The organism is Nonomuraea sp. NPDC003754 (assembly GCF_053605785.1).
This window is the reverse complement of record NZ_JBSGJX010000015.1, coordinates 131,644-188,926: the sequence shown is the minus strand read 5'-3', so window position 1 is coordinate 188,926 and position 57,283 is coordinate 131,644. Positions and strand designations below refer to the sequence as shown.

48 protein-coding genes and 1 pseudogene (1 of these 49 cut by a window edge) are annotated in these 57,283 nt (G+C 70.3%); 23 read left to right on the top strand and 26 right to left on the bottom strand.

Annotated elements, in window-relative coordinates; genetic code table 11:
* Positions 1-464 carry the 5' end (the start) of an ABC transporter substrate-binding protein gene (locus ACWEVS_RS20730; RefSeq protein ID WP_452552824.1) on the bottom strand. 847 nt of this gene lie to the left of the window's left edge, so 464 of the gene's 1,311 nt are visible here — the first part of the coding sequence; the start codon lies at positions 462-464; its stop codon lies off the left edge, out of view.
* Positions 465-691: 227 nt separating this feature from the next.
* Positions 692-1,591 carry a serine/threonine-protein kinase gene (locus ACWEVS_RS20725; RefSeq protein WP_449926849.1) on the bottom strand — a complete coding sequence of 300 codons (900 nt, stop codon included), beginning with the start codon at positions 1,589-1,591 and terminating at the stop codon, positions 692-694.
* 269 nt (positions 1,592-1,860) lie between these two features.
* On the opposite strand from ACWEVS_RS20725, the gene ACWEVS_RS20720 reads away from it, so the two are divergent.
* Entirely contained in the window at positions 1,861-2,652 is a 792-nt protein-coding gene (locus ACWEVS_RS20720) for a GNAT family N-acetyltransferase (RefSeq protein WP_449926847.1), read from the top strand.
* Positions 2,653-2,905: 253 nt separating this feature from the next.
* Here ACWEVS_RS20720 and ACWEVS_RS20715 read toward each other — a convergent pair whose 3' ends face one another.
* The 6 genes from ACWEVS_RS20715 to ACWEVS_RS20690 form a co-directional block, all read right to left on the bottom strand.
* A complete protein-coding gene (locus ACWEVS_RS20715) occupies positions 2,906-3,871 on the bottom strand; it encodes a haloalkane dehalogenase (protein ID WP_452552823.1) in 966 nt (321 codons plus the stop codon).
* Positions 3,868-4,482, bottom strand: coding sequence for a TetR family transcriptional regulator C-terminal domain-containing protein (locus ACWEVS_RS20710; protein WP_452416861.1), 615 nt, complete (start codon positions 4,480-4,482; stop codon positions 3,868-3,870). Before ACWEVS_RS20710 ends, ACWEVS_RS20715 begins: the two co-directional genes overlap by 4 nt.
* Positions 4,483-4,593: 111 nt before the next feature.
* Positions 4,594-7,956, bottom strand: a complete 3,363-nt coding sequence (gene icmF, locus ACWEVS_RS20705) for a fused isobutyryl-CoA mutase/GTPase IcmF (RefSeq protein ID WP_452552821.1) — start codon at positions 7,954-7,956, stop codon at positions 4,594-4,596.
* Positions 7,957-8,009: 53 nt separating this feature from the next.
* Positions 8,010-9,008, bottom strand: coding sequence for a CHAP domain-containing protein (locus tag ACWEVS_RS20700; RefSeq protein WP_452552842.1), 999 nt, complete (start codon positions 9,006-9,008; stop codon positions 8,010-8,012).
* 152 nt (positions 9,009-9,160) lie between these two features.
* Positions 9,161-9,682, bottom strand: a complete 522-nt coding sequence (locus tag ACWEVS_RS20695; RefSeq protein ID WP_449926837.1) for a hypothetical protein — start codon at positions 9,680-9,682, stop codon at positions 9,161-9,163.
* Between the two features lie 74 nt (positions 9,683-9,756).
* Positions 9,757-10,527: a PP2C family protein-serine/threonine phosphatase gene (locus ACWEVS_RS20690; protein ID WP_449926834.1), complete on the bottom strand. Its 771-nt coding sequence runs from the start codon at positions 10,525-10,527 to the stop codon at positions 9,757-9,759.
* A 76-nt stretch (positions 10,528-10,603) separates the two neighbouring features.
* On the opposite strand from ACWEVS_RS20690, the gene ACWEVS_RS20685 reads away from it, so the two are divergent.
* Positions 10,604-12,391 carry an N-6 DNA methylase gene (locus tag ACWEVS_RS20685; protein WP_449926831.1) on the top strand — a complete coding sequence of 596 codons (1,788 nt, stop codon included), beginning with the start codon at positions 10,604-10,606 and terminating at the stop codon, positions 12,389-12,391.
* A 14-nt stretch (positions 12,392-12,405) separates the two neighbouring features.
* On the opposite strand, the gene ACWEVS_RS20680 is transcribed toward ACWEVS_RS20685, so the two are convergent.
* Positions 12,406-13,815 (bottom strand): LCP family protein, encoded by a 1,410-nt coding sequence (locus ACWEVS_RS20680; protein ID WP_452552819.1) that lies wholly within the window; start codon positions 13,813-13,815, stop codon positions 12,406-12,408.
* Between the two features lie 138 nt (positions 13,816-13,953).
* Here ACWEVS_RS20680 and tpx point away from each other — a divergent pair, with 138 nt between their 5' ends.
* The 3 genes from tpx to ACWEVS_RS20665 are packed head-to-tail and all read left to right on the top strand — an operon-like array spanning position 13,954 to position 15,958.
* Positions 13,954-14,454, top strand: coding sequence for a thiol peroxidase (gene tpx, locus ACWEVS_RS20675; RefSeq protein ID WP_449926825.1), 501 nt, complete (start codon positions 13,954-13,956; stop codon positions 14,452-14,454).
* Positions 14,455-14,508: 54 nt separating this feature from the next.
* Positions 14,509-15,252, top strand: a complete 744-nt coding sequence (locus ACWEVS_RS20670; RefSeq protein WP_452416868.1) for a helical backbone metal receptor — start codon at positions 14,509-14,511, stop codon at positions 15,250-15,252.
* A gap of 16 nt (positions 15,253-15,268) precedes the next feature.
* Complete coding sequence (locus ACWEVS_RS20665; protein WP_452552818.1) at positions 15,269-15,958, top strand: phosphatase PAP2 family protein; 690 nt, start codon at positions 15,269-15,271, stop codon at positions 15,956-15,958.
* Here the strand turns inward: ACWEVS_RS20665 and ACWEVS_RS20660 are convergent.
* From ACWEVS_RS20660 to ACWEVS_RS20645, 4 genes are read right to left on the bottom strand one after another with little or no spacing between them, the layout of a single operon-like run.
* Entirely contained in the window at positions 15,888-17,024 is a 1,137-nt protein-coding gene (locus tag ACWEVS_RS20660; protein ID WP_452416872.1) for an ROK family protein, read from the bottom strand. The two genes, ACWEVS_RS20665 and ACWEVS_RS20660, sit on opposite strands and share 71 nt — an antisense overlap.
* A gap of 2 nt (positions 17,025-17,026) precedes the next feature.
* A complete protein-coding gene (locus ACWEVS_RS20655) occupies positions 17,027-17,872 on the bottom strand; it encodes a carbohydrate ABC transporter permease (RefSeq protein WP_452552816.1) in 846 nt (281 codons plus the stop codon).
* Positions 17,865-18,854, bottom strand: coding sequence for a carbohydrate ABC transporter permease (locus ACWEVS_RS20650; protein ID WP_449926812.1), 990 nt, complete (start codon positions 18,852-18,854; stop codon positions 17,865-17,867). The genes ACWEVS_RS20655 and ACWEVS_RS20650 overlap by 8 nt, the downstream gene beginning before the upstream one ends.
* Positions 18,851-20,215, bottom strand: a complete 1,365-nt coding sequence (locus ACWEVS_RS20645; RefSeq protein ID WP_452416873.1) for an ABC transporter substrate-binding protein — start codon at positions 20,213-20,215, stop codon at positions 18,851-18,853. Before ACWEVS_RS20645 ends, ACWEVS_RS20650 begins: the two co-directional genes overlap by 4 nt.
* Before the next feature lie 284 nt (positions 20,216-20,499).
* Here ACWEVS_RS20645 and ACWEVS_RS20640 point away from each other — a divergent pair, with 284 nt between their 5' ends.
* From ACWEVS_RS20640 to ACWEVS_RS20630, 3 genes and pseudogenes are all read left to right on the top strand, one after another.
* Entirely contained in the window at positions 20,500-21,537 is a 1,038-nt protein-coding gene (locus ACWEVS_RS20640; RefSeq protein WP_354911053.1) for a zinc-binding dehydrogenase, read from the top strand.
* Positions 21,534-22,319, top strand: coding sequence for a sugar phosphate isomerase/epimerase family protein (locus ACWEVS_RS20635; RefSeq protein WP_452552814.1), 786 nt, complete (start codon positions 21,534-21,536; stop codon positions 22,317-22,319). The genes ACWEVS_RS20640 and ACWEVS_RS20635 overlap by 4 nt, the downstream gene beginning before the upstream one ends.
* A pseudogene (locus ACWEVS_RS20630) lies at positions 22,316-23,494 on the top strand (MGH1-like glycoside hydrolase domain-containing protein); the annotation flags it as partial. The gene ACWEVS_RS20635 and the pseudogene ACWEVS_RS20630, both read left to right, overlap by 4 nt.
* An 18-nt stretch (positions 23,495-23,512) precedes the next feature.
* Here ACWEVS_RS20630 and ACWEVS_RS20625 read toward each other — a convergent pair.
* Positions 23,513-24,604, bottom strand: coding sequence for a zinc-binding dehydrogenase (locus tag ACWEVS_RS20625; RefSeq protein ID WP_452552812.1), 1,092 nt, complete (start codon positions 24,602-24,604; stop codon positions 23,513-23,515).
* Positions 24,597-25,547 (bottom strand): Gfo/Idh/MocA family protein, encoded by a 951-nt coding sequence (locus ACWEVS_RS20620; RefSeq protein WP_452552811.1) that lies wholly within the window; start codon positions 25,545-25,547, stop codon positions 24,597-24,599. The genes ACWEVS_RS20625 and ACWEVS_RS20620 overlap by 8 nt, the downstream gene beginning before the upstream one ends.
* Before the next feature lie 105 nt (positions 25,548-25,652).
* Here ACWEVS_RS20620 and ACWEVS_RS20615 point away from each other — a divergent pair, with 105 nt between their 5' ends.
* Together ACWEVS_RS20615 and ACWEVS_RS20610 are read left to right on the top strand one after the other, a co-directional pair.
* Positions 25,653-26,558 (top strand): glucosyl-3-phosphoglycerate synthase, encoded by a 906-nt coding sequence (locus ACWEVS_RS20615; protein ID WP_354911062.1) that lies wholly within the window; start codon positions 25,653-25,655, stop codon positions 26,556-26,558.
* Positions 26,555-27,697 (top strand): glycosyltransferase, encoded by a 1,143-nt coding sequence (locus tag ACWEVS_RS20610; RefSeq protein WP_452552809.1) that lies wholly within the window; start codon positions 26,555-26,557, stop codon positions 27,695-27,697. The genes ACWEVS_RS20615 and ACWEVS_RS20610 overlap by 4 nt, the downstream gene beginning before the upstream one ends.
* Before the next feature lie 51 nt (positions 27,698-27,748).
* Here ACWEVS_RS20610 and ACWEVS_RS20605 read toward each other — a convergent pair whose 3' ends face one another.
* Positions 27,749-28,546 (bottom strand): universal stress protein, encoded by a 798-nt coding sequence (locus tag ACWEVS_RS20605; protein WP_449926793.1) that lies wholly within the window; start codon positions 28,544-28,546, stop codon positions 27,749-27,751.
* 74 nt (positions 28,547-28,620) lie between these two features.
* Here ACWEVS_RS20605 and ACWEVS_RS20600 point away from each other — a divergent pair, with 74 nt between their 5' ends.
* Both ACWEVS_RS20600 and ACWEVS_RS20595 read left to right on the top strand, forming a co-directional pair.
* Positions 28,621-28,938: a hypothetical protein gene (locus ACWEVS_RS20600; RefSeq protein ID WP_354911071.1), complete on the top strand. Its 318-nt coding sequence runs from the start codon at positions 28,621-28,623 to the stop codon at positions 28,936-28,938.
* 88 nt (positions 28,939-29,026) lie between these two features.
* Complete coding sequence (locus tag ACWEVS_RS20595) at positions 29,027-29,605, top strand: phosphatase PAP2 family protein (RefSeq protein ID WP_449926790.1); 579 nt, start codon at positions 29,027-29,029, stop codon at positions 29,603-29,605.
* On the opposite strand, the gene pip is transcribed toward ACWEVS_RS20595, so the two are convergent.
* Positions 29,529-30,500: a prolyl aminopeptidase gene (gene pip, locus ACWEVS_RS20590; protein WP_452552807.1), complete on the bottom strand. Its 972-nt coding sequence runs from the start codon at positions 30,498-30,500 to the stop codon at positions 29,529-29,531. The two genes, ACWEVS_RS20595 and pip, sit on opposite strands and share 77 nt — an antisense overlap.
* Positions 30,497-30,802 carry an alpha/beta hydrolase gene (locus tag ACWEVS_RS20585; protein ID WP_452552805.1) on the bottom strand — a complete coding sequence of 102 codons (306 nt, stop codon included), beginning with the start codon at positions 30,800-30,802 and terminating at the stop codon, positions 30,497-30,499. Before ACWEVS_RS20585 ends, pip begins: the two co-directional genes overlap by 4 nt.
* Here ACWEVS_RS20585 and ACWEVS_RS20580 point away from each other — a divergent pair.
* Positions 30,801-31,697 (top strand): threonine ammonia-lyase, encoded by an 897-nt coding sequence (locus ACWEVS_RS20580; RefSeq protein WP_354911082.1) that lies wholly within the window; start codon positions 30,801-30,803, stop codon positions 31,695-31,697. The two genes, ACWEVS_RS20585 and ACWEVS_RS20580, sit on opposite strands and share 2 nt — an antisense overlap.
* Here the strand turns inward: ACWEVS_RS20580 and ACWEVS_RS20575 are convergent.
* Complete coding sequence (locus ACWEVS_RS20575) at positions 31,694-32,344, bottom strand: hypothetical protein (protein WP_452552803.1); 651 nt, start codon at positions 32,342-32,344, stop codon at positions 31,694-31,696. The two genes, ACWEVS_RS20580 and ACWEVS_RS20575, sit on opposite strands and share 4 nt — an antisense overlap.
* Positions 32,345-32,374: 30 nt before the next feature.
* Positions 32,375-32,797 carry a large conductance mechanosensitive channel protein MscL gene (gene mscL / locus ACWEVS_RS20570; RefSeq protein ID WP_452416882.1) on the bottom strand — a complete coding sequence of 141 codons (423 nt, stop codon included), beginning with the start codon at positions 32,795-32,797 and terminating at the stop codon, positions 32,375-32,377.
* A gap of 143 nt (positions 32,798-32,940) precedes the next feature.
* Between mscL and ACWEVS_RS20565 the strand changes: the two genes are divergently transcribed.
* From ACWEVS_RS20565 to ACWEVS_RS20530, 8 genes are all read left to right on the top strand, one after another.
* On the top strand, positions 32,941-33,207 hold the full coding sequence (locus ACWEVS_RS20565; RefSeq protein ID WP_449926772.1) for a hypothetical protein: 267 nt from the start codon (positions 32,941-32,943) through the stop codon (positions 33,205-33,207).
* 106 nt (positions 33,208-33,313) lie between these two features.
* A complete protein-coding gene (gene glgX, locus ACWEVS_RS20560; protein ID WP_452552802.1) occupies positions 33,314-35,344 on the top strand; it encodes a glycogen debranching protein GlgX in 2,031 nt (676 codons plus the stop codon).
* A complete protein-coding gene (gene treY, locus ACWEVS_RS20555; RefSeq protein WP_452552800.1) occupies positions 35,337-37,397 on the top strand; it encodes a malto-oligosyltrehalose synthase in 2,061 nt (686 codons plus the stop codon). Before glgX ends, treY begins: the two co-directional genes overlap by 8 nt.
* Positions 37,387-39,105: a malto-oligosyltrehalose trehalohydrolase gene (gene treZ / locus ACWEVS_RS20550; protein WP_452552798.1), complete on the top strand. Its 1,719-nt coding sequence runs from the start codon at positions 37,387-37,389 to the stop codon at positions 39,103-39,105. Before treY ends, treZ begins: the two co-directional genes overlap by 11 nt.
* A 126-nt stretch (positions 39,106-39,231) precedes the next feature.
* Positions 39,232-40,209: an ABC transporter permease gene (locus ACWEVS_RS20545; protein ID WP_449926760.1), complete on the top strand. Its 978-nt coding sequence runs from the start codon at positions 39,232-39,234 to the stop codon at positions 40,207-40,209.
* A gap of 2 nt (positions 40,210-40,211) precedes the next feature.
* Entirely contained in the window at positions 40,212-41,054 is an 843-nt protein-coding gene (locus tag ACWEVS_RS20540; RefSeq protein WP_354911100.1) for an ABC transporter permease, read from the top strand.
* Positions 41,051-43,087 carry a dipeptide ABC transporter ATP-binding protein gene (locus ACWEVS_RS20535; protein ID WP_449926756.1) on the top strand — a complete coding sequence of 679 codons (2,037 nt, stop codon included), beginning with the start codon at positions 41,051-41,053 and terminating at the stop codon, positions 43,085-43,087. The genes ACWEVS_RS20540 and ACWEVS_RS20535 overlap by 4 nt, the downstream gene beginning before the upstream one ends.
* Positions 43,084-44,796, top strand: coding sequence for an ABC transporter family substrate-binding protein (locus ACWEVS_RS20530; protein WP_452552796.1), 1,713 nt, complete (start codon positions 43,084-43,086; stop codon positions 44,794-44,796). Before ACWEVS_RS20535 ends, ACWEVS_RS20530 begins: the two co-directional genes overlap by 4 nt.
* Positions 44,797-44,875: 79 nt before the next feature.
* On the opposite strand, the gene ACWEVS_RS20525 is transcribed toward ACWEVS_RS20530, so the two are convergent.
* From ACWEVS_RS20525 to ACWEVS_RS20500, 6 genes are all read right to left on the bottom strand, one after another.
* Positions 44,876-46,417 (bottom strand): glycosyl hydrolase family 18 protein, encoded by a 1,542-nt coding sequence (locus tag ACWEVS_RS20525; RefSeq protein WP_452552794.1) that lies wholly within the window; start codon positions 46,415-46,417, stop codon positions 44,876-44,878.
* Positions 46,418-46,565: 148 nt separating this feature from the next.
* The gene (locus ACWEVS_RS20520) at positions 46,566-47,558 is read right to left on the bottom strand and encodes an ABC transporter ATP-binding protein (protein WP_452552793.1); all 993 of its coding nucleotides are present in this window, start codon (positions 47,556-47,558) and stop codon (positions 46,566-46,568) included.
* Positions 47,555-48,628 carry an ABC transporter ATP-binding protein gene (locus ACWEVS_RS20515; protein WP_354911111.1) on the bottom strand — a complete coding sequence of 358 codons (1,074 nt, stop codon included), beginning with the start codon at positions 48,626-48,628 and terminating at the stop codon, positions 47,555-47,557. Before ACWEVS_RS20515 ends, ACWEVS_RS20520 begins: the two co-directional genes overlap by 4 nt.
* Positions 48,628-49,626 carry an ABC transporter permease gene (locus tag ACWEVS_RS20510; RefSeq protein WP_449926742.1) on the bottom strand — a complete coding sequence of 333 codons (999 nt, stop codon included), beginning with the start codon at positions 49,624-49,626 and terminating at the stop codon, positions 48,628-48,630. The genes ACWEVS_RS20515 and ACWEVS_RS20510 overlap by 1 nt, the downstream gene beginning before the upstream one ends.
* Positions 49,623-51,065: an ABC transporter permease gene (locus ACWEVS_RS20505; protein ID WP_449926739.1), complete on the bottom strand. Its 1,443-nt coding sequence runs from the start codon at positions 51,063-51,065 to the stop codon at positions 49,623-49,625. The genes ACWEVS_RS20510 and ACWEVS_RS20505 overlap by 4 nt, the downstream gene beginning before the upstream one ends.
* 263 nt (positions 51,066-51,328) lie before the next feature.
* Positions 51,329-53,077 carry an ABC transporter family substrate-binding protein gene (locus ACWEVS_RS20500; protein ID WP_452552791.1) on the bottom strand — a complete coding sequence of 583 codons (1,749 nt, stop codon included), beginning with the start codon at positions 53,075-53,077 and terminating at the stop codon, positions 51,329-51,331.
* Between the two features lie 1,592 nt (positions 53,078-54,669).
* On the opposite strand from ACWEVS_RS20500, the gene ACWEVS_RS20495 reads away from it, so the two are divergent.
* Complete coding sequence (locus ACWEVS_RS20495; protein ID WP_452552789.1) at positions 54,670-55,440, top strand: SAM-dependent methyltransferase; 771 nt, start codon at positions 54,670-54,672, stop codon at positions 55,438-55,440.
* 741 nt (positions 55,441-56,181) lie between these two features.
* Complete coding sequence (locus tag ACWEVS_RS20490; protein ID WP_452552787.1) at positions 56,182-57,120, top strand: hypothetical protein; 939 nt, start codon at positions 56,182-56,184, stop codon at positions 57,118-57,120.
* Positions 57,121-57,283 lie beyond the last annotated feature (163 nt).

Below are 57,283 nucleotides of genomic sequence, written 5' to 3'. Positions count from 1 at the left end.
CCGAGCAGCCGGGAGCCATCCTTCGACAGGCCCTGCTGCCACTTCCAGTCCAGGTAGTCGCCCTGCCGCTTGTCCAGGCCGTACTGCTTGAGGTCGTGGAACTTGTCGGGCTGGGAGGTGAAGGAGCTGATGTAGCCCACCTCCACCGCCTCGACGTCGGCCGCGCCCGCGTTGGTGGCCAGCCGCTTGACCAGGTTGTTGTGGTGGTCGTTGAACTGCGTGACCCGCTCGACGATCTCCACGTCGGGATGCGTCTTCCTGTACTCCTCGTACAGCGGCTTGAAGCCGAAGTCGCCGAAGAGCGCGACGCTGAGCGTCACCTTCTCGGCGGTGCCGCCGCCCGTGTCGGCGGTCTGCTGTGATCCGCCGCCGCAGGCGGCGAGCGCGAGCGCGAGCGCGGAGGCGGTGAGCACCGGTACGGCGAGCCGCCCGAAGCGGCGGGCCTGGGAGTACGGCGTGGCCATGGAACCCTCCTCGAGGGCGGTGGGGAGTGACGGTGAGAGAGCGCTCTCTCAGAGGTTGCGGGTCGGGGGCCTGCCATGTCAACGGAGGGTTTCAGGGATGCACAAGAGAGCGCTCTCTCACCTGTGGCGGCGTTTCCGCAGGTGACGGCCACGCCTCGGAGCGGTGGGAGCGCTCCCAGAGGGTCGGCCCGTTTCCAGAGTGTTACCTGTAGCGGGAGAGCGTTCTCTCAGCCGAGGACGCGGCCGAGCACCTTGGCGTACATCCGGCCGGGGCTCGGCGTCGCCGGCGAGGTCAGGAACCCCGGCAGCATCGGCAGATCGACCGCGAACGCCTGCAACCGTTCGTACAGCACGTTGGCGTCGCGCGGCCTGTCCTCGACCGGCTTCTCCAGCAGGTCGGACAGCACCTTCCCGAGCGCGGCCGGAAGCCCGGGCACCGGGGGCGGCCGCTCCTTCACCTGCCTCTCGAACACGACGTACTCCGTCGGGCCGGTGAACAGCTGCCGCCCCGTCAGCATCTCGTGCAGCACGCAGCCGAGCGAGTAGAGATCGCTGCGCGGCTCGGCGACACCCCGCTGGATCTGCTCGGGCGCCATGTACGCCGGAGTGCCGAGGATCTGCCCGATCCTGGTGAACTGCGTGCCGTTCGCCTCCCGCAACATCGCCAGGCCGAAGTCGAGCACCTTGACGCTGCCGTCGCGACAGAGCATGAGATTGGTCGGCTTGAGATCGCGATGGCAGATCTCCAGCGCGTGCGCCGCCGACAGCACCGCGCACGCCTGCGCCGCGATCGCCACCGCCCACGGCACCGGCAGCGGGCCGTGCTCGCTCAGCAGGTCGGCGACCGTGACCCCGTCGATGAACTGCATCACCTGGAACAGCCGCTGCTCGTGCGTCCCGAAGTCGTACAGGACGGGCGCCCCCGGATGCTCCAGGCGCGCCAGGATGCGCGCCTCCCTGGTGAAGCGCCGCTCCAGCTCCTCGTCGGCGTCCTTGCCGGGCAGCGGGTACAGCAGCTTGACCGCCACCCGCCGGTCGAGATGCCGGTCGTGGCCACGGTAGACGGCGCTCATGCTGCCCCGGCCCAGAGGAAGGTCGTCGAGCACGTAGCGGTCACCGATGACCATCCGCCTCTCCTGCCCCCTCCACGACCAGCCCGCTTGAGACTCTCCGGGGAATCTACAGCAACCAGGTGGATCTTGATCGCCGTGCGGCGCGGGCCCGGTCCCGCGGGCGCCGGACGTGGCCGCCGACGATCGGCCCATGGGGCGTCAGGAGATCACGGCGGTTCACGCGGACGCGGGCGGCCGTTGCCGCCCGCGGCTCGTCGTCGGCCTCCCACGGTTCTAGACTCGAGCGTGGACCTCGTCGCCCGGACGAGAGGCAGGTGCGCCGCGTGTCCGACGAGCATCTCACCCATGGCTGGGAGCAGGACCTCGACGCCGGAGACTCCCTGGTGCGCAGGTTCGTGCTGGCCAACGCCGACCGCAACGCCTTCGTCGCCGCCTGCGCGGGCGGGCGCGCCGAACGCTGGCAGGACCTCGCGGTCGCCGACCCCGCCTCGCCGGTCCTGTTCGACAACGCCGCCGTGCTGCTGGCGCCACCGCCGTACATCGACCTGGCGGACACGCTGCGGCGGCTGCTCGCCTTCTACCCGCCCGAACGCCACTTCGTGTTCCTGTCGGTCTGGCCGACGCCGGACCTGTCCACGGCGGGCCTGCGGCTGATGGGCCATCCTCCGCTCATGCTGCGCCCGCAGGGCGGGAGCCCGCCGCCCCTTCCCGACGGGCTCAGGATCGTCCCCGTCACCGACCGCCGCGGCCTGGCGGACTTCGTCCGCACGCTCGTCGAGGCCTACCCGATGCCGGAGGCGGAGGGCACGGTGTTCGGCGACGCGCGGGTCCTGGACGGCCCGATCAAGCTGTTCGTGGGATACGCCGGCGACCGGCCCGTCGCCACGTCCGGATCCCGGCTCGGGCACGGCATCGTCGACGTCGAATGGGTGTCCACGCTGCCCTCCCATCGCGGCAGGGGCATCGGCGCCGCCGTCACCTGGGCCGCCACGCTCGCCGAGCCGTACCAGCCGGCCATGCTCATCGCCAGCGACGAGGGCCGGCCGGTCTACGAGGCGATGGGATACCTGCGGCTGATGCGGCTGACGATGTGGCACCGTCCGCCGGCGACCTGACGCTCACCCTCCCGGACGGACGAGCGGGCTGCCGGGCGGGCTGACGGGCGGCCGGATGGACACGCGCGTCAGGCCGACGGAGAGGCGCGCCGGATGGGCGCGCGTGCCGGGCGGGCGCGCCGGATGGGCGCGCAGGGCGGGCGTGCCGGGCGGGCGGGCAGGGCGGGCGTGCCGGGCGGGTGCGCCGGATGGGCGTGCCGGGTGGGTGCGCCGGGTGGGAGTCGGGTGGGAGTCGGGTGGCGGGGCCGGTCGGTCACGGCCGCAGGACGAAGTCCCTGATCGCCGCGCCGATCTCGTGCGGGGAGTCCTCCTGGACGTAGTGGATGCCGCGCACGCCGACCTCGCGCTGGTTCGGCCAGGTGCGCGCGAACTCCAGCGCCCTGCCGACCAGGATCGCGCCGGGCTCGGCGGAGATCAGCAGCTTGGGGACGGCGCTGCGGGCCATCCAGCTCCCGTACGCCTCCACCACCTCGGCCACGTCCCGAGGCGTGCCGTCGATGGGCAGTTCGCGGGGGAAGACCAGCGTGGGCAGGCGCGAGTCCCGGTCGCCGAACGGCGCGCGGTAGGCCGCCATCTCCTCCTCCCGCAACGGACGCAGCACGCTTCGGGGAAGCACCGTCTCGACGAAGAAGTTCTGGCCCAGCAGCAGTTCCTCGCCTTCGGGCCCGCGCATCGCGCGGAACAGCGTGTCGCGGCCCTCGGGGAAGTCGGCCCACAGCCGCGGCTGGACGATCGCCTCCATGTAGGCGATGGCGCGCACGCGCTCGGGGTGGCGGCGCGCCCAGTGGAAGCCGAGCGCCGAACCCCAGTCGTGCAGCACCAGCGTGACCTGCCCCTCGGGCAGCACCGCGTCGAACCAGGCGTCGAGGTGGCGGGCGTGGTCGGCGAACCGGTAGGCCCCGTCGGCCGCGGGCCCGGAACGGCCCATGCCGACCAGGTCGGGCGCCAGGCACCGGCGGACGTCGGCCAGGTAGGGGATCACGTTGCGCCACAGGTACGAGGAGGTGGGGTTGCCGTGCAGGAACACCACCGGCTCGCCGTCGCCGGTGTCCACGTGGCTCAGATGGGTGCCCAGCACGCGCACCTGCCGCCGCGGGTGCGGGTCGGCGGCGGAGATGGTGCCGGTGTCGGTGACGGCGACGGCGGGGCTGGTGCTGGTGTCGGCAGCGGAGACGGTGTCGGTGCCGGAGATGGTGTCGGTGCCGGTGCTCGCGGTCATGGGTGTCGTCCTTCGGTCGGTGAGGTGGCAGGGGCCAGGAGGGTGCCGAACACCACGGTGGTGAAGCGCTCCAGCGGATCGGACGAGCGCTCCACCTTCATCCGCAGCATCGCCCCCTGCCAGGAGGCCATCAGGAAGTCGGCGAAGTCGGGTGCGGGCAGCGGCAGCGCGATCTGGCCTGCCCGCTGCGCCTCGTCCAGGCAGCGTGCGAACGGCTCGTGCCACTCGGTGAAGATCTGCGCCAGGTGCGTGCGGATGGCCTCGCTGGTCTCGGTCGAGTCCAGGCTGGTGTTGCCGATCAGGCATCCGTCGTGCCATTCGCGTGCCCGCAGCCGTTCGGTGATGGCGTCGAAGTAGGCGCGCAGCCGTTCCAGCGGAGGCCTGCCGGTGTCGTCCAGGGTCGCGGCGACGATCGCGCGGACGTCGGTGAAGTAGCGGTCGATCACCGCCAGCCCGAAGTCCTCCTTGGAGGCGAAGTGGTTGCTGAACGAGCCGAGCGGGACGCCGGCCGCCGCCGTGATGGTGCGGACGCTCGCGCCCACCAGCCCCGTCCTGCGGACGGCCTCCATCCCTTGGTCGAGGAGTTGGTCTTTCTTCGATGGTCTCGCCATGAGTCCAATATGGACGTTCATATTGATTTCGTCAAGCCATGGGCCCCACAACCGGACAGGCCTCCCGGGAGCGCGTGACGCGCCCCCGGGAGGCCTGTCGTTCCGGCGGGGTCAGACGTTGCGCCGGTACTGGCCGCCCGCCTCGAAGAGGGCCTCGGTGATCTGGCCGAGCGAGCACACCCTCGCCGCGTCCATCAGCACCTCGAACGCGTTGTCGTCCGACATGGCCACCTCCCTCAGCCGGCGCAGCGCCGCCGGCGCGGTGGAGCGGTTTCTCGCCTGGAAGCCGCGCAGCCGGTCGAGCTGGGAGTGCTTCTCCTCCTCGGTCCCCCTGGCCAGCTCCAGCGGCCCGTGCTCCACCTCGCCGCGCGGGTTGCGGAAGGTGTTCACCCCGATGATCGGCAGCGAGCCGTCGTGCTTGCGGGTCTCGTAGAGCATCGACTCGTCCTGGATCTTGCCGCGCTGGTAGCCGGTCTCCATCGCGCCGAGCACGCCGCCGCGGTCCGACAGGCGCTCGAACTCGCTCAGCACCGCCTCCTCGACCAGGTCGGTCAGCTCGTCGATGATGAACGAGCCCTGCAGCGGGTTCTCGTTCCTCGCCAGGCCCCATTCGCGGTTGATGATGAGCTGGATCGCCATCGCGCGCCGTACGGACTCGGCCGAGGGGGTGGTGACGGCCTCGTCGAAGGCGTTGGTGTGCAGGCTGTTGCAGTTGTCGTAGATCGCGATGAGGGCCTGCAGGGTGGTGCGGATGTCGTTGAAGTCCATCTCCTGGGCGTGCAGCGACCGGCCGGAGGTCTGGATGTGGTACTTCAGCTTCTGCGAGCGTTCGGCCGCGCCGTACCGCTCCCTCATCGCGACGGCCCAGATCCGGCGGGCGACCCGCCCGAGCACGGAGTACTCGGGGTCCATGCCGTTGGAGAAGAAGAACGACAGGTTGGGCGCGAAGTCGTCGATCCGCATGTCGCGCGCCAGGTAGGCCTCGACGTAGGTGAAGCCGTTGGCGAGGGTGAAGGCGAGCTGGCTGATGGGGTTCGCGCCCGCCTCGGCGATGTGGTAGCCGGAGATGGACACCGAGTAGAAGTTGCGCACCTGGTTGCGGATGAACCACTCCTGGATGTCGGCCATCATGCGCAGCGAGAACTCCGTGGAGAAGATGCAGGTGTTCTGCCCCTGGTCCTCCTTGAGGATGTCGGCCTGGACGGTGCCCCGCACGGTGGCGAGGGTCCTGGCGCGCAGCTCGGCCGCCTCCTGCGGGGACGCCGGGCGGCCCTGGGCGGACTCGAAGCGCTCGAGCGCCTGGTCGATCGCGGCGTTGAGGAAGAAGGCCAGGATCGTGGGGGCGGGGCCGTTGATGGTCATGGAGACGGAGGTGTTCGGCGCGGACAGGTCGAAGCCGTCGTAGAGCACCTTCATGTCGTCGAGCGTCGCGATCGACACCCCCGAGGTCCCGACTTTTCCGTAAATGTCGGGTCGGACGTCGGGATCGTGGCCGTACAGGGTCACCGAGTCGAACGCGGTGGACAGCCGGGTGGCCGGCTGGCCCTCCGACAGCAGCTTGAAGCGCCGGTTCGTCCTGAACGGGTCGCCCTCGCCGGCGAACATCCTGGTCGGGTCCTCGTCGTCCCGCTTGAAGGGGAACACGCCCGCGGTGAACGGGAAGCGGCCCGGCAGGTTCTCCGAGCGCAGGAAGCGCAGCAGCTCGCCGTGGTCCTCGAAGCGGGGCAGCGCGACGCGCGGGATCCTGTTGCCGGAGAGGGTCTCGCGCCACAGCGGGGTGTGGATCTCCCTGTCGCGGACCCGTACGACGAGCTCGTCGGCGGTGTACTGCTCCCGCAACGCGGGCCACTCCGCCAGCAGCGCCCTGCTCTCGTCGGACAGCTCCCGCTCGGCCTGGGCAGCCAGCTCGTCCAGACGCGCATCCGTCACGTCCCGCCTGTCGGCGGGGGCGACCGCCTGCGCCCCGCCCGCCTGCCCCCCGCCCGCCGAACCGGCGGGTTCGCCCAGGAGCGCCCGGACGGCCGCCAGCTGCTGCCGGCGCCGGGCCACCTCCACCTGGGCCGTCGTCTCGGCGTGGTAGCCGCGCACCGTCTCGGCGATCTCCGCGAGGTAGCGGACCCGTGCCGGCGGCACCACCGCCGCCGCCGTCCTGGAGGTGCGCCCCTCGACCCTGGGCAGCAGGCCGGCGCCGGCCGGCATGCCCCGCTCCACGAGCTGGTCGCGCAGGTGGTGGTAGAGCGCCGTCACCCCCGCGTCGTTGTAGCGGGCGGCGATGGTGCCGAACACCGGCATCGCGTCGGGCGACACCCCGAACGCGGACCGGTTGCGCACCATCTGGCGGCGCACGTCGCGCAGCGCGTCCTCGGCCCCGCGCCGCTCGTACTTGTTGATCACGACGGCCTCGGCGAAGTCGAGCATGTCGATCTTCTCGAGCTGGGAGGCGGCGCCGAACTCCGGCGTCATCACGTAGATCGGCACGTCCACGTGCGGGACGATCCCCGCGTCGCCCTGCCCGATGCCGGGTGTCTCGATGACGACCAGGTCGTACCCGGCCGCGCGGCAGGCGGCGATCACGTCGTCGAGGCAGTCGGGCACCTCGCTCGCGCCTCGCGTGGCGAGGGAACGGAAGTAGGTCTGCCCGCCGAGGCTGTTCATCCTGATGCGGTCGCCGAGCAGGGCGCCGCCGCCGCGCCGCCTGGTGGGGTCGATGGCGATGACCGCCATGCGCAGCTTGTCGTCGTTGTCGACGTGGAACCTGCGCAGCAGCTCGTCGGTCAGCGACGACTTGCCGGACCCGCCGGTGCCGGTGATGCCCAGGACGGGCGCCCGCCGGACGGTCGATCCGGCACCGTCACCCGGAACGTTCTCCGCCCCCGCCACGGCATCGCCGGTCACACCGGTGGCGCTCTGGGCCGGGGTCGCGCCGCCCAGGGCGCGGATCCCCGCGAGCAGTTCCTCGGGCGCCCGCCCCGACTCGATCAGTGTGATCGCCCTGGCCAGCGCCGCCTGGTCGCCCGACGCGACGGCCTCCACGGACGGCGGGTCGCCGAGCTCGACGTCGCATTCCTCGATCAGCTTGTTGATCATTCCGGGGAGGCCGAGCCGCTGGCCGTCCTCGGGGGAGAAGATCCTCGCCACGCCCCTGGAGTGCAGCAGCTCGATCTCCTCGGGGACGATCACGCCGCCGCCCCCGCCGTACACCCTGATGTGGCCGGCGCCGCGCTCACGCAGGAGCTCGACGAGGTAGGTGAAGAACTCGACGTGCCCGCCCTGGTAGGAGCTGATCGCGACGCCCTGGACGTCTTCCTGGATGGCGGCGGTGACGATCTCGTCGACGGATCTGTTGTGTCCGAGATGCACGACCTCCGCCCCTTGTGACTGCAGGATCCGCCGCATGATGTTGATCGCGGCATCATGGCCGTCGAACAGCGCTGCCGCGGTCACGAAGCGGACGGGATGGGCCGGTACGTGCACGCCTGATCACTCCTTGGTGAGGGGCCTCCTCTCGAAGATACTAGGACGTCCTACTATTTCCCAGTGGCCGCCTCATACGGCCTGCGCCGCCTGGCCGTACCGCCCGGCGGGGTGAGCGGGTGCGCAGCGACCGGCACGGCCGGCGCGCGCTCGCCGGAACGCTCCAACGGCAGGTGAGCGCGTTCCGCCTGCGCGCGCGAGCGGGCCTCGTCCGCCGGGACGCGGGTGCGGGGGACGCCGGGCGGTGCGGGGGTCGTGGTGCGCGCCTGGGGTGGCAGGGCGGGGACGGGACCGTGGAGTGATGGCGTGAGGCGGGCGGCGGTCACGTGCGGCGGTGGTGCGGGGGTGGTGCGGGCGGCGGTGACATGTGGCGGTGGCGCGGGGTCGGGGCTGACCCATGGGACGAGTTCCCGGCGATGGCGCCCGGAGCCGCGGGAGCGTCCCGCCATCCGGAACGAGACGACCACGGTGGTGAGTACCATCGCGGCGAGTAAGGCCTGCGGCGTCCCCAGCACGTCGAACGGTGACTCCCGTGTCGCTGCCGGCGGCACGTGCGCCTGGACGGAGAAGGGCTCGAGCGGCTGGTCGGAGGGGCGTACCTCGATCAGCGTGGGATGTTCCTTGACCAGGCGGGGCAGCCCGTACCCGACGACCTTGTCGGTGTCGCGGACCTTGCGCTTGAGCCAGACCTTGTCGACGTTCGCCTCGATCGTGTGGATCTTCGATCCGGCGACCTTCTCGACGATCCCGACGTGGTCGATGCCCTTGTAGCTCTTGCCGCCCCTCCAGTCGTAGAAGACCAGGGCGCCTGGCTCGGGTTTTGGCGACCAGGCGCCCTGCTGGATGAACCAGGCCGCGTGCGAGGGCGTCCAGGCGAACTGCCCGACGTACTCCTGCAGGCCCGCCTTGTGCGCGGCCCAGGTGATGAACATGTCGCACCACGGCGCGTTGCGATACTGGGGGTCCTGGACGAGGTCGGCGTACCACGTGCCGAACTTGGTGTACTGGCCGCCCTTCTCGCGGTAGCCGAGCTCGGGGCGAGCCGCCTTCAGCAGTCCTTCAGCGATCGGGTCCAGGACGACTCCTTCCCAGAAGACCGGCGACTAACGAGGGACTGTAGTAGTGCCGTCGTGGCCGCGGGCCGGACATCCGGAAAGTGTCTAGATATGAGGCGAAATATGCGCAGTGTTGCTGCTGGGACGTACTAGTCGAGATAGCTGTAGAGCTTCTTCCAGCTGCCGCCGTACAGGCAGGTGGCCGACGGCTTCGAGGCCTTGATCTCGCCGCAGACCTTCGTCTCGACCAGGACGACCCGCTTCTCGACGAAGGAGAAGGACTTCGGGGTGCCCTTGGTGCAGTCGAGGCTGTAGAGGTGCTTGGTCGGCACGCTTCCGTCCTTCTTGAGGAAGGAGACGCGGAAGGCCGCCCAGCCGCAGGCCGGCCCCTTGGTCAGGTCGGTGATCGCGCCATTGATCTCCACCGTGGCGGTCGTCGGCGTGGTGGACGTGTCCCGGCTGAGCACGGTGAGCCTGCCCTGGGCGACGGCCTTCCTGCCGGAGGAGAACGTCGGGCCCCACGTCGTGCTGGGGCCGGCCCCGACGCCCGTGGCGGCGGACGCGGAGATGGGGGCGGAATCAGGCGCGGAAGCGGACGCGGACGCGACGGTGGCGGGTAAGGCCGCCAGCAGGCCGGCGGCGGCGATCAGGATGGTACGGCTGGTCCTCATCGGGAGTTCCCTTCTCGTTGTACCGAGAGTGTGGGTTCCCGCGCTTTCAGATGGGTTGAGAACCGCCGTACCGATCAGGATCCGACGCCCACCCGGTACATCGACGTGCCGCCCTCGCCGGACGGTACGACGTCGGCCACGATGACGGTGACGTTGTCGGGCCCTCCGCCCTCGTTGGCCAGTTCGATGAGCCTGTGCACGGCGGCGTCGGGCTCGCCGTACGAGGTCAGGATCTCGTGGAGGGTCTCGGGGCCGAGCACGTCGGTCAGCCCGTCGGAGCACAACATGTAGCGGTCGCCGAGCTCCGCCTCGCGCAGCGACATGTCGGGCTCGGCCCTGCCCTCGCTGCCGAGCACGCGCAACACCATCGAGCGGCGCGGGTGGACCGCGGCCTGGTCCTCCGTGATGCGGCCTTCGTCCACCATCGACTGGACCAGCGTGTGGTCCTTGGTGATCTGGTAGAGCGCGCCGTCGCGCAGCAAGTACGCCCGCGAGTCGCCCAGGTGGGCCAGGGCGAACCTCGCGCCGTCCCACAACATGGCGGTCACCGTCGTGCCCATGCCCCTGCGAGCCGGGTCGATCTCGACCAGTTCGGCAAGCCTGCGCCCCGCCTCCAGCACGGCCGCCTCCAGGGCGGTTTCGAGATCGGCCCCCGCCTCTGGCAAGCTGACGTCGAGCTCGCGCAGCACCGCGATCGTGGCGGAGCTGGCAAGCTCGCCGGCCGCGTGGCCGCCCATCCCGTCCGCGATCGCCAGCATGCGGGCGCTCACGTAGCCCGAATCCTCGTTCTGCTCCCTTCGTCGGCCCACGTCCGACCCGGCGGCATAGCGGATGTTGTGCGTCATAGTAGGCAGTAAATCATTGGTTGAAACACTTCACAAGCAGATGCGCTGAAGAGTGTTGTGAACTAATGTGGCGTCCATGAGCCACGACCCGACCGTGAACGCCGGCGACATCGCTCGGCTCGCCGGTGTCGGGCGGGCCGCGGTGAGCAACTGGCGCCGCCGCCACGACGACTTCCCCAAACCCGTCGACGGAACCGCCGCACAGCCGCTTTTCGCGCTGCGCGAGGTCGAGGCATGGCTGAGTCGCTATGGGAAGTCCTACCAGGTCTCGCTGGCAGATCGCGCGTGGCAACGCCTGAAAGCTTCCGGAGATCTTCAGCTTGGCGAGCTCGTGGCCGCCGCCGGAGGTTTTCTCGCCGATCCCGGGGCCGGGGGCGAGGGGCTCGACGAGGGACAGGTCGCGGTGCTGCGCGAGCTGGCCGCCGAGCAGGGCGCGCCGGCCGCCTACGAGTTCCTGTGCGCCCGCTACTTCGAGGCCCACTCCCGCAAGCTCTCCGTCACCCGTGAGGACCTCGCGGCCCTGATGGTACGGCTGGCCGTCCCCGACGGCGGCATCGTCCTCGACCCGGCCTGCGGCGTCGGCACCCTCCTGCTGCCGCTGTCGCCCCGCGGCCGCGCCACGGGGGCGCCCGACGGCGTGAGGGTGCTCGGCCAGGAGCTGGAGGACACCTCGGCCCGCATCGCCGCCGCCCGGCTGGCGCTGCGCGGGGTCGAGGCCGAGATCGTCCACGGCGACTCGCTCAGGCGCGACGCCTTCCCCGGCCCCCGGGCCGACGCGGTGGTCTGCGACCCGCCGTTCAACGAGCGGTCGTGGGGCTATGACGAGCTCACCGGCGACCCGCGGTGGGAGCACGGCCTGCCGCCGCGCGGAGAGTCCGAGCTGGCGTGGGTGCAGCACTGCCTCACCCACGTCAGGCCGGGCGGCCTGGTGGCCATCCTCATGCCCGTCGCCGCGGCCGGCCGCAGGGCCGGCCGCCGCATCAGGGGCAACCTGCTGCGCGCCGGGGCCCTGCGCGCCGTGGTGGGGCTCTGGCCCGGCGGCCCCGACCTGTGGCTGCTGCGCAGGCCGCAGAGCGGGGAGCGCCCGCCGTCCGAGATCGTCATCATGGACGCCGAGGGCGACCTGAGCAGGGTCGAGCCCGGCCTGCGCGAGGGAGCGCACCGGGTCCGCATCATCGACCTGCTCGACGACGAGGTGGACCTCAGCCCCTCCCGCCACGCCCCGCGCGGCGGAGCCGACCTGGGGCGCGCCTTCGCCGACGCCCGCGCCCGTTTCCTGGCCGCCTCCGTCGACGCGCCCGATCTGGTGGTGCTCGACGAGCCGCGCGACCGGCCGGTCACCACGATCGGCGAGCTGGTCAAGGCAGGCCTGGTCACGATCCTCCAGGCGCCGCCCAGGATGTCGGCCGACGGCGGCGACCTGCCGGTGCTGACGGCCGACGACGTGGAGCGCGGCACCACCACACCCTCCGGCGCCACCACGGCCGAGCCCGGCATGGTCAGGATCCAGCCCGGCGACGTCGTGGCCACCTACGCCACCGCGAGGGTGGTCGGCCAGGACGGCGCCGTCCTCGGCCCGCAGCTCACCCTCTACCGGGTCGACCAGCGCCGCGTGGACCCCCACTTCCTCGCCGGTTTCCTGCGCTCGGCCGGGGCCCGGGTGCCGGCCGGCTCCAGCAGGGTCGACGCGCGCCGTACCCGCCTGCCCAGGCTGTCGCTCAGCGAGCAGCGGGCCTACGGCGACGCCTTCCGCCGGCTGGCCGCCATGGAGGACGCCCTGCGGGAGGCGACCGAGCTCGGCGAGACCCTCATCAGGCTCGGCCACCAGGGTCTGGCCGACGGCCGCCTCCGACCTCCGGCCTGACCGGCGCGGCGCTCTCAGGCCGCGCACGTGTCGTGGGTGGCGTCGAACCCCTTCAGCGCCTCGGAGGCGCCCACCCGCATCGGCTTGAGGCCCTGCCAGTCGTCCCCGATCGTCAGCACCAGCCGCGGCGTGGCCGCCCCCGCCACCAGCCGCGGCGTGGCCGACAGCAGGTCGCGGGTGATCGTGGGGACGCGCGTCTCCCCGTTGGGGGAGTAGGCGAGCTGGGTCTTCGGGTACGGCTTGCGCGAGGCGTCGCCGATCCTGGAGACGTGGTAGCCGCGCTGTTCGAGCCCCACCGCCACCTGGCCGGCCAGGCCCGGCCGGAAGGTGCCGTTGCGCACCTCCACCTGGATGCGCGACGGCGGCACCTTCTCCTGCCCGCCCCTGACCCCCGTCACCTCCAGGTCCTTGGCGACGATCTGGAACAGGGTCCTGGCCTGCGGCTGCACCCACTCCACCCGCCCGGGATGGGAGACGGAGTAGTACCACGGCGTCGTGACGAACCGGATCTGGCCCGCCGTCATGCCCCGCGCGCTCTCGGCGAGGTCCTTCATGACGCCGGGCGTGAGCCCCGGGTCGGTGGTGACGGCCTTGGTGGCCGCGTCGAGGAAGCCGAAGAGCCTGGCCGGGTCGGTGAGCGTGCGCCCGCTCATGACCTTCCTGAGCATGGCGGCGATGAACATCTGCTGCCGCTGGATGCGCCCGATGTCGGAGCCGTCGCCCATGCTGTAGCGGGCCCTGACGTAGCCGAGCGCCTGCTCGCCGTTGAGCGACTGCCGTCCCGCGTCGAGGTGGAGCAACGCCTTGGTGTCGTCGACGCGTTCGGGCAGGCACACCTCGACCCCGCCGACCGCGTCGACCATGCTCTTGAACCCGGTGAAGTCGACCTTCACGAAGTGGTCGATGTGGATGCCGGTCAGCGACTCGATCGTCTTCCACGTGCAGCCGATGCCGCCCGAGTTGAACGACTCGTTGATCATGCCGAGATGGGCCGGCTGGCCCGGCAGCCTGCCCTTGGCGCGGCAGGAGGGAAGCTGGACCAGCGAGTCGCGGGGGAAGCTGATCACCATGGCCCCGTCACGCCTGGACGACACGTGGGCCAGCATGATCGTGTCGGTGCGCTCGCCCTCGACGGCGCGGCCGTATCTGGCGTTCCTGCCGTCGCGCTGGTCGGAGCCGACGATCAGCACGTTGAGCGCGGTGGTGGCGGCCTTCGGCGGTCGCGTGGCGTCGAGGTCGCCGGTGACGTCGATGTGCTTCACGTTGCTGGTCAGCTTGACGTACGCGCCGACCATCGCGCCGGCGACGGCGAGCGCCACCACCGTCGTCGCCACCACGACCCGGCGAAGCCAGCGCCGCCGCCCGGCGGGCGGCTCGGCGGAGGGCGACGGCGGATGCGGGGCGGCCACGAGCCCGCTGCTCACATGTCACTCCAGGGGAGGGCCAGTCGAACCTCGCCGAGTGTACTGAGTCACACGGCGCCGGTACGGCGGAAGCCGCAGCAAGGGGAAGCAATAGGATCGAGCCCTTGGCTTTTGTCACCTTTTCGCCGGGAGGCGCTCATGTCCGATGTCACCTTCAAGGGCAACCCGATCACCGTGGGCGGCACCTTCCCTCAGCCTGGCGACGCGGCCCCCGCGTTCAGCCTCGTGGGCAAGGACCTGTCCGACGTGACGCTCGCCGACTTCGGCGGCAAGACCAAGGTGCTCAACATCTTCCCCAGCGTCGACACCGGCGTGTGCGCCGCGTCGGTCCGCCGCTTCAACCAGGTGGCGGCCGAGCACCCCGACGTGGCCGTGCTGTGCGTCTCGGCCGACCTGCCGTTCGCGCAGGGCCGCTTCTGCGGCGCCGAGGGCCTCGACAGCGTGGTGACGCTGTCGCTGATGCGGGGCAGGGAGTTCCTGGCCGACTACGGTGTGGCCCAGGAGTCCGGCCCGCTGGCCGGTCTGGCCGCCCGCGCCGTCGTGGTGCTCGACGGCGACAACAAGGTCGTCTACTCCGAGCTGGTCCCCGAGATCACCCAGGAGCCCGACTACGAGGCCGCGCTCAAGGCCCTGGCCTAGCCCGTTCGCGGCGGGCCCCCGCGGGGTCCGCCGCCAGGCCCGAAGGAGGAGCCCGTGGCCGTCGACGACACAGGACGCGAGGTGCGGGTGCCCGCGACGGTCGAACGCGTCGTCTCCCTCGTGCCCTCCCTCACCGAGTCCGTGGCGCCCACCGGCAAGCTGGTCGGCGCCACGGACTGGTGCACCCATCCGGCCGGCCTCGACGTGGTCAGGGTGCGCGGCACCAAGAACCCCGACCTCGACCGGATCATGGCGTTGGCGCCCGACGTGGTGCTGGCCAACGCCGAGGAGAACAGGGAACCCGACCTCGAGGCGCTCAGGCAGGCGGGCATCGCGGTATGGGTGACCAGGATCGAGACGGTCGAGGCCGCGTTCGTCTCCCTGGGCAGGATGTTCGAGCTGGCCTGCCGCACCCCGGAGCCGGAGTGGCTGGAGCGGGCGCGCCGGGCGTGGGACCTGCCGGAGCCCGCGGTCAGGCGCACCGCGATCATCCCGATCTGGCGGCGGCCGTGGATGGTGGTCGGCCGCGACACCTTCACCGGCGACGTGCTGAGGCGGCTGGGCGTCGACAACCTCTACGCCGCCCATCCCGAGCGCTATCCCAAGATCCCTCTCGCGGAGCTCGTGGCGAAGGACCCGGACGTGGTGGTGCTGCCCGACGAGCCGTACGCCTTCGGCGCGGACGACGGGCCGGAGTGCTTCGCCGGCAGCGCGCTGGTCAGCGGGCGGCTGCTGACCTGGTACGGACCCTCGATGGTGGAGGCTCCTGACGTCCTGCGGGCTAGTCTCGGCCTGTAGCGGGCAGGATGGGGTGATGCTGACCAGGCTCGTCCTCGTCGTGTCCCTGATCCCGTTCGGGCTGCTGCTCCTGCTGGCCAGGCAGCCGCTCAACCAGGTCGACCGGGCGGTGGCGCACGACCTGTACGCCGGGGCGCTCGCCGATCCGGCGTGGACGCGCCTCCTGCTGCTGTGGACCGACGCCCTGGGCCCGGCCACGTGGCGGATCGTGGTGATCGCGATCGCGGCCTGGCTGATCTGGAAGGGCAGGCTCGGGGCCGGCGCCTGGGCGCTCACGGTGATCGTGGCCGGCGGCCTGCTCGGCGAGGCGCTGAAGATCGTCATCGATCGGGCCAGGCCCGCCTTCCCCGACCCGGTCGCCACCGCCGTCGGCATGTCGTTCCCGTCGGGCCACGCGCTGACCGCCACGCTCGGCGCGGGGGTGATCGTGCTGCTGCTCACCCCGAGGCTGCGCGGCAGGCCCGTGCTCCTGGTCCTGGCCTGGGGGATCGCCGCCTTCCTGGTGCTGTCGGTGTCCTACACGCGCGTCGCCCTCGGCGTGCACTGGGTCAGCGACGTGGTCGCGGGGATGCTGCTCGGCGTCGCGGTGCTCGCCGTGCTCACCCCGACGATCCCGCCCGCGCTTCCCGCCGCGCTCACCCCAGGGACGCGTCGACGCTCTCCGGGGAGAGCACGTGCTCGGTCACCATCACCGCGGTCCCGATGACGCCCGCCCTGCCGCCCAGCCCGCTGGTGACGATCTCCAGGTTCCTCGTCGTGTACGGCAGGCTGTGCCGGTAGACGCTCTCCCTGATGCCGGTCAGGTAGTGCTCCCGCGTCTCGGCCATGTCGCCTGCCAGCACCAGCACGCCGGGGTTGAGCAGGCTCACCGCGGTGGCCAGCACCAGGCCGAGCGTGCGCCCCGCCTCCTGGGTACGGGCGATGGCCTCGGGGTCGCCCGCCTGCACCAGGCGCACCACGTCGCGGCTGCTCTTCTGCCCGAGGTCCTTGGCCACGGCGTGGCCGCTGGCCAGCGAGGCGACGCACCCCTTCGAACCGCACGTGCAGACCCTGTCGTCGCTCTCGCGCAGCCGTACGTGGCCGATGTTGCCGGCGCCCTCCTCCACGCCCCGGTAGATGCGCCCGTCGAGCACGATGCCGGCGCCGATGCCGGTGGAGACCTTCACCAGCAGCAGCGACGGCGAGTGCCGGTAGGCGGCCCACCACTCGCCGAGCGCCATCGCCTTGGCGTCGTTCTCCACCAGGATCGGCACGTCGAACCGGGCGCCGAAGGCCGCCTTGATCGGCAGGTCGTCCCACCCCGGCATCAGGAAGGACCTGAGCACCTTGCCCGAGGTGTGGTCGACCGAGCCGGGCAGGTCGAGGCCGACGCCGCAGACCTGCTCCCTGGTGCGGCCGGTGCGGTCGAGCAGGCGCTCGAAGGCCTGGAGCACCCAGGCCAGCACCTCCTCGGGGCCGCGGTCGATGCGCATGCTCTCCGACTCCTCGGCCTGCGGGCGGGCGGCGAGGTCGGTCAGCGCCACCCGCGCGTGGCCGGCGCCGAGGTCGGCGACGAGCACGACCCTGGCGGTGGAGTCGAGGGCGAGGACCGACGGAGGGCGCCCGCCGCCCGACGCCCCCTTGTCGGCCTCGCGGATGTAGCCGGCCTCGATCAGCCGGTCCACCCTGTCGGTGATGGTGGACCTGGACAGCCCGGTGTAGTCGATCAGCTCCTTGCGGGTACGGCACGTGCCCTGCCTGATCAACTGGAGGACGTGTCCCGCCGTCAGCATCACTAGCCCTTCTCCGCGCCTGCCGTCAGGCCCTCCGCCAGCAGCCGCTCGCCGGCGAAGAACACCACGACGATGGGTAGTGTCAGGATGACCGATCCTGCCATGAGAACGGTGGTCGGTATCTCGATACTGCCCGCCAGCTGCGACAGCCCGAGGGAGACCGTCCAGCTCTCCCTGCGTTCCACCAGGAAGAGCAGGGCGAACAGGAACTCGTTCCACGCGATCATGAAGGCGTAGAGCCCGGTGGCCATGAGGGCGGGTTTCGACAGCGGCAGCACCACCCGCCAGATCGTCTCGATCCTGCCGCAGCCGTCCATCGCGGCCGCCTCCTCCACGCTGCGGGGCACGGTCTCGAAGTAGTTGCGCAGCATGTAGACGGTGACCGGCACGATCTGGGCGATGTAGACCAGGATCAGCCCCGCCAGCGACCCGCGCAGCCCGAGCATGGTGAACAGCACGAACAGCGGGATCGCCAGCACGATCGCGGGGAAGAGGTAGACCGCCAGGAACAGGAAGTGCACCTGACGGCGGCCGAAGAAGCGCAGCCGGGCCACCGCGTAGGCGCCGGGGATCGAGATGAGCAGCGTCACCGCCACCGAGGCGACTGCGACGATCGCGCTGTTGCGCATGAAGGTCAGGAAGCCCTGCCTGCCCAGCACGTCCTGGTAGGTCGCCAGGGTGAAGCGCTGCGGCCACAGCGATCCGGGGTCGAGGATCAGCTCCTGGATGTCGCGGACCGACAGCATCACCATGTAGAGGAACGGGAAGCCGGTGATCACGGCCAGGAACCCGATCACGAGCGGTCTGAGCACCCTGAACAGCGCGCGTTCGAAGCGGTCCCTACTCACGCTCGCCTCCGAAGGACCTCAGGTACACCACCAGGAAGACCGCCAGCACCAGGGCCAGCACGATCGCCTGGGCCGCCGAGGCGCCGATGTCGTCACGCGCGGTGAGGAAGGTGTAGACCCTGACGCTGACCACCTCGGTGCCCGCGCCGCCGCCGGTGAGCAGGTAGACGTCGTCGAACTTGGTGAAGGTGAACACGAACCGCAGCACCGCCAGCAGCGCCACCACCCGCCAGAGCTGCGGCATGATCACGTGGCGGAAGCGCTGGGTCGGCGTCGCGCCGTCCACGACCGCCGCCTCGTCGAGCTCGCGGGGCAGCGCCTGGAGCCTGGCCAGGATGAACAGGAAGGCGAACGGGAAGTAGCGCCAGGCCTCGAAGGCGATGACGGTCAGCAGCGCGACCGGCACGGTGAGCCCGAGGACGCTGCCCCTGGCCTGGGTGAGGAAGGCGATCGGCTCGCTGAGCCAGGTGTTGACGATGCCGAACTGCGGGTTCAGCATCACCTCCCACAGGAAGGCGACGGCCACGACGGGGGCGACGTAGGGGATGAGGATGGCCGCCCTGACCAGGGTGCGCCCCTTGAACCTGCTCTTCAGCGCCAGCGCCGCCACCAGGCCGAGCGCGATCGACAGGGCGGTGCCCGCCACGGTGTAGACCAGCGTGTTGACCAGGGAGCTCCAGAAGCCCGGCGCGGAGATGACGTAGGAGAAGTTCTCGAGCGTGTAGTCGCCGAACAGGCCCGTCCGCCTGATGGAGATGAGCCGGGCGTCCTGGAAGGCCAGCATGATCGCCCACAGCAGCGGGACGACCACGACGACCAGGGTGATGACCAGAGTGGGGGAGATGAGCAGCAGGCCGGCCCGCGCCTCCCGCTGCCGCAGCGTCCTGCTCCTGGTCCGGCCCGCCGTGCCGGGCCGGTTTCCCGCCTGCCTTTCCTCGGTGACGGGGCCGGGACCCGCGCCGGTGCCGATGCCGGTGGTCATTGCCTGATCCCGCGCTTGATCGCTTCGACGTCCGACGCGGCCTGGGCGGCCGCGGCCTGCGGCGTGAGCGAGCCGTCCACGATCGCGCTGAGGGCCTTGGGCACGGGCAGCTCGCCCATGGTGGCCCCGACCAGCTTGCCCTGCCCCTGGGGGATGCCCCACCGGGCGAAGGTGTCGGGGCTGCGGCGCAGCGCCTCGAGTACCTCGGCGGGGTAGACCTCGGCCAGCGGCTTCTTGGTGTCGACGCCAGCGGGCAGCGCGGTCCACCGCGACTCGAAGCCCTTGCGGGTGGGGAACTTGCCCTCGGGGGCCATCCCGATCCAGCGCTCGTAACCCTCGTTCATCATGAAGGCGACGAACCGCTGCGCGGCGGCGGCGTCGGCGTCCCTGGTGACCGCCCACGAGACGATCTCGCCGTACTGGGCGGGCGTGCCGCCGGCGGGGCCCTTCAGCGCGGTGACCACGCCGGTGTTGGCGGCCAGCCACTGCTTGTCCGCCTTGCACGCCGCGCAGGACGGCAGCGCGTCGTTCCGCAGCCCGGCCATCTCGTCGAGGATGAACGACGACCAGATCGTCATCGCCGCCTTGCCGGCGAAGTAGGTGGCCCTGGTGGAGTCGACGTCCTGCTTGCCCTTCACCGAGTACTGCCCGGCCAGACGCGAGTAGAAGTCGAAGGCCTGCACGCAGGCGGGGGACTCGAGGGCGACGGTGCCCGCGTCGTCGACCAGCTGGCAGCCGTTGGCCAGGGCCACGTGCTCGAAGCTCTGCGCGGTGAAGGAGTCCTTGGGTGCGATGGCGAGGGTGATGCCCGCGATGCCGCCGGTGTGGAGCTTCCTGGCCGCGGCTTCCAGCCGCTCGTAGGTGTCGGGCGGTTCGAGCCCGGCCTTCTCGAACAGGTCCTTGCGGTAGAGGATGAGCTGCGCCCACCCGTCACTGGGAACGGCCAGCAGCTTGCCCGAGGCGCTGTCCAGCTGGAGCGCCCTGGCCGAGAAGGTGTCGCGGCCGAGCTGGTCCACGATCCTGCCCGGTGTCTCGGTGTCGAGCAGGTCGTTGGACTCCAGCTCGCGGACCGAGGCGAGCGGGAGCGCGCCGATGACGTCGGGCAGCCTGCCGGCCGCCGCCGCCGAGGTGATGATCTGGCTGAACTGGTCCTCCGCGACGCCGACCAGGTTGACCTTGATCCCGGTCCGCCGGGTGAAGTCGGCGACGATCTGCTGTTGCACCGCCATGCGGTCGGCGAGGTTCTCCTCGGTCCACACGGTGATCGTGTCGGCGGGCTGACCCTCCGCGCCGCCGCCGCACGCGGCCATGGTGACGGCCAGGATCGCGGCGGAGAGGACGGCGGTTACCTTGTACGGCATGGCTCGCTCCTCCTGAGGTGATGTGCCTGGAGTACCCCTGGAGCAGGGCGAGCAACGCCCTGTGCAATTTCCGGCATCCGTTGAGAAACTCGGCGGGCCGTCGTGGCTGGTCAGCGCCCGAGCGTTTGATCATGGGAAAGGTTGCTTTCCGGATACAGCTCCTCCAATTCGCGGCAATGCTCGGTTAAAGACGTAGACTTAAGTGTGAATTGAGCGCAGCTATGGTCTGCAATCATGCGCCAAATCAGCCACTTTTGTTTGATCAATAAGCGTAAGTGTGGGGAATGCACGTCATCACCATTCAAGAGCCGGGTCTGGTGCGCGTCACGCGGGAGGAGCCCGGCGAGCTGGCGCCCGGCACCGTGCGGGTCCGCACGCTGTACTCAGGCGTCTCGGCGGGCACCGAGCTGACCGCCTACCGAGGGACCAACCCCTACCTCAACCGCCGCTGGGACACCGAGCGCCGGCTGTTCGTCGAGGGCCAGAGCCACTCCTACCCCCTCGCGGGCTGGGGCTACCAGGAAGTCGGCGAGGTCGTCGAGGCCGCGCCCGACGTCGCCGACCCGCCCGTCGGGTCGCTGGTGTGGGGCATCTGGGGCCACCGCGACGAGGCGGTCGTGCCGGCCGAGAAGCTGGTCGGCCACCTGATCCCGCCCGGCGTCGATCCGCTGCTCGGCGTCTTCGCGAGGGTCGGGGCGATCGCGCTCAACGCCGTCCACGCCGCCGACATCCACCTCGGCGACCAGGTCACCGTGTTCGGGCAGGGCGTCATCGGGTTGCTGGCCACCCGCCTCGCCGTGCTCAACGGGGCCCGCGTGGTCGCCGCCGACGCCCTGCCCGGCCGCCTCGACCTGGCCGAGCGCTTCGGCGCGGCCGAGACCTTCGACGTGCGGTCCGGCTCGGTGGCCGAGTTCGTGCGCAAGCGCATCGAGGGCGCCGACACCGCCATCGAGCTGAGCGGCACCCACCAGGGCCTGCAGGAGGCCATCAGGACCGTCCGCAAGGGCGGCAGGGTCGTCGCGGCGGGCTTCTACCAGGGCGACGGGATCGGGCTGCGGCTCGGCGAGGAGTTCCACCACAACCAGGTGCAGCTGGTCTCCTCGCAGATCGGCGGCGTGGCCTCGTGGCTGTCTCACCGCTGGGACGTCGAGCGGCTGCAGCGCACCTTCATGGAGCTGACCTACCGCGGCGAGGTCGACGCGCGGGAGCTGGTCAGCCACGTCATGCCCGTCGAGTCCGCCGCCGAAGCCTTCGACCTGCTCGACCGGCATCCGGCCGACGTTCTGCAACTCGTCTTCGCCTTCGAAGGAAACACAGTATGAAGCTGGCCGTACAGGAGCAGCTGTTGCCGGGGCGCACGCTGCAGGAGAAGTTCGCGTTCGCGGTCGACGCCGGGTTCGACGCGATCGAGCTGCGCGGCAAGGGCGACTTCCAGTTCGCCACCAGGCTGACCGAGCTCAAACGCGCGCTGGCCGACGGGGTGGTCATGCCGACGGTCTGCGTCGACATGCCGCACTTCATCGGCGACTTCGACCCGGCCAAGCGCAAGGACGCCATCCAGCAGCTGCGCTCCCAGCTCACGGTGATCGCCGAGCTCGGCGGCGTCGGCGTGATGACCCCCGCCTCCTGGGGGCAGTTCTCGCGGCGGCTGCCGCCCTTCGAGCCGCCGCGCGGGCCCGAGCAGGACCGCGAGGTGCTGGCCGAGGCGCTCGGCCTGCTGGGCGAGCACGCCCAGCGCAACGGCGTCAAGATCATGCTGGAGCCGCTCAACAGGTACGAGAACCACATGGTCAACACCCTGGCCGAGGCGGTGTCCTACTGCGCCATGGACTCCATCAGGATCGCCGGCGACACCTACCACATGAACATCGAGGAGGACGACCCCTGCCGCTCGCTGGTGGAGGCCGGGCCGTACCTCGCCCACATGCAGATCAGCGAGTCGAACAGGAACCAGCCGGGCACCGGGCACCTCGACTGGGGGGCGCAGCTGGCCACGCTCGACGCCATCGGCTACGACGGCTACCTCGCGCTGGAGTGCCGCCTGCGCGGCGAACCCGAGATCGTCCTTCCGCAGACCGCCGCCTTCATCAGGAAGTTCCTATGATCGCACGCGACGCCGTGCGTGTCCTGGTCGCCAACTGGGACGGCAGCTACACCGTCCCCTCGCGGCGGCTCTACCCCCACCAGTGGAGCTGGGACTCGGCCTTCATCGCCATCGGCAACGCGCGGTGGTCGCCGCGCCGGGCCCGTTCGGAGCTGCTGTCGCTGTTCGGGGCGCAGTGGCGCGACGGCAGGGTGCCGCACATCGTCTTCAACCCCGACGTGCCCGACGGCGCCTACTTCCCCGGACCGGAGTTCTGGGCGGTCCGCGCGCCGTCCGGCAGCGCCACCTCGGGCATCGTGCAGCCGCCCGTGCACGCCATCGCGGCCTGGCAGGTGCACCTCGCCGAGCCCGACACCACCTTCCTGCGCCGCCTCTACCCCCGCCTGGTCGCCCAGCAGCACTTCCTGCGGACGGCGCGCCGGTCGGCCGACGGGCTGCTGTCGATCGTCCACCCGTGGGAGTCGGGCATGGACAACAGCCCCGCGTGGGACATCCCGCTGGCCGCCGTCGCCACCGGGCCGGCGGGTGTGGCGCGCCGCGACCTCACCCACGTCAGCCCCGACGAGCGGCCCACCGACCGCGACTACGAGCATTACACCGCGCTCGCCCGCGCCTACCGCGACACCGGCTACCGCAGGGCGGGCGCCTTCGCCGTGGAGGACCCGCTGTTCAACGCCGCCTACGGCGCGTCCGAGTCCGCCCTCGCGAAGATCGCCGCCGTCTGCGGCCACGACCCCGCGCCGCATCACGCCGAGGCGGCCAGGATCACCGCCGCCATGGTCGCGCACCTCTACGACGACGGCCTGTTCCACAGCCGCGACACCGCCAGCGGCATCCTGCTGCGCTCCCACAGCGCGGCGGGCCTGGTGCCGCTGATCCTGCCCGACCTGCCGCGCGAGATCGTCAACGCGCTCATCGGCACCGCTCTCGACCGGTTCGAGATCAAGAGCGGGCTGCTGCCCAGCTTCGCGCCCGGCACGCCGGAGTTCGACCCGGTCCGCTACTGGAGGGGGCCGAGCTGGATCAACCTGACCTGGCTGGTCTGGCAGGGCCTGCGCCACCGCAGGGCCGACCTGGCCGAGCTGCTGGCCGACGGGATGATCAGGGCGGTGACCACCTCCGGCTTCAGGGAGTACTTCCACCCGTTCACCGCGGAGGGACACGGCTGCCGCGACTTCAGCTGGTCGGCCGCGCTAGTCCTCGACGTCCTGGCTCAGTACGGCCTGGACGGCGTGCCGGCGTCCATGCGCCAGGTCGGTGAGGAGCTCGGGGGCCTGGCCGAATCCGACGACGTCGGTGACCAGGTGCTCGCGTAGCCCCCTGGCGTACCTGAGCAGCTCGACCGTCTCGTAGGACAGGCGTTCCCTGTCCCAGGCGTGGGCGAGGCCGCGCGGCACCCTGCCGATCTGCGCGCACCTGATCGACAGCCCGTTGTGGTGGAACTCCTCGCCCAGGCGCACCTCGTCGGCGCCGTGCGGATAGAAGGCCAGGTCGATCACCGTGCCCTGCGGCCGCAGCAGCTTCAGCGCCAGCGCGAGGTAGCGGGCCTGCCCCCGGCACTGGAACACCACGTCGGCGCCCCGGTCGCCCGGAGTGTGCCGCCAGCGCTCCTTCAGCGTGACGGCGGGATCCTCCTCGACGGTCGTGGCGCCGAGCGCCTCGGCGACCCGCAGCCGCTCGGGCGTCTCGTCCACCACGACGACCTCGGCCGCGCCGTGCCGGATCGCGAAGGACGCGGTGAGCAGGCCGACCACGCCCGCGCCCGTGATCGCCACCCTGCGGCCCCTGACGCCGTCGCCCAGGCTGTGGAAGGCGGGGCCGTACAGGTCGGCGGCGGCGTGGAGCAGGCCGTTGGCGCAGATGGGGCCCATGTGGGCGACGTAGATGCCGAGCAGCGGATCGAGGTCGTCGGGCAGTTCGACGAAACGGTCCTTGAGCGGGTCGGCCACGTAGCCGGTGCGGTGCCCGTAGGCCATCGCCAGCAGGGCGCCCTCGTGCACGGCTCCGGTCCTGGTCTCGGTGACCATGCCGACCTGCATGTAGCCGATGCCGCGTACCGGATACCCGATCGACGGCACGCCCTCGGTGAACAGCCCCAGCACCGGATCCCAGGTGGCGTTCAGATAGGGATTGGTGCCCTTCACGTAGGTCAGCTCGGTGCCCGCGGACACGCCGCTGTAGACGGTCTCGACGCGGAAGCCGCCGTCCTCCAGCGGACCCGCCTTCTCCTCGACGAAGGTGATCTCGCCCGGCGCCTCGATGCTCAGCGTGCGGATCTCATCCATTCAGCATCACGGGAATCCCCTCAGTGGCCGACCGCGCGACCGCGTGCGCCAGCCGGTGCGTGCGCAGCGCCTCCTCGTACGGCACCCGCACGTCGCTCGCCCTGCCCTGGACCGCGTTCACGAACTCCCTGTCCACCCGCGTCTTGGCCTTGCCCGGATCCTCCATGATGCTCCGTCCGTCGGCCACGAGCCGGGTTTCGCTGAGATCCAGGGAGACCCCGTCCGCGCACACCTCGAGCCCGACCCGTCCCTTGGCGGGCAGCAGGCAGCTCACCGCGAGCAGCCCCGCCGCTCCCGAGTCGAACCGCAGCAGCGCCGCCGTCGCCCTGTCGACCTCCCCGTCCTCGGGGATCCCGCCGGGCACGGCGTGCACCATGGTGACCTCGCCGACCAGCACCCGGGCCAGGTCGAGCACGTGCACGGCCTGCTCCAGCACCTGGCCGCCCGACAGCTCGCGCCTGATCCACCACGGCACCGGCGGTACCTTGTCCAGCCAGTGGCCGATGGCCAGCTGGATCGGACGGCCTTCGAGCAGGTCCCTTGCCCAGTCGACGAGGTCGAGGTAGCGCCAGTGGTGCCCGACGGCCGAGGGCAGGTTTTTGCGCGTGATCTCCGCGCCGATCTGCTCGGCGGTCTCGAGGTCGAGCGCGAGCGGTTTTTCAACAAATATCGGTAGATCGGACTCCACGCAGTCAAGCTCTGGCGTACCGTGCGCGAAAGGAGGTACACACACGTAAACCGCATCAAGTCTGCCGGCAGCCAGCAGGTCGGCGTGGTCGCCGTAGGCGAGGGAGCCATGCCGTGAGGCCAGAGCCTCGGCCTTGTGGGGATCGGTGTCGGCGATTCCGGCAATCGTCACGTCGGGGAACGTGGAGAGGACGTCAGCGTGGCGTGCGGCGACATTTCCCGCTCCGATGATGCCGATACGGGTGAGTGAGGTCACGGACTGGCATATGCCTCACCTGCGGTCGAGCAAACAATGATGTTCGAATCGCTATCGGTGGGGCAGTTCTGCCATCCATGACGTCATCAGATCGGGGCAGACTGCATGGAACCAGGTACCAGCACCGCCGCCGACTGGCCGCTTGACGCGTTGCTGCTGGCCAAGACCGGCACGACCGTCAGCGTGGTGCTTCCAGCGCGCGACGAGGAACGCACCGTCGGCGCGATCGTCTCGGCGATCCGCAGAGACCTGTCCGCACTGGTCGACGAGATCCTCGTCGTCGACTCCCGCTCCACCGACGCCACGGCCGCGCGCGCCACCAAGGCCGGGGCGAAGGTCGTCCGCCAGGACGACGTGCTGCCCGAACTGCCGCCGCTGTCGGGCAAGGGCGAGGCGTTGTGGAAGGGCCTGGCCGCCAGCCATGGCGATCTGGTGGTCTACATCGACGCCGACCTGCGCAACTTTCGCTCCCATTTCGTCACGGGGTTGCTCGGGCCGCTGCTGACCGAGCCGAAGGTCCAGTTCGTGAAGGGCGCCTACGAGCGGCCCCTGCGCGGACGGCCGGGCGAGGGCGGCCGGGTCACCGAGCTGGTCGCACGGCCACTGCTCAACCTGTTCTGGCCCGAGCTCGCCGGGTTCGCCCAGCCCTTGGGCGGCGAGTACGCCGCCAGGAGGTCGGTTCTCGAACGCGTGCCGTTCGTCACCGAGTACGGCGTCGAGTTCGGCCTGCTCGTCGATCTCCTGGAGTTGATCGGCCTGGACGCCATGGCCCAGGTGGACCTCGGCACCCGCGAGCACTCCCACCAGAGCACCGCGGCGCTCGGCCGGATGGCGGGCCAGATCATCCTCACCGCGTGGTCACGGCTGGAGCGCCAGGGCCGGATCGTCGCCTCCGAGCCGCCGGCCACCCTGCTGCGCCAGTTCCACCCCGACACCGTCACCGACGTGTCGGTCGCCGAGCGGCCACCGCTCGCGTCCCTGATCGACGTCATGGAGGAGGACGTGGCATGAAGATCCTCGTGAACGCGGGGCCATGGCTCGCGGTCCCGCCCTCGGGCTACGGCGGCATCGAGAACGTCGTCGCCACGCTGGTGCCCGCTCTCCGCGCGCGTGGCGTGCACGTCGTGCTCGCCTCCGTCGCTTCCAGCACGATCGAGGCCGACGAGCTCGTCTGGACCTTCCCCGACGGGCGGTTCGGCGAGCTGCACAAGCCGTACAACCAGGTCATGGGCCTGGCCCACGCGCACCAGGCGCGCGTGCTCGAGGAACTGCGCAGCCGCGACGACATCGACCTGGTCCACGACCACCTGGAGGTGGTGGGCCCGGCGACGCTGTCGGCCTTCGGCGGCCCGCCCGTCCTCCACACCCTTCACTGGGACCTGCGCAAGCATCCGGCGTTCTACGGCGCCTTCCCGCCGGGCGTCGCGGTCAACGGCGTCTCCGAGTCGCAGCTGGCCCGCGCGCCCGCGGCCCTGCGCGCGGCCGCCCTCGGCGCGGTCCATCTGGCCACGCCGCTCACCGACGGGCACCTGGTCGGCGGCGCCGGCGAGCAGGTCGTCGTCATGGGCAGGGTCTGCGCGCTCAAGGGCCAGCACCTGGCGGCCCGGGTGTGCCAGAAGCTCGGCCTGCCGCTGGTCATGGCGGGCCCGGTGAGCGGCCTGAACACCCCGGCGGAGCTGGAGGCCGTCCTGCAGGATCCCGACCATCCGCTGCACGGCCACCCCGACGTCCGCTACCACCACGACCAGGTCGCCCCCTACCTGGACGGCGACCTGGTCCGCTGGATCGGCGGGGTGGGCGGGAGCGCGAGGGACGAGCTCTACGCCTCGGCCAAGGCGGCCCTGTTCCCCATCCAGTGGGACGAACCCGGCGGCACCGCCGTGGTCGAGGCGCTCGCCCTGGGCGTGCCGCCCGTCGGCCTGCGCCGCGGGTGCCTGCCCGAGCTGGTCGACCACGGCCGCACGGGATGGCTCGCCGACACCGAGGAGGAACTGGCCGAGCTGCTGCTGCGGGTGGACGAGATCGACCCCGAGGAGTGCCGCCGCGAGGCGCGCCGGCGCTTCTCGCCCGCGGTCATGGCCGACCGCTACCTGCGCCTGTACGGCGAGGCCTGCGCCGCACGCAGCACGCCCAGGCGCGCGGCCGGCTGACCGCGAACCCCGGAAAGGAAGCCCAGGCTGCCTCGGAAAGGAACCCCAGGCTCAGGTGAAGCCCCTGGGCAGCACGGCCACCGGGCAGGTGGACGCCTTCAGCGCCTTCCTGGCCACCTCGCCGAGGAAGACCCGGTGCGGCTGGGCGTCCTCGCTGGCCGCGCACACCAGCAGGTCGCCCGCCGGCCACTCCACACTGGCCAGCGCGCTCGCCACGTCGTGCCCCTCCGCGGTCTCGGCCTCCGCCTCGATCCCCGTGCTCTCCCAGGCCAGCCGTACGGCCAGCGCCAGGTCGTCGCGCAGCCGTCCCGGGTCGTCGACGCGCAGGTCGAAGGTGAGCAGCCGCATGGGCACGCCGAGCCGCAGCGCCGCCTGCGCCACCCGCTCGACCGCCTCGTCGGCCTGCGGCCGGTGCACGTAGGCGAGGGTGAGCCGGCTCGGCTCGGCCGGCGGCTCGTAGCCTGCCGGCGTGAGCAGCACCGCCTCCGGTGACATGTGCAGCAGGTGGTCGGCCGTGCTGCCGATGGTGATGCGGCCTCTCACCCCGCCCTGCGCGGATCCCACCACGATCAGGTCGGCCCTGATGCGGCCGGCCAGCACCGACAGGCCCCGGCCCGCGCCGCGGCTCTCGAAGGTGACGTACTCGGCCGGGACCTCGCCCAGCGCCTGCGCCGCGTGCGCCAGGTTCGCCTGGGCCTCGACGGCGAGCCCGGGGCTGCCGGGAGGGTGGATCGTGGCCACCGTCAGCTCGCCGCCGGTGAGCCGGGCGATGGCCGCCCCGAGCGCGAGGGCGTCACGCCCACCCGGGTCCTGCGTGTATCCGACGACGACGTGCTCTCCGATCACCATGCGCCCGTACCCCGCTTGACCTGGGAATATTCATGCCGTCACGAGGGTTGTCAGAGGGGGACGTCGGGGGGAAGGTGAGAACGACGAAGATCACTCTTGACACCTGTTTCAACGGTGCTCTCGGGCCGACCACCCTGCGCGACGCGGTGCGCAGGCTGAGAGCGAGAGAGCTGACCTGCACCGTCGAACCCGAGCTGGTCGAAGGCAAGGTCAACGTGTTCTGTGACTGCGTCGAGCACGGTTTCACGCCGCTCCGAAGCGAGATCATGGCCGCCTACTACGTCGCCGAACGTGACGCGGCGAACGAGGCCTACCGCCGCGGCCTGATCACCGAGGGCGAGCGACGCCAGAAGTACCTCGACCTCGACCGTCAGGTCCTGACACGGTCCTGAGATCGGCCGAAAGATCGAGGCGAACGGGCGCTCCGCCGTCTACGGTGGCTTGTTCATAGATCTTTCACCGATTGGACATGACGCCACCGTGTACGGGGACATCGTCGGCTTCGCCATGAGCACACCGGTCTGGGTGCACACCCTCGCCGAGATCGGGACGGACGCAGGGTTGCTGGTCTTCGCCGCGCTCTTCGCGCTGGCCGCCTGGCGGTCGCGGGCGGCACCCGACCGCGATCTGGCGCTCGCCGTCGCCGGCCCGCTCGCCGTCATCGGCGCCTACGTCCTCAGCGAGGGCATCAAGCTGCTGATCAAGGAAGAACGGCCGTGCCGGGGCGGGATCGCCACCATCGCGGCGTGCCCGCCGGTCGGCGACTGGTCCTTCCCCAGCAACCACTCGGTGCTCGCCGCCGCCTCGGCAGGCGCACTGGTCCTGGTCTGGCGGCGGCTGGCGTGGCTGGTGCTACCGCTGGCCGCGGTGATGGCCTTCTCCCGCGTGTTCGTCGGGGTCCACTACCCCCACGACGTGGCCGTCGGCTTCCTGTTCGGCGTGCTCATGGCGCCCCTTCTGGCGTTGCTGGCCGTCGGCGCCCTCATCCCCGTCGTACGGCGGGTCCGCGAAAGGAGTCGGTGGCTTCGACCAGCCGAGCCGCGATCCCAGGCTCGGTGAACGCGTGGCCCGCGTCGTCGACGACGTGGAAGGCGGCCTCGGGCCACGCCTTGTGCAGGTCCCACGCGGTGGTCATCGGCGTGCAGGCGTCGTAGCGGCCCTGCACGATCACCGCGGGGATGTGCCTGACCTTGCCGACGTCGCGGATGAGCTGTCCCGGCTCGAAGAAGCCGCCGTGGACGAAGTAGTGGTTCTCGATCCTGGCGAAGGAGACGGCCCGGTGGGCCTCGCCGAACTCGGCGACGTGCTCCGGATCCGGCAGCAGCGTGATGGTGGCCGCCTCCCACTGCGACCAGGCGCGGGCGGCGGCCACCCGTACCTGCTCGTCGGCGCTGTCCAGGCGCCGCGCGAACGCGGCGATCAGGTCGCCGCGCTCCTCCTCCGGGATGGGCGCCAGGTAGGACTCCCACAGGTCGGGGAAGAGGAACGAGGCGCCCTCCTGGTAGAACCAGCGCAGCTCGTGCTCCCTGAGGGTGAAGATGCCGCGCAGGATCAGCTCGCTCACCCTGTCGGGATGCGTCTGCGCGTAGGCCAGCGCCAGCGCGCTGCCCCATGACCCGCCGAAAACCTGCCAGACGTCGATGCCGAGGTGCTCGCGCAGCCGTTCCATGTCGCGCACGAGATGCCAGGTGGTGTTCGCCGCGAGCGACACGCCGGGGTCGCCGGCGTTCGGCCTGCTGCGGCCGCAGTTGCGCTGGTCGAACAGGACGATCCGGTAGGCCTGCGGGTCCCACTGGCGGCGGTGCTTCGCCGAGCAGCCGCTGCCGGGACCGCCGTGCAGCATGACCGCCGGCTTGCCCTCCGGGTTGCCGCAGACCTCCCAGTAGATCTCGTTACCGTCGCCGACGTCGAGCATGCCCGAGTCGTGGGGCTCAATGGGTGGATACAGGCTCATGGACTCCTGTCATACCGGAACCTGTCGGTGGCCGCGACCAGCCGGTCGGCGATGGCGGGCTCGCCGGCCGAGTGCCCCGCCCCTTCCACGACCTCGAAGGTGGCCTCGGGCCAGGCCCGGTGCAGGTCCCACGCGGTGGCGACGGGTGTGGCCATGTCGTAGCGGCCCTGGACGATGACGGCGGGCAGGTGCCGGATCGTGTGGACGTCGCGGATGAGCCGGCCCTCCTCCAGGAACCCCTTGTCGATCATGGCCGACGGGCGGGCTTCGCGCGGGCGGTCCGGCGCGGACAATGGGGCCATGGAGCTGGTCACGATCGACGACATCAGGGCCGCCGCCGGCCGCGTCGCCCCCCACGTGCTGCGCACCCCGCTGGTCCAGGCCGACGACCTCTGGGTCAAGCCGGAGAGCCTCCAGCGGGTGGGCTCCTTCAAGATCAGGGGAGCGGTCAACGCGCTCGCCGTCCTCGAACCCCCCGGCGTGGTCACCCACTCCTCGGGCAACCACGGGCAGGCGCTCGCCTACGCCGCCCGGCTCAGGGGCATCGGCTGCGTCGTGGTCGTCCCCGAGGGCGCCCCGCGGGTCAAGACCGACGCGATCAGCGGGTGGGGCGCCGACCTGGTCGTCGTGCCGCCGGCCCAGCGGCTGGTCGCGGCCGAGCAGCTGGCCGCCGAGCGCGGCCTGACGCTGGTCCCGCCGTACGACCACCCGGCGGTCATCGCGGGCCAGGGCACCATCGGGCTGGAGATCATGGCCGACCTGCCCGGCGTCGAGGTGGTGCTGGTCCCGGTGAGCGGGGGCGGCCTCATCTCGGGCATCGCGTCGGCGGTCAAGGCGCTCGACCCGTCCGTACGGGTGATCGGCGTCGAACCCGAGCTGGCCGCCGACGCCGCGGAGAGCCTGGCAACGGGGCGCCGCGTCACGTGGGAGCCGGAGCGGACCTTCCGCACCATCGCCGACGGGCTGCGCGCCGACCTGTCCGAGCTGACCTTCGCCCACGTCCGGGCGCGAGTCGACGACATCGTGACCGTCACGGAGGACGAGATCCGCGACGCGATGCGCCACCTGTCCGCCCGGGCGCGGCTGGTCGCCGAACCCAGCGGGGCGGTCGCGACCGCCGCCTACCTGGCCGGCAGGACGCCGCCGGGCCGTACGGTGGCCGTCCTGTCGGGCGGCAACCTGGACCCCTCGCCCTAGCCGGCGATCCACGCGAAGCGGTCGAGGAAGCCGCGCTCGCCTCTGGCGTACTCGTCGAAGGCCCGCTGGACCTCCTCCAGGCGGGTCACCAGCGTGGTGCGCAGCGTGCCCTCCTTGTACTCCAGCTCGTAGCCCGGCGACACCTGGATGAAGTGGCGGCCGAAGGTCACCAGCACGGCGAAGGGGTTCTGCGGGGAGAGCGTGGCGAGCACGTCACGCACCAGGCCCAGGTCGGGGTTGACGACCATCATGCCGTCACCGGTGTGGAGCTGGGTCTCGGGGTCGACGCCGAGCGGCCCGAGGTTGTGCACGAGGTCGCGCTGCGGGTCGTAGCAGACCAGGCCGTACTGCCGGGCCAGCGAGAAGGCCGCGTTGGAGACGTCGTCGACCTCCTCGGGCGCCATGGTGACCAGCGCGTGCCCGGCCAGGGCGGTGGCGTGGCCGGGCAGTTCCTTGGCGAACGCGGCGACCTCGGCTGATCCGGCGTGCCCGGTGACGGCGACGGGTCCGGCGTCCCCGGTGCTCTCGGCAGGTGCGGCGGTCTGCGCCGTCGCGGGTGCGGCGCCGCGGGCCGCGCGGTAGAAGGCCGCGGCCCGCTCCCTGGTGACCGGACCGTCCGCGTGCCAGACCATCAACTCCATGCTCATGCCCCTATCTTGCAGGCCCGCCGGGTGCGGTCAGACCTGGGGCTTCTCGGATTCGGGCACGAGCTCGACCGTGCAGTGCGCGCACCGACTCGCCGCGACGGGGACCTCGCTGAGGCACTCGGGGCACTCCTTCACCGTGGCCGCCTTGTCGCCCTCGAAGAGGCTGATCAGCCTGGTCATCGGCATCACGACCAGCCAGTAGACGACCGCCGCGATGATCAGGAAGCTGAGCAGGTGGTTGAGGAAGTCGCCGTACCGGAACTCGCTGCCGTTGACGGTGAAGGAGTACTGCGCGAAGTCGGGCTCCCGGCCCCCGGTGACCGCCCCGATCAGCGGTGTGATGAGATCGGCGACCAACGCCTGCACGAGCCCGCTGAACGTCGCCCCGACGATGACGGCGACGGCGAGCTCGACGATGTTGCCCCTCAGTAAGAACTTCTTGAATCCACCCATGGCGGACGCACATTGCCGTGGGGGGCAACGCCAAACCTTGTCGCGGAAACTCTCCCACTCCTGGAGCGAGAAGCGGAGAACCGGCATATTCCTTTGGCGACCGCCAAGCGGGGCACATCTCCAGCGAGGAAAGAGGAGTGCCGATGCGCCTCAGCGATCTCAACGTCAGAGCGGCGCTGACCCTGCCGTTCAGGAACCTGCTCGAACTGCTCGACATCTGGACCTTCGCCCGATGGGACGGCAGGGCCGAGGCGCAGGGCTGGGCCGTGGTCAAGCCCCAGCCCCTCGTCCACGTCTACCGCCACGCGGCCTTCGGCTCGCTGGTCGCGTGCGGCGGCTGCGCGGGGGAAGGGGTCACCAGGAGGGGCGCCTGCCACTCCTGCCTGGGATCCGGACGGCAGCGGCCCTGAAGGCGAACGATGACCGCGACGGGGTTACCAGTGGCTTCGCAGCGGGCATCTAGGCAGCCGCTGCCTCCTGGGCGAACATGGGGGCCAGAGCGTAAGGGGAGCCTCGATGATCGAGATCTGGCCGGGAGACCCGTATCCTCTCGGCGCCACCTACGACGGCGCGGGCACCAACTTCGCGCTGTTCAGCGAGGTGGCCGATCGCGTGGAGCTCTGCCTGTTCGACGACAACGACAAGGAGTCGCGGGTCTCCCTCACCGAGTGCGAGGGCTTCGTCTGGCACGGCTACCTGCCGGGCATCGGCCCCGGCCAGCGGTACGGCTACCGCGTCCACGGCCCCTACGACCCCGCGCGCGGCCTGCGCTGCAACCCCGCCAAGCTGCTGCTCGACCCGTACGCCAAGGCGATCGAGGGTGGCATCACCTGGGAGGCGGCGCTCTACGACGGCGACCGGCCCAACCCCGAGGACTCCGCGCCCTTCGTCCCGCGCTCGATCGTCATCAACCCCTTCTTCGGCTGGGGACACGACCGGCCGCCCGCCAAGCCGTACCACGACACGGTGATCTACGAGGCGCACGTGCGGGGGTTGACGATCGCCCACCCCAGGATCCCCGAGCGGATCCGCGGCACCTACGCCGCGCTCGGCCACCCCGAGATCATCGACCATCTGACCAAGCTCGGCGTGACCGCCCTGGAGCTGATGCCGGTCCACCAGTTCGTCACCGACCAGTTCCTGGAGGAGAAGGGGCTGACGAACTACTGGGGCTACAACACCAGCGGGTACTTCGCCCCGCACAACCGCTACTCCAGCCAGGGGCAGCGCGGCGGGCAGGTGCTGGAGTTCAAGGCGATGGTCAGGAACCTGCACGAGGCGGGCATCGAGGTCATCCTGGACGTGGTCTACAACCACACCGCCGAGGGCAACCACCTGGGCCCGACGCTCGGCCTGAAGGGCATCGACAACCCCACCTACTACCGCCTGGTCGACGGCGATCCCCAGCACTACATGGACACCACCGGCACCGGCAACAGCCTGCTCATGCGCAGCCCCCAGGTGCTCCAGCTGATCATGGACTCGCTCCGCTACTGGGTCACCGAGATGCACGTCGACGGCTTCCGCTTCGACCTGGCCGCCACATTGGCCCGCGAGCTGCACGAGGTCGACCGGCTGTCGGCCTTCTTCGACCTGGTGCAGCAGGACCCCGTGCTGTCGCAGGTCAAGCTCATCGCCGAGCCGTGGGACGTGGGGCCCGGCGGCTACCAGGTCGGCAACTTCCCGGCCAGGTGGACCGAGTGGAACGGCAAGTACCGCGACACGATCAGGGACCTGTGGCGGGGCGAGCCGGCCACGCTGCCCGAGTTCGGCTCGCGCTTCACCGGCTCCGGCGACCTCTACCAGAGCGACAGCCGCCGCCCGGTGGCCTCCATCAACTTCGTGACCTGCCACGACGGCTTCACCCTGCACGACCTGGTCTCCTACAACGAGAAGCACAACGAGGCCAACGGCGAGGACAACAGGGACGGCACCGACGACAACCGCTCGTGGGACGCCGGCACCGAGGCGTTGCGGGAACAGCAGAAGCGCAACTTCCTGACCACGCTCTTCCTGTCGCAGGGCGTGCCCATGCTCTCCCACGGCGACGAGATGGGCCGCACCCAGAAGGGCAACAACAACGGCTACTGCCAGGACAACGAGCTGACCTGGGTCGACTGGTCCGACGTGCGGCGCAACTGGTTGCTGCTGGAGTTCACCCAGCGCCTGGCCAAGCTGCGCCGCGAGCACCCCGTCTTCCGGCGCAGGCGCTTCAACTACGACATGGCCTGGCTGACCCCCTCCGGAGAGGAGATGACCGAGGCCGACTGGAACGTGGGCTACGCCAAGTCGCTGGCCGTCTACCTCAACGGCAAGGCGATCACGGAGCCGGACAGGAGGGGGAGACCCATCGTCGACGACTCGTTTCTCGTGCTGTTCAACGCCCACCACGACACCATCAGGTTCACGATCCCGAAGGACTACGGCGAGATGTGGCTGACCGAGATCGACACCGCGATGCCGATCATGCTGGACACCAGGGTCAGGCGGGCAGGGGAGCGGTTGCAGGTGCCGGGACGCTCGATGAGGGTGTTGCGCGGTGTCTAGGCCCGTCTCGACCTACCGCCTCCAGCTGACCCCCGACTTCGGCTTCGCCGAGGTCGCGGGCATCGCCCCCTACCTGCGCGACCTCGGCGTCAGCCACGTCTACCTCTCGCCCGTCCTGCAGGCGGTGCCCGAGTCGCTGCACGGCTACGACGTCATCGACCACTCGCGGATCAGGGAGGAGTTCGGCGGCGCCAAGGGGTTCCGCGAGATGGCCGACGCGCTGGCCGCCCACGATCTGGGCATCGTGATCGACATCGTGCCCAACCACATGAACACCGCCAACGAGCAGTTCAGGAGCGTGCTCGTCGAGGGCGCGGCCTCGCCGTACGCGCACTGGTTCGACATCGAGTGGCGCGAGGGCAGGGTGGCCGTCCACTCCTTCGCCGAGGACCTGCCCGAGTCGGAGTACTACCACATCGTCGACTGGCGGGAGGGGCCGGGCTACCGGCGCTTCTTCGACGTCTCCTCGCTCATCGGGCTGCGCGTCGAGGACCCGTCCGTGCTGTCCGCGACGCACGAGGTGATCTTCTGGCTGCTCGACGAGGGGCTGGTCGAGGGGCTGCGGATCGACCACCCCGACGGCCTCGCCGACCCGCGCGACTACCTGGACAAGCTCCGGGCCAGGACCGGCGGGGTGTGGACGGTCGTGGAGAAGATCCTCATCGGCCAGGAGCGGCTGCCCGACGACTGGGCGTGCGACGGCACCACCGGCTACGACGCGCTCAACCGCGTCAACGGCCTGTTCGTCGACCCGGAGGGCAGGGCGCCGCTGGTCGCCCTGTTCTCCCGCCTGACCGGCGAGGACCCCGACTACCCGCTCGTGCGGACACGCGCCAAGCGCGAGGTCATCGAGCTGTTCTTCGGCGGCGAGCTCGACCGGCTGTCGCGCGTCACCGGCGCGCCGGCCGGCGACCTGGCCGACCTGCTGGTGGCCATGCCGGTCTACCGGGCCTACGTCACGCCGGGCCGGCCGGCCGGCCCGCAGGCCAGGCGGATCGTGGAGGAGGCCGCGCCCAACCAGGAGACCGCCCGCGCGGTCCTGGACGGCCCGCCCGAGGCGATCGTCCGCTTCCAGCAGACCTGCGGCCCCGTCATGGCCAAGGGGGTGGAGGACACCGCGCTCTACCGGTGGTTCCCGCTGGCCTGCCTGAACGAGGTGGGCGGCGAGCCCGACCACTTCGGGCTGCCGGTCGAGGACTTCCACGCCTACTGCGCCGGGATGCGCCCGTTCACGATGACCACGCTGTCCACCCACGACACCAAGCGCTCGGAGGACGTCCGCGCCCGCCTGCAGGTGCTGTCGGAACTGTCCGAGGAGTGGGCGGCGGCCGTGGAGGGCTGGGCGGGACAGCTCGCCTTCGACCCCAGCCTCGACTATCTGGCGTGGCAGACGCTGATGGCCGCCTGGCCGATCTCCGTCGACAGGTTCACCGACTACCTGCTCAAGGCCGCCCGCGAGGCCAAGACCGCCACCTCGTGGATCGCCCCCGACCCCGCCTACGAGGACGGGCTGCGCGCCTTCGCCCGCAAGGCGGTCGGGCTGCCGGTCGGCGACTTCACCGCCGAGGTGGACCGGTACGCCGTGGCCAACTCGCTCGGCCAGAAACTGGTGCAGCTCATGATGCCGGGCGTGCCGGACGTCTACCAGGGCAACGAGCGCACCGACTTCTCCCTCGTAGACCCGGACAACCGGCGGCCTGTCACCTTCCCGTGCGCCGCCGAGTCGGCGTGGGACGCGGCCAAGCTGCTGGTCACCACCCAGGCGCTGCGGCTGCGGCGCAGGCTGGGGCCCGCCGCGCCGTACGAGCCGATGGCGGCCTCGGGGGAGGCCGCCGAGCACGCCGTCGTCTTCGGCAGGGGGCGCGCCGTGGCGGTCGCCACCCGCCTGCCGGTACGGCTGGCCAGGCGCGGCGGCTGGGGCGCGACCTCCGTCACGCTGCCCGCAGGACGCTGGCGCGACCTGCTGACCCGCGAGCTCCACACCGGCCGTGTACCGGTCGGCCACCTGCTCAGCCGCTATCCCGTCGCACTCCTGGAGAGACATGATCTTTGAGGTGTGGGCGCCGCAGGCGACCTCCGTTGAGATCGAGACCATGGGCCGGCGGGAGCCGCTCCGGGCAGGCTCGGGCGGCTGGTGGTCGGCCGAGGTGGCGGGGGCGGGGCACGGCACCGACTACCGCTACCTGGTCGACGGCGAAGGGCCCTACCCCGACCCGCGCAGCCGCAGGCAGCCCGAGGGCATCTTCGGGCCCAGCCGCGTCTACGACCATGCCCGCTTCACCTGGAGCGACCACGACTGGAAGGGCCGCGACCTGCGCGGCTCGGTCATCTACGAGCTGCACGTCGGCACCTTCACCACCGAGGGCACCTTCACCGCGGCGCTCGAGCGCCTGGATCACCTCGTCGAGCTCGGCGTCGACTTCGTCGAGGTCATGCCGGTCGCGCCGGTGCCCGGCGGGCGCAACTGGGGGTACGACGGGGTCGACCTCTACGCGGTGAACGAGACCTACGGCGGGCCCGACGGCCTGAAGGAGTTCGTCGACGCCTGCCACCGGGCGGGCCTCGGCGTGCTGCTCGACGTCGTCTACAACCACCTCGGCCCGTCGGGCAACTTCCTGCACCCCTTCGGCCCCTACTTCGGCGGCTACCGCGGCAGCTTCTGGGGCGAGGCGGTCAACCTCGACGGCCCGGGTTCCGACGAGGTCAGGCGGTACTTCATCGACAACGCGCTGCAGTGGCTGCGCGACTTCCACGTCGACGGGCTGCGCCTGGACGCGGTCCACGCCCTCCACGACCGGCGCGCCGTCCACCTGCTGGCTGAGCTCGCCCAGGAGGTGGACGCGCTGGCCTGCTCGGTGGGCCGGCCGCTGACCCTGATCGCCGAGTCCGACCTCAACGACCCGCGCATGATCACTCCGCTGGAGGCGGGCGGCCTCGGCATGAGCGCCCAGTGGAACGACGACGTCCACCACGCGCTGCACGCCGCCGTGTCGGGGGAGCGGCACGGCTACTACGAGGACTTCGCCTCGATGGCGGCCCTGGCCAAGGCCCTGGCGTCGGGATTCGTCCACGACGGGGGCTACTCCGGCTTCCGCGGCCGCTCGCACGGCGCCCCGCTGACCGGCGTGCCCGGCTACCGGCTGGTGTGCTGCCTGCAGAACCACGACCAGATCGGCAACCGGCCGGGCGGCGACCGTCTGGGCGTGACCGCGCTGAAGCTGGGCGCGGGGCTGCTGCTGACCTCGCCCTTCACCCCCATGCTGTTCATGGGCGAGGAGTGGGGGGCCCGCACGCCGTTCCTGTTCTTCACCGACCACGTCGAGGCCGCCCTCCGCGAGGGCGAGGGCGAGCGCAGAGCTCAGGAGTTCGAGGGTTTCGGCTACGACTGGATCGCGCCCGACCCGTCGGCCGAGGACACCTTCCAGCGCAGCAAGCTCGACTGGAGCGAGCTGAAGGAGGAGGAGCACTGGTCGGTCCTGTGCTGGTACCGCGACCTGATCGCGCTGCGCAAGGCGCTGCCGGAGCTCACGGACCCGCGCCTGGACCGGAACCGGGTCGACTACGATGAGCAGGCTAAATGGCTCCTTGTCAAGAGATCGTCACTGAGCGTCATGGTAAATTTCTGTACGGATCCTGTGACGTTGCCGGTGTCGGTGGGGTCGGTTCTCCTTTCCTCCGAGGAGGGGGTTTCCGCTGCTCCAGGCGGGCTCGCCGTACCGGGCCAGACGCTGGTGATCTTTCGGTCCGAGATGAATCCGTAATACGGACAGCCCGATAACCTGCGACGAGTCGTCACGTTCCCGTCAAGGAACGGTCACGGCTTTCTCGTCGTGGGGGCGTCGCTCGGCTTCATGCTGTAGGGCCCCCGTTCGTCCGAACGGAGGGCAATGGGCACGTACCTGCTGCGCAGGCTGCTGTCGAGCGTCATCCTGGTCGCCATCGCCGCGAGCCTGGCGTACCTGCTCGCCGCCGGCAGCCTCAACCCTCGTGCCAACTACGAGGGGCGCCAGCCGCCCATCCCCGCGGGGGTCGTGGACAGCACGCTGAGCGAGTACAACCTCAACGACAGGACGCCCCTGCTCGAGCGCTACGGAACCTGGGTGTCCGGCCTGGTCAGGGGCGACTTCGGCAAGACGTGGGACGGCGGGTCGGTCAACGACCAGATGGCCAGGCGGGTCGGCGTCAGCCTCCGCCTGCTGGTGATCGGCACCGTCCTCGGCTCCGTCCTCGGCGTGGCCGTCGGCGCGTTCGCCGCGGTCAAGCAGTACCGCCTCAGCGACAGGGCCATCGGCATGGCCTCGTTCGTCATCATGGCCGTGCCCGTCTTCGTCCTGGCCACCCTGCTGACGATGGGCGCGACCGGGATCAACAACGCGCTCGGGCACACGCTCATCGAGTACACCGGCGAGTACAACCCCGCGCTCACCGGCACCGACCAGTTGCTCAACCGGCTCAACCACCTGATCCTGCCGACGTTGTCGCTGTGCCTCGGCCAGATCGCCTTCTACAGCCGCATCCAGCGCAACATGATGCTCGACGTGCTCGGCCAGGACTTCGTCCGTACGGCCCAGGCCAAGGGGCTCTCCCGCAGAGCCGCGCTCTACAAGCACGCCCTGCGCACCGCGCTCATCCCGGCCGCCACCTACTTCGCCTTCGCCTTCGGCACCATGCTCACCGGCGCCACCTTCACCGAGAAGATCTTCGGCTGGCACGGCATGGGCGCCTGGCTGGTCGAGTCGATCCAGCACAACGACGTCAACTCCGTGGCCGCCGTCGCCCTGTTCACCGCCGTCTGCGTCCTGGTCGCCGGACTGCTGTCCGACCTGCTCGTCGCGGCGCTCGACCCGAGAGTGCGGGTGAGCTAGAGATGCGTTCCAAGGTCGTCCTGCGCCGGGTTCTGGCCAAGCCGCAGGTCATCATCGGCCTGGCCGGAATCCTCCTGCTGCTCGTCCTGGCCTACCTGGGCCCGGTGGTCTCGCCGTACGGCCTGGAGGACAAGGACTTCACCGCCTTCCGCTCCCCGCCCGGCGCCGACCACTGGTGGGGCACCACCCAGATCGGCCAGGACGTGTTCACGGTGACGTTGCACGCCATGCGCAAGTCGATCGTCATCGGCTTCCTCGTCGCCCTGTTCTCCACCGGCCTGGCCGCGGTGGTCGGCGCGTTCGCCGGCTACTTCGGCGGCTGGCTGGACAAGGCCCTGATGTGGGGCGCCGACCTGCTGCTGGTGCTGCCCAGCTTCCTGATCATCGCGGTCCTGTCGCCACGCCTGAAGGGCGCCACCTGGCTGTGGTTCGTGGTGCTGCTCGCCGCCTTCTCCTGGATGATCACCTCCAGGGTGGTCAGGAGCATGACGCTGTCCCTGCGCGAGCGGGAGTACGTGCTGGCCGCCCGCTACATGGGCATCAGCGACCGGCAGATCATCTTCCGGCACATCGTGCCGAACCTGTCGTCGCTGCTCATCATCGACGCCACCATGAACGTCAGCGCCGCCATCATCGGCGAGACCGCGCTGTCCTACTTCGGCTTCGGCGTGCAGCCGCCGGACGTCTCGCTCGGCACCCTCATCTCCGCCGCGGGCGGCAGCGAGGCGATCAGCTACCCGTGGCTGTTCCTCTTCCCCGCCGGACTGCTCGTCCTGCTGGTCCTGTGCATCAACCTCATCGGCGACGGCCTGCGCGACGCCCTCGACCCGGGAAGCAACTCATGACGATCCTCGAGGTGAGCGACCTCCACGTGACCTTCCGCGGCGGCGTCAAGGCCGTCAGGGGTGTCTCCTACCAGGTCGGCAGGGGTGAGATCCTGGGCATCGTCGGCGAGTCCGGCTCCGGCAAGTCCGTGACCTCGCTCGCCGTCATGGGCCTGCTGCCCGCCGGTGCGCAGGTGAGCGGCTCGGTCAGGCTGCACGGCCACGAGCTGCTCGGCATGCGGGAGCAGGAGATGCTCCAGCGGCGCGGCAAGTCCATCAGCATGATCTTCCAGGACCCGCTGTCGGCCTTCACCCCCGTCTACACCATCGGGGACCAGATCGCCGAGGCGGTCCGCGTCCACCAGAAGGTCACCAGGGAGCAGGCCGCCAAGCAGGCCGTCGAGCTGCTCGACCTGGTCGGCATCCCGCACCCCGACGTGCGCGCCAAGGCCTTCCCGCACGAGTTCTCCGGCGGCATGCGGCAGCGCGCGATGATCGCGATGGCCATCGCCAACGACCCCGACGTGCTGATCTGCGACGAGCCGACCACCGCACTCGACGTCACCATCCAGGCGCAGGTGCTGGAAGTGCTGAAGACGGCGCAGAAGGAGACCGGCGCCGGTATCGTCATGATCACCCACGACCTGGGGGTGGTCGCGGGGCTCGCCGACCGGGTGCTGGTGATGTACGCCGGCAAGCCGGTCGAGCAGGGCACGGTCGAAGAGATCTACTACGAGCCTCGCATGCCGTACACGATGGGGTTGCTCGCCTCGATCCCGCGGCTGGACCAGGACAGCCGGCGCCTGGTGCCGATCGAGGGCGCCCCGCCCTCGCCCGCTGCGCTGCCGCCGGGCTGCCCCTTCGCGCCCCGCTGCCCGCTGAAGGTGTCCGCGTGCGACGACGCCGAGCCCGAGCTCGTCGAAGTCGGCGCGCGCCGGGTGGCCTGCATCCGCTCCCACGAGATCGAGCTGAAGAAGCTCAGGGGGGCCGACGTCTTCCCCGCACCCGAGGGGTTCGGCCGGCCCGACGCCTCGGCGCCGCGCGCGGAGCGCGGCAAGGTGCTCGAGCTCGACGGCCTCGTCCGGCACTATCCGCTGACGAAGGGCGCCGTCTTCAAGCGGCGCGTCGGCACCGTGCACGCCGTCGACGGCATCAGCTTCGACATCGCCTCCGGCGAGACGCTGGCCCTCGTCGGCGAGTCGGGCTGCGGCAAGACCACCACCCTCCAGCAGATCATGCAGCTGGAGGCCGCCCAGGGTGGCAAGGTCGTGGTCTTCGGCAAGGACAGCGGCACGCTCACCGCCCGCGAGCGCAAGGAACTGCGCCGCGACCTGCAGATCGTCTTCCAGGACCCGATGGCCGCGCTCGACCCGCGCATGCCGGTCGGCGACATCCTGGCCGAGCCGCTGCGCGCCCACGGCCACAAGGACGTCGCCAAGCGTGTCGCCGAGCTGCTCGACCTCGTCGGCCTCGACGCCTCCTACGCCGAGCGCTACCCGCAGCACTTCTCCGGCGGGCAGCGCCAGCGCATCGGCATCGCCCGCGCGCTGGCCCTGGAGCCGAAACTGGTCGTCCTCGACGAGCCGGTCTCCGCGCTCGACGTGTCGATCCAGGCGGGCGTCATCAACCTGCTGGAGGACCTGAAGGCCCGGCTGGGCCTGTCCTACCTGTTCGTCGCCCACGACCTGTCCGTCGTCCGCCATCTGGCCGACCGCGTCGCGGTCATGTACCTCGGCAAGATCGTCGAGATCGGCGCCGTCACCGAGGTGTACGGCACGCCCGCCCACCCCTACACCAGGGCGCTCATGTCGGCCATCCCGCTGCCGGACCCCGCGCTGGAGCGATCGCGCAAGAGGATCATCCTCGACGGCGACCTGCCCAGCCCCGCGGCGCCCCCGACGGGCTGCCGCTTCCACACCCGCTGCCCCAAGCGCGCCCTGCTCCCCGAGCCGGAGCGCGCGCGGTGCGCGGCCGAAGAGCCCCCCGTTGCACGGCTCGCGCACGCCGACGATCACGGCGCCGCCTGCCACTACCCCGAAGTGAGGAACTCGTGAAGGTTGTCGCCTACAAGGCCGCCGCGGGCGCGGCCCTGCTGGCTCTCGCCCTCGCCGCCTGCGGTGGCGGTGCCGACAAGCCGCAGGCCGGTTCGGCGCAGGCCACCGCACAGGCGCAGGAGCAGGCCGCCGCGCTGCCCGGAAGCGCCGTCAACCCGGTCGCCTACGAGCAGGTCAAGGACGGCGGGACCGTCACCCTCGCGCTGACCCAGTGGCAGACGCAGTGGAACTACAACCAGGTGAACGGCACACACGCGACCGTCTCCGACGTGTTCGACGCGGTCATGCCCAGCATGGGCAAGGTCGACGACAAGGCCGAGGTGACCAACAACCCCGACTACGTCACCGAGTGGAAGATGGAGCTGGAGGGCGGCAAGCAGGTCGTCACCTACCGGCTCAACGACAAGGCGAAGTGGTCCGACGGCACGCCGATCACCTACAAGGACTTCGTCGCCCAGTGGAAGGCGCTCAACGGCACCGACAAGAAGTTCCAGGCCACCTCGACCGACGGCTACGACCGCGTCGCCTCGGTGGAGAAGGGCGCGACCGACCACGAGGTCGTCGTCACCTTCGCCAAGCAGTACCCCGACTGGAAGGGCATGTTCTCCCCGCTCCTTCCGGCCTCCGCCAACGCCGACGCCACCGCGTTCAACAAGAGCTGGATCAACAGGATCCCGGTGACCGCGGGGCCGTTCAAGGTCGACGCCCTCGACCAGACCGGCAAGACCGTCACCCTCGTCAGGGACGACGCCTGGTGGGGCAAGCGGGCCAAGCTCGACAAGGTCATCTTCCGCGCCCTCGACTCCGGCGCCACCGTGAACGCCTTCGCCAACGGCGAGCTCGACGCGATGGAGCTCAGCCCCATCGCCGCCGACCTGCAGCGCGCCAAGAACGTGCCGAACGCCGACATCCGCAAGGCCGCGGCGCCCAACTGGCGGCACATCACCGTCAACGGCTCCGCGCCCAACCTCACCGACAAGTCGGTCCGCCAGGCCGTCCAGCTCGGCATCAACCGCGAGGCCATCACCCAGTCCGACCTCAAGGACCTCGACTGGCCGGTGCAGGTGCTCAACAACCACCTGTACATGAACACCCACAAGGGCTACGTCGACAACTCCGGAGAGCTCGGGAAGTACAACCCCGAGAAGGCCAAGCAGCTGCTCGACGCGGCCGGCTGGAAGATGGAGGGCGACTACCGCAAGAAGGACGGCAAGGAGCTCGAGCTGCGCTTCGTCGTCCCTGCCGCCTACCCGCTGGCCAAGCAGGAGGGCGAGCTGACCCAGGCGATGCTGAAGGACGTCGGCGTCAAGGTCAAGGTGGAGCCGGTCCCCGACGACAAGTTCTTCGACGACTACATCATCCCCGGCAACTTCGACCTGGTGCCGTTCTCCTGGCTGGGCACGCCGTTCCCGAACGGGGCGCTGCCGCAGATCTACAAGCAGCCCACCGGCAAGGACAACTTCGGCAGCAACTTCCCGCGCATCGGGTCGGCGGAGCTGGACGCGCTGATCGAGCAGGCGGCGGGGGAGATGGACCCGGCGAAGTACATCGAGCTCGGCAACCAGGCCGACAAGCTGATCTGGGACGAGGTGCACACCATCCCGCTGTACCAGCGGCCCGCCATCTACGCCACGAAGAAGACGCTGGCGAACTACGGGGCGTTCGGCTTCGCGACCAAGGACTGGTCCACGGTCGGCTTCACCCAGTGACGCCTGTCTGACGACGCCTGTCTGACGACGCCCGGCCGGGAGTTCGGCCGGGCGTCATCAGGTCATGGGCGGCCTGGCGCTAGCGGCCCTGCAGGGACCTGACGTTGTCGCCGAACGTCCAGTTCTTCGACCCGTCCCAGTTGATGGACCAGGTCATCAACCCCTTGAGGGCGCCGCCGAAGGCGTTCCAGCTCTGGCTCACCAGCGACGGGCCCATGTGGCCGCCGCCCGCGCCCGGCTGGGCGGGCAGGCCGGGGACCTGCTTGTCGTACGGCACCCTGATCGTGACGCCCTGGATGACCAGGCCGTTGTTCAGGCACGTGGTCTGCGCGGTGAAGCCCTGCACCGTGCCCGCCGCGTAGGAGTCGCCGCTGCAGCCGTACATGCTGCCGTTGTAGTACTGCATGTTCAGCCACCAGAGGCGGCCGTTGTCGGCGTACTTCTTGATGATCGGCAGGTACGCGCCCCAGATCGAGCCGTAGACGACGCTGCCGCCGGTCACGTAGGCGGTCTCCGGCGCCATGGTCAGGCCGAAGTCGGCCGGCATCTGGGCGAGCACGCCGTCGATGATCCGGATGAGGTTGGCCTGCGACGGCGACAGCTGGTTGATGTTGCCGCTGCCGGTCAGCCCGGTCTCGATGTCGATGTCGATGCCGTCGAAGTTGTAGCGCTTGAGAATCGGCACGACGGTCGCCACGAAGCGGTCGGCGACGGCGCTGGAGCTGAGGTCGATGCCGGCGGCGGCGCCGCCGATGGACATCAGGATCGTCGCCCCCGCCGCCTTGGCCTGGCACATCTCGGCCGGGGTGGGCACCTTGACGGTGGCGTCCATGCCGTCCTCCCACAGGACGGTCCCGTCGGAGCGGATGACGGGGAAGGCGGCGTTGATGACGTTGTAGCCGTGCGCCTTGATGCGGGGGTCGGTGATCGGGGTCCAGCCGAACGGCGGGTGCACGCCGTTGGCCGCGCCGTCCCAGTTCTCCCAGTAGCCCTGCAGGACCTTGCCCGCCGGGCGTGACTTCACCGCGCACGTGGTGTCGGTCGGCGTCGGTGTGGGAGTCGGTGTGGGTGTCGGGGTCGGCGTGGGTGTGGGCGTCACCGTCGGGGTCGGAGTGGCCGTCGGGGTGGGGGTCGGGCCGCCCGGGCCGTCGAAGCTGATGTCGTCGGCGTAGTAGGTGCCCTGGCCGTACCAGCCGTGCAGGTAGACCTCGGCGCTCGTCTGGCCGGAGGCGGTGGTGAAGGAGACCGACAGCTGGGTGTAGGCCGCGGGGGAGGAGGTCCAGGTGGACCCGCCGCCGGTGACGCCGAGGTAGACGTAGCCGCCGCGGACCCAGGCGGTCAGCGTGTAGGCGGTGCTCGGCCGTACGGTCACCGTCTGGACGCACCTGGCGTTGTCGGCGCCGCCGGCCGCCCCGGCCAGCGCCTTCGACCCGGAGTGGACCGGAGTGGCGACCACCGACCCCAGCCCGCCGGCGCAGGACCAGGGGGACAGCGTTCCGGTCTCGAAGCCCGGGTTGAGGAGGAGGTTGGCGGCTCGGGCGGACGTCTGCGCGCCGAACACGCCGGCGACGGCCAGGAGGAAGGCCACGGCGAGCAGGATGGGACGCGTTGTTCGCTTCACGGGGGCACCCTTCTGTCGGGGTGAAGCTCTGCGGGTGATTATCCGGACAAGAAAGTTTCCTTACAATAGGTATCAACAGGCCAGGTTGCCGGGACATGGAAAGGGCCCCGCCGCATCCCGCGACGGAGCCCCTGAACCACTCAGGACGTCAGACGACCTTGGAGTTCACCTCGGCGAAGTGGCACGCCACCGGGTGCCCGTTGCCCCGGTCCACCAGCGCCGGCTCCTCGGTCGCGCAGATCTCCTGCGCCTTCCAGCACCGCGTCCGGAACCGGCAGCCGCTCGGCGGGTCCATCGGCGACGGCACGTCACCCGTCAGGATGATCCGCTCGCGCTGGCGCTCCTCCTCCGGGTTCGCCGTCGGCGCCGCCGACAGCAGCGCCTGGGTGTACGGGTGGGCCGGCCGGTCGTACAGGTCGTCACGAGGACCGGTCTCCACGACCTTGCCCAGGTACATCACCGCCACGCGGTCGGAGATGTGCCGCACCACCGACAGGTCGTGCGCGATGAACATGTACGCCAGACCCAGCGAGTCCTGCAGGTCCTCCAGCAGGTTCACCACGCCCGCCTGGACCGACACGTCGAGAGCCGACACCGGCTCGTCCAGGATGAGCAGCTTCGGCTCCAGCGCCAGCGCCCGCGCGATGCCGACACGCTGCCGCTGGCCGCCGGAGAACTCGTGCGGATAGCGGTTGCCGTGCTCAGGAGACAGGCCCACCAGCGACAGCAGCTCGGCGACCCGCTTCGGCCCGTTCTTGTCCCACCGGCCGTGCACCTTCAGCGGCTCGGCGACGATGTCGTTGACCGGCATCTTCGGGTTCAGCGACGCGTACGGGTCCTGGAAGACGATCTGCATGTCCTGCCGTACGGCCTGCATCTGCTTGTTCGACAGCGCGGTGAGCTCCTTGCCGCCGAACTTCACCGAACCCGAGGTCGGCTTGTGCAGCTGCAGGATGGCCCGGCCGGTGGTCGACTTGCCGCAGCCGGACTCGCCCACCACGCCGAGGGTCTCACCCTTGTCGACGTGCAGCGACACGCCGCTGACCGCCTGCACGTGCGAGACGACGCGGCGCATGAGGCCGGTCCCCCTGACGGGGAAGTTCATGACGAGGTCGGTCACCTCGAGCAGTTTCTCGGTCATGAGGTGGTCTCGCTGTTCGTGCGGAAGATGGCGGTCGGATCCGCCTTCTCTGCCAGTTTGGGCCAGTGGTGGCACGCGGCGTAATGCGCGCCGCTGTCCGTCTCCTCGAGGACCGGCTCCGACGCCGTGCACTCGGCCGTCGCCATGGGGCAGCGAGGCGAGAACGGGCATCCGGACGGCAGGTTGATCAGCGAGGGCGGGGTGCCCTTGATCGGCCGCAGCCGGTCGCCCGAGGCCTCCAGCGAGGGGATGGAGCCCAGCAGGCCCGCCGTGTACGGCATGCGCGGCGTGTTGAAGACCGGGTCGACGTCGCCGATCTCGACCGGCTTGCCCGCGTACATGACCAGCACCCGGTGCGCCATGCCCGCGATGACGCCCAGGTCGTGCGTGATGAGCACGACCGCGGCGTCGACGGCGTCCTTGACCTCGAGCAGCTTCTCCAGGATCTGCGCCTGCACGGTCACGTCGAGCGCCGTGGTCGGCTCGTCGGCGATGATCACGTCGGGGTTGTTGATGATCGCCATGGCGATCATCGCCCGCTGCCGCATGCCGCCGGAGAACTCGTGCGGGTAGGACTTCAGCCTGGCCGCCGCCTGCGGGATGCCGACCAGGTCGAGCATCTCCTTGGCCCGGGCCTGGGCCTGCTTGTACGGCACCAGCTCGTGCGCCAGCACCGCCTCGGCGAGCTGGTCGCCGATGGTGTGGACCGGGTTGAGCGCCGTCATCGGGTCCTGGAAGACCATCGCGATCTTCCTGCCGCGCAGGCTCCGCCGCTTGCGCTCCGGCATCTTGAGGATGTCGTCACCGCGGTAGGAGATGCTGCCGGTGATCCTGGCGCTCTTGGGCAGCAGGCCCATGACCGCCATCGAGGAGACCGACTTGCCCGAGCCCGACTCGCCGACGATGCCGAGCACCTCACGCTCGTGCACCGCGTAGGACACGCCGCGCACGGCCTTGACCAGGCCGTCGTCGGTGGGGAAGCTCACCTGGAGATTGTCGACCCTGAGCACCTCGGTCGTGCCGGGGCGCGTGGCCTCGGACAGGCGCTTGGCGATGTGTACGGAGCTCATCAGTCGCGCACCCTGTTCTGTCGGGGATCGAAGGCGTCACGCAGGCCGTCACCGATGAAGTTGACCGACAGCGCGATCGCGATGATGAACAGGCCTGGCCACCAGAACAGCCACGGCCGGGTCAGCATCGCGCTCTTGTAGTCGCTGATCAGCAGGCCGAGCGAGGTGTCGGGGCTCTTGACGCCGAAGCCGAGGAAGGAGAGGGCGGTCTCCAGCAGGATGCCGGCGGAGATCGCGAGCGTGGCCGAGACGATGATCACGCCCAGTGTGTTCGGCAGGATGTGCCGGAAGATGATGCGGAAGGAGGAGGTGCCGATCGCCCTCGCCGCCTCCACGAACTCCTTCTCGCGCAGCGAGAGGAACTCGCCGCGCACCAGGCGCGTGACGCTGGTCCAGGTGGTCAGTCCGAGGAACAGGGCCATGAAGTAGGGGCCCATGTTGCCCGTCGCGCTGCCGACGACCGCGGCGATCACCAGCACCGGGATGGTGATCATGATGTCGGTGAAGCGCATGATGACCGACTCGACCTTGCCCCGGAAGAATCCGGCGGCGGCGCCCAGCACGGTGCCGACGACCGTGGAGACCAGGCCGATGGTCAGCGCGACGATGATGGAGATCTGCGCGCCCCGCATGGTCAGCGCGAAGTAGTCCTTGCCGATGTTGTCCTGGCCGAAGGGGTGCTCGCCCAGGTGGATGCCCGCGCCGCCGAGGAACTCGGGGATGAGGCTCAGCGTCGGGCGGCCCCTGTCGACCACGGTGCCCGAACCCGTCCACGGCTTGTCCCACCAGCCGGGGATCGGGCCGAAGCCGATCGAGCTGAAGGCCAGCACGAACACGATGCCGAACAGGATCATGCCGACGAGGGCGCCACGGTGGCGGAAGAACCGCCGCCTGACGAGCTGGGCCTGCGTGCGGGCGACGATCGTCATGCCCTGCGCGGCGCTGGACGTGCTCTCATCCCTGTTGATGGTCATCTCGGTCTCGGTCTTCTCTGTCATGACAACCTGATCCGCGGGTCGAGGTAGGCATAGGCGATGTCGGCCAGCATGTTCCACACGACGATCGAGGTGCCGGTGATCAGGAAGAAGCCCATGACCGGCATGGGGTCGACCTCTCTCAGCGCTTGGCTGAACAGCGCCCCCATGCCCTTCCAGCCGAAGACGGCCTCGGTGATGACCGCGCCGCTGAAGACGCCCGCGAAGTCGAGGGCGAGGATCGTGGTGATCGGGATCATGCCGTTGCGGAAGGCGTGCTTGATGACGACCGTCCGCTCGGGCAGACCCTTGGCGCGTGCCGTACGGACGTAGTCCTGGTTCATCACCTCGAGCATGCTGGCCCGGCTGTAGCGGGAGTGGCCGGCCAGGCCGACGAGGATCAGCGCCAGCGTGGGCAGCAGCAGGTGCATGCCGGAGTCGAGGGTGGTCTGCCAGAAGTTGCCCATGAAGTTCGGGGTCTCCGAGCCGATGGTGGCCACCGGACGGCCCTTGAGCGCCCGCGCGTAGCCGTCCCACGCCTCCAGCAGCCGGTCCATGAACATCATGGCGGCGACGAACAGGCCGCTGAAGACCGCCAGCGGGATCGCCTGGCGGCGCAGCAGGCCGCCCAACTGCCAGCCGATCGCCGCGCTGACCAGGCCGGCGACCACGAACAGACCCAGCAGGGTCAGGAACGACGGAGAAACCAGCATCGGCTGCAACGGGTAGTACAGCAGCGCGCCGACGCCCGCGGCGGCCAGCGCGGCGTACATCGGCTGCAGGTGCTCGACGCCCGCGATCAGCGCCGTCACGCCCGCGGCCGTGGCCAGGCCGACGACCAGGATGAACGGGAAGCCGAGACCGGGGTCGGCGAACCAGCGGGTCGCCGACAGCGTGAACAGGATGACGGCCGTCACGGCGAAGCCGATGCCGGCCGCGATCAGCTTGCCCTTGCGGTCGCCGTTGTAGATCGACGACCACACCAGGCCGGCGAACACCGCCACGGCCAGGATGACGGGAAGCGGAATGAACGGGTCACGCAGCCAGTCGTTGAACTCGATCGCGACGTACTGCTTCAGCAGCGTGGCGACCCAGAAAATCGGTAGCGAGAAGCAGACGAAAGCTGCGAAGGTGATCCCGTGGTCGAAGGTGCTGTACTGACGCAGCGCGGAGATGATGCCGATCGTGATACCGATCACCGCGCCGAGCACGGTGGCCACGACGACGAGCTTGAGCGTCGACTCCATGGCCGCGGAGAGCAGCGAGGAGACCGTGGTCCCCGCCTTGTTCACGCCGAGTTCGCCCTGGAAGATGCCCGCCAGCCAGGACAGGTAGCGGACAGGGATCGGCTCGTTCAGGTGCATGGCGGCGATGCGCGCCTCCATGAGCTTCGGAGCCTCGGGGGCCGAGCTCTCGCGTAGGTCGGCGAGAGGATCTCCCGACAGCGCCACCAGGAAGAACATGATGAATGTGGCGCCTAGCAACGTCAGGCTCGATATCGCGAGCCTACGTGCGATGAATACAAGCAATTCCCCGACCTCCTGCAGGTGACGGCTTCCGGTGCCACAGCGGGAGGTGGCCGGTCTCGGGCCGGAAACCGGGCCCGCCACGGTGCCTCGTGGGCGCGGCTTCGACGGGCTGACGATGTTGACGACGTGGGGTGGACACCCGTGACGCGGGGCCGGTCTGAGACCGGGCCCCGCGTCAGCCGGCGGTTAAGCCGAATCTACTGGGCAGCCCACTGCTGCATGTTCCAGGTGATGGAAGCCTGGCTGGGGTTGGGCTGGATGTTCTGGAGGTTAGAGCTCCAGGCCGACAGCGCCGGCTGCGAGTACAGCGGGATCGTCGCCAGGTCGTCCCAGAGGATCTTCTCGACCTGCTGGATCAGCGGCGCGACCTTGGCCGGGTCGGTCTCGGCCAGGATCTGCTCGGCGAGCTTGTCGTACTCCTTGTTGGAGTAGCAGCCCTTGTTGTTGCCCTTGGCCGACGGGGTGCACTTCGTGGGCGTCTGGTAGGTGGAGGTCCAGCCGCTGTTCAGCGACGAACCGGCCCAACCGAACAGGGCGATGTCGAAGTTGCCGTTGGCCAGGTCACCGGCGTCGTCGAAGAACTTCTCGCTACCGGTGTCGGTGATCTGGAAGCCGACCTGGTCGCAGGAGGCCTTGATCAGCTCGACGACCTGGGTGCGGCGCGGGTTCGGCTGGTTGTAGCCGATGTTGACCTTGATCGGGGTCTTGACGCCCGAGTCGGCCACCAGCTTCTTGGCGGCCTCGAGGTCCACCTTGTCGTACTTGGTGCCAACCGCGAAGGCGACCGCCTCGGCGTAACCCGGCTGGAACGGCGCGATGTTGCGGACGTTCATCGGGGCGGCGTTCGGGTTCTGCGGCTTGATCAGGTTGTCGACGATCTGCTGGCGCGGGGCGCAGAGCGCGATGGCCTGACGCAGCTTGGCGTCCTTGAACGGGCCCTTGTTGAAGTTGAAGTCCAGGTGGTCGTAGAGGAACTGCTCACCGGTCTTGACGGTGACGTTCTGCAGACCCTGCACCTGAGCCAGGACGTCCGGGTTCGACTGCGGCTCGATGATGTTCGTCTCACCGTTCTGCAGCGCCTGGACCTGCTGGTCCTGCGCGATGAAGCGGATGACGATCTTCTCGGTCTTGGCCTTCTCGCCCCAGAACTTCTCGTTGCGGGCGAGGGTGATGGACTGGCCGGGGGAGAACGAGTCGAGCACGTACTGGCCGGAGGACGGGATGAGCGCCTTGTCGGGCAGCTTGCCGTTGAAGATCCAGCCCTTGTTGAAGAACTCGGCGGCCTTCTTGAGCTTGCCGTGGTCCTCGGCCTTGATGGCGTCGAACAGCTCCTGCTCGCTGAGCCCACCCTGCTGGGCGACGATGTGCGCCGGCAGCTGGATGACGGGGGCCGCTGCCCAGTCACCGTACGACTTGGTGTAGTTCAGCGTCACCTCCTTGTCACCGATCTTGCAGTCCGGCATCTTGATCTTGTCCCACGTCGTCGTGCTGATGTAGCTGAACTCGGGGAACTTGCCGGAGGCCGCGGCGTAGGTGAGCATCACGTCGTCGCAGGCGATGGCGTTGCCGTCGGACCAGACCGCGTTCGGGTTGATGGTGTACTTCACCGTCAGCGGGTCGTCCGAGGTCTTCTCGTACGTGCCCATGTCCTTGTCCGGCGTGACGGAGCCGTCGGCGCCGTAGTACCAGAAGTCCGTCAGGACCCGGTTCAGGACGATGTGGTTCTTGGAGGAGTACTCCTCAGCGGTCTGAGCGTTGTAGGAGCTGATCTCCTGCTCGAACGTGTGCGTGATCGTCGAGGCGTTCGCGGCGCCGCTGGCCGGAGCGGAGGCGCCGGCCGACGGGTCCGCGGCGGGCGCGTTGTCGGTAGCGCCGCAGGCCGTCAGCAGGATCGCTGCTCCCGTCGCCGCTGCCAGGAACCTTCCGGCCCTGCGTGCAGATGACACGGACTTACTCCTTGGGGGTTGAAACTTCGCAGCCAGTCTTGCGGAAAATGAAGCATTACTCCGTAGACGGAGGTAAGGGGTCACAGCAGAGTGTTGCAGACCTGATGCCGTCAAAGGCATGTTCCGTAACAAAGCTGGGGCGAATAGGTGCAAATCACCACATATTCGTTACCCACGGTGATCGGAGAGGGGGAGAGCGTTCTCTGGTCGTCCACAGCCCTCCTGACCGTCCACAGAATCCCGTTCGCCGCAGCTCGTCAAGCCGCAATTCTCCATCCTGAGATCCCCACCCCCCAACCCGGGAGGAACCTCGATGGAGCATTCCCCAGCAGTCACTGTGGTACACGAGCGTCACACGCCTCCGGCGCACGATTCCCGGGAGCGTTGCGCGCCGGCCCGGCCCGCGGCCGCCACGGTGGTCCCGACCGCGGTGGGCCGTTCCTGCCGCGCCGGTGCGTCTCCGCTGCTGGAGGGCCCGGAAGACCGCTCGCGGGAGGGGCCCTCCGCCCGGTTGGAGTGACCGGCTCCCCCCTGCCGGGCCTCGATGCGGCCTGCCTCCTGGGAGTGCCGCCGAGCCACCAGGGGGATGACCCGCCGGGTGCCTGTGTGGGGATCTCGTGGGGTGGCCGGCCCGGCGGCTGGTTGGACCGCCCGGCAGACGTGTGTGGGGCTCGCGTGGGGTCGCCGGCCGGGCGGCTGGTTGGACCGCCCGGCAGACGTCCGGGCGGCGATTCCGACGGGTGGCGCGCTGGACGACCGCGGACCCGCCCTCCCGGTCCATCCCGCTGGTCGCGCGGCCTGGGCGCAGGTCGAGCCGTCGCCATGGCCCCGGGCAGGCGCGCGGCGGGCTCGCCGCGTCACGGCCGGTCACGCCATCCGGCCTTGGTGTGGCGATCGAACGGCTCCTCCCGCCGCGTGGGCGGGGCGAGTCAGGGGGGCCGCTGATCACGTGGAGTGAGCCGGGTGGGGTGGCCCGACGGCCGGTCGCAGCGCGTGACCTGGGGGAGGGAATCCGCGCGAGGTGCGGCGGCCGCCGCGCCCGGTCCGCCGACGGCCACGACCGTTGGCGCGATCGTCATCCCTTTCCGAGTCCGGACCCGCCCAGTGAGCGCACCGCGGGACCCGGACGGCCTTCCTCCCGCGCCCGCCGGAGTCGCCCTGCCGTTCCCGCAAGTCCTGCCGATCCCGCAAGTCCTGCCGGCCCGCCCGACGGCGCCCGAGGAGCGGGGACGCGTGGTCGCATGGTCCCCGGAAACGACCGGACACGCGGCGTTTCCGCAGGTCGTGGTCATCCGCCCGGCCCGGACATCCGAGCTCGAAGGGCCGATGACCGGAAACCCCTGCCAAATCTGGAGTTATGTGGATGTTACGGGCTGGTACCCTGATCACGGACGTACATGATCCTTATCGCACGGGGTCCTCGCGAGGGAGGCGCACGATGCGGCGGCGCAGCGTTCACGGGCACGCGTGCCCGACGGCGCGATGTCCCAGTCCGGCGTCATCTCATCCGCCTTCTCGTCGATTCGTCTCGGTAACCGCGAGAATCACCTCAGTAACCGAGAAGCGCCGACCGGCGAGCCAGGGGTGACTGAATGAGCGAGAACGCTCCCCTGGGTATTGATGTGAACACGCCCAATGTCGCGCGAATCTACGACTACATACTCGGTGGCAAGGACAACTTCGCCGCCGACAGGGAAGCGGCCGAGCAGATAATCAAGGCGTTCCCCGAATCGAGGGAGGGCGTGAAGCTCAACCGCGAGTTCCTCGGCAACGCCGTTCGCCATCTCGCGGCAGAGGCGGGGATCAGTCAGTTCATCGACATCGGCGCCGGGCTGCCCACCCAGAGCACCGTGCACCAGGTCGCCCACGGCGTGAACCCGGAGGCGCGGGCCGTCTACGTCGACAACGACCCGATCGTGTGCGTGCACGGCCGTGCCCTGCTCGCCAACTCGCCCATGGTCGCCATGGTCGAGGGCGACCTGCGCAGGCCGGAGGAGATCTGGTCCCGCGCGCTGGAAACCGGGCTGATCGACGGCGGCCAACCCGTGGGGGTACTGCTCGTCGCCGTCCTCCACTTCCTGGAGGACCCGTACGAGGAGGTCGCCAAGCTCAGGGAGTTGATGGCGCCCGGCAGCCACTTGGTGATCACGCATCTGTCCATGCGGGACGAACGTAGCGACGACACCGAGACCGTACGGCAGGTCTACTCGAAGGCGAGCTCGGGCGTGGTGCCCCGAAGCCTCGACGACATCAGGCGGTTCTTCGGCGACTTCGAGCTGCTCGACTCGGGGAAGTTCATCTCCGCCCATCTGCTGCGCCGGTTCTCGATCCTGGGCTGGGCCGGCATCGGCCGCAAACCCTGAACGGCCCACGCTCCTGAACGACCAGTGCTCGCCAGCGGCCGGAGCCCTGACCGGCTTCTGCCTCTGACTGGCTTCTGGCTCTGACCGGCCGGAGCCCTGACGGCCATGAGCTCCGAACCGCCGGAGCCTCTCACGGCCGCCAGCTCCGACCGGCTGGCAGCTCTGACCGGCCGGCAGCCTTGACCGGCTGGCAGCTCTGACCGGCCGCCAGCTCTGACCGGCGAGCAGCTTTGAACGGCCAGTGTTCGGACATGTCCGTCCAGGTCTCCGGCTCCGGCCGGCCTCCGCCTGGTTCGCCATCGCCCCGGTCCGCGCGACCAGCTCGGTTTGTCGTCGCCCACTCTCGGCCGGTTCGTTTCGGTCCACCTCCGCGTGCTCTCGGCTGGTTCGTTTCGGTCCACCTCCGCGTGCTCTCGGCTGGTTCGTCGGGCGCGCCTTCGTGTGGTCGCGGCGTTCGTTCGGATCCCCTTCGCTGGTCTCGGCCGGTCCGCTCAGGCCGCCTCAGCGTTAGCCTGCGCGGCCTGGTGGTGCGGCTTCCACGCGAGGCTCGACGCGCACGACGTCGGGGAGATGGCCTGCCCGGCTGCGCCCGGTTCGGTGGGGTCCCGGTGCTTGGGTCGCGGGCGGTTTGTTCGGCTCGCGTGTGCCCTGTGCCGCCGGTCCGATCAAGTCCTCTTCGCCGGGTCCCGGAGGGTTCGTGTGGGTGGGAACGATCGTGGGCGGGCCTACGTCGTAGCCGATATGACGGATTTCGCGGGGATCGACGAGCAGCTCCTGGTGACCAAGGAACGGGTGCGGCGCTTCGACCACCTCACCCGGCAGCGAGGCGCGGTCACCGGCCAGCTGTCCCAGGTACGGCAGGCGGTCGCCGACCTCCACTCCCGCCTCGCCGAGGAAGAGAATGACGTGACCCGCCTGGAGACCGGTTTCGCCGGGTTCCTCGCGAAGCTGGTCGGCTCGAAGGAGGAACGGCTCACCCAGGAGAGGGCGGAGGCGGAAGCCGTACGTCAGCGGCTGGACGGCCAGCGCGCCCGGGTGTCCTCGCTCGAGGCCGACCTCGCGGCCATCGACGGTGAGCTGGCCCGGCTCGGCACGGTCCGCGACGAGTACGCGAGGCTGCTCGCCGAGAAGGAACGGCTGCTGATCGACTCGGGCGACCCGCGCGGCCGGGAGCTGGCAGACCTGGCGGAACGGCTCGGCGACCGGGCCGCCGACCTGCGCGAGCACGACGAAGCGCACAAGGCGGGGGTCGCCGCGGGGCGGGAACTCGCCTACGTGCTCGACCGGCTCGGCAGCGCGCGTGGAGCGTCGCAGTGGGACATGCTCGGCGGCGGCTACATGGCGGACGCGGTCGAACGCAGGCGGCTGGAGGAGGCGGACCAGGCGGCGTGGCAGGCGCAGCGGGCACTGGACGTCTTCTCCAGGGAACTGGCCGACATCGGGGTGGCCGCCAGTCCTCGGTTGCCCGAGGTCGACACGCGGTGGTTCGTGGACACCTTTTTCGACAACATCATCACCGACGTACTGAAGCACCAGCGGATCAACGGCACGCGCGACGCGGTGGCGGAGGTGGCGCAATGGGCCGGGGCGACGGTGGAGGCCATCGCCCGCCGGAGCGCCGAGCTGGCCGCCGAACGTACCGCCCTCCTGGCCCGCCGCGACGAACTGCTCGCCCCCTGACGGAAGTACCACCGGCCTCAACAGGGTCGACAAACCCCCCACACTGACGCACACTCCCCGGTGCCGGGGTGCCGGGGTGCCGGGGTGCCGGGGTGCCGGGGTGCCGGGGTGCCGGGGTGCCGGGGTGCCGGGGTGCCGGGGTGCCGGGGTGCCGGGGTGCCGG

Coding starts and splice junctions, on each gene's coding strand:
- ACWEVS_RS20725 (WP_449926849.1), bottom strand. CDS start 1,591: ATGGTCATCGGTGACCGCTACGTGCTCGACGACCTTCCTCTGGGCCGG.
- ACWEVS_RS20715 (WP_452552823.1), bottom strand. CDS start 3,871: ATGACCGCGAGCACCGGCACCGACACCATCTCCGGCACCGACACCGTC.
- ACWEVS_RS20710 (WP_452416861.1), bottom strand. CDS start 4,482: ATGGCGAGACCATCGAAGAAAGACCAACTCCTCGACCAAGGGATGGAG.
- ACWEVS_RS20695 (WP_449926837.1), bottom strand. CDS start 9,682: ATGAGGACCAGCCGTACCATCCTGATCGCCGCCGCCGGCCTGCTGGCG.
- ACWEVS_RS20690 (WP_449926834.1), bottom strand. CDS start 10,527: ATGACGCACAACATCCGCTATGCCGCCGGGTCGGACGTGGGCCGACGA.
- ACWEVS_RS20685 (WP_449926831.1), top strand. CDS start 10,604: ATGAGCCACGACCCGACCGTGAACGCCGGCGACATCGCTCGGCTCGCC.
- tpx (WP_449926825.1), top strand. CDS start 13,954: ATGTCCGATGTCACCTTCAAGGGCAACCCGATCACCGTGGGCGGCACC.
- ACWEVS_RS20665 (WP_452552818.1), top strand. CDS start 15,269: ATGCTGACCAGGCTCGTCCTCGTCGTGTCCCTGATCCCGTTCGGGCTG.
- ACWEVS_RS20660 (WP_452416872.1), bottom strand. CDS start 17,024: ATGCTGACGGCGGGACACGTCCTCCAGTTGATCAGGCAGGGCACGTGC.
- ACWEVS_RS20650 (WP_449926812.1), bottom strand. CDS start 18,854: ATGACCACCGGCATCGGCACCGGCGCGGGTCCCGGCCCCGTCACCGAG.
- ACWEVS_RS20645 (WP_452416873.1), bottom strand. CDS start 20,215: ATGCCGTACAAGGTAACCGCCGTCCTCTCCGCCGCGATCCTGGCCGTC.
- ACWEVS_RS20640 (WP_354911053.1), top strand. CDS start 20,500: ATGCACGTCATCACCATTCAAGAGCCGGGTCTGGTGCGCGTCACGCGG.
- ACWEVS_RS20635 (WP_452552814.1), top strand. CDS start 21,534: ATGAAGCTGGCCGTACAGGAGCAGCTGTTGCCGGGGCGCACGCTGCAG.
- ACWEVS_RS20625 (WP_452552812.1), bottom strand. CDS start 24,604: ATGGATGAGATCCGCACGCTGAGCATCGAGGCGCCGGGCGAGATCACC.
- ACWEVS_RS20615 (WP_354911062.1), top strand. CDS start 25,653: ATGGAACCAGGTACCAGCACCGCCGCCGACTGGCCGCTTGACGCGTTG.
- ACWEVS_RS20610 (WP_452552809.1), top strand. CDS start 26,555: ATGAAGATCCTCGTGAACGCGGGGCCATGGCTCGCGGTCCCGCCCTCG.
- ACWEVS_RS20605 (WP_449926793.1), bottom strand. CDS start 28,546: ATGGTGATCGGAGAGCACGTCGTCGTCGGATACACGCAGGACCCGGGT.
- pip (WP_452552807.1), bottom strand. CDS start 30,500: ATGAGCCTGTATCCACCCATTGAGCCCCACGACTCGGGCATGCTCGAC.
- ACWEVS_RS20580 (WP_354911082.1), top strand. CDS start 30,801: ATGGAGCTGGTCACGATCGACGACATCAGGGCCGCCGCCGGCCGCGTC.
- ACWEVS_RS20585 (WP_452552805.1), bottom strand. CDS start 30,802: ATGGCCCCATTGTCCGCGCCGGACCGCCCGCGCGAAGCCCGCCCGTCG.
- ACWEVS_RS20575 (WP_452552803.1), bottom strand. CDS start 32,344: ATGAGCATGGAGTTGATGGTCTGGCACGCGGACGGTCCGGTCACCAGG.
- mscL (WP_452416882.1), bottom strand. CDS start 32,797: ATGGGTGGATTCAAGAAGTTCTTACTGAGGGGCAACATCGTCGAGCTC.
- ACWEVS_RS20565 (WP_449926772.1), top strand. CDS start 32,941: ATGCGCCTCAGCGATCTCAACGTCAGAGCGGCGCTGACCCTGCCGTTC.
- glgX (WP_452552802.1), top strand. CDS start 33,314: ATGATCGAGATCTGGCCGGGAGACCCGTATCCTCTCGGCGCCACCTAC.
- treZ (WP_452552798.1), top strand. CDS start 37,387: ATGATCTTTGAGGTGTGGGCGCCGCAGGCGACCTCCGTTGAGATCGAG.
- ACWEVS_RS20545 (WP_449926760.1), top strand. CDS start 39,232: ATGGGCACGTACCTGCTGCGCAGGCTGCTGTCGAGCGTCATCCTGGTC.
- ACWEVS_RS20540 (WP_354911100.1), top strand. CDS start 40,212: ATGCGTTCCAAGGTCGTCCTGCGCCGGGTTCTGGCCAAGCCGCAGGTC.
- ACWEVS_RS20535 (WP_449926756.1), top strand. CDS start 41,051: ATGACGATCCTCGAGGTGAGCGACCTCCACGTGACCTTCCGCGGCGGC.
- ACWEVS_RS20520 (WP_452552793.1), bottom strand. CDS start 47,558: ATGACCGAGAAACTGCTCGAGGTGACCGACCTCGTCATGAACTTCCCC.
- ACWEVS_RS20515 (WP_354911111.1), bottom strand. CDS start 48,628: ATGAGCTCCGTACACATCGCCAAGCGCCTGTCCGAGGCCACGCGCCCC.
- ACWEVS_RS20510 (WP_449926742.1), bottom strand. CDS start 49,626: ATGACAGAGAAGACCGAGACCGAGATGACCATCAACAGGGATGAGAGC.
- ACWEVS_RS20505 (WP_449926739.1), bottom strand. CDS start 51,065: ATGTTCTTCCTGGTGGCGCTGTCGGGAGATCCTCTCGCCGACCTACGC.
- ACWEVS_RS20495 (WP_452552789.1), top strand. CDS start 54,670: ATGAGCGAGAACGCTCCCCTGGGTATTGATGTGAACACGCCCAATGTC.
- ACWEVS_RS20490 (WP_452552787.1), top strand. CDS start 56,182: ATGACGGATTTCGCGGGGATCGACGAGCAGCTCCTGGTGACCAAGGAA.